This window comes from Chryseobacterium sp. 'Rf worker isolate 10' (assembly GCF_050753305.1).
In the GTDB taxonomy this organism is placed as follows: domain Bacteria; phylum Bacteroidota; class Bacteroidia; order Flavobacteriales; family Weeksellaceae; genus Chryseobacterium.
The window spans coordinates 1-57,671 of record NZ_JBOZOF010000005.1; the positions used below are offsets into that span (position 1 = coordinate 1).

At 35.1% G+C, this 57,671-nt stretch carries 49 protein-coding genes (1 of these 49 running past the window's edge); 23 read left to right on the plus strand and 26 right to left on the minus strand.

Annotated features, from left to right (window positions below; genetic code table 11):
• Positions 1–172: 172 nt before the first annotated feature.
• The 14 genes from LKL37_RS19770 to LKL37_RS19835 all read right to left on the minus strand — a co-directional run bounded on the left by LKL37_RS19770 (position 173) and on the right by LKL37_RS19835 (position 15,346).
• Positions 173–853 (minus strand): hypothetical protein, encoded by a 681-nt coding sequence (locus tag LKL37_RS19770; RefSeq protein WP_431612158.1) that lies wholly within the window; start codon positions 851–853, stop codon positions 173–175.
• Between the two features lie 7 nt (positions 854–860).
• The gene (rfbD, locus tag LKL37_RS19775; protein ID WP_431612159.1) at positions 861–1,724 is read right to left on the minus strand and encodes a dTDP-4-dehydrorhamnose reductase; all 864 of its coding nucleotides are present in this window, start codon (positions 1,722–1,724) and stop codon (positions 861–863) included.
• 46 nt (positions 1,725–1,770) lie between these two features.
• Positions 1,771–2,256 carry an acyl-CoA thioesterase gene (locus tag LKL37_RS19780; protein WP_431612160.1) on the minus strand — a complete coding sequence of 162 codons (486 nt, stop codon included), beginning with the start codon at positions 2,254–2,256 and terminating at the stop codon, positions 1,771–1,773.
• 70 nt (positions 2,257–2,326) lie between these two features.
• Positions 2,327–2,830 (minus strand): OmpH family outer membrane protein, encoded by a 504-nt coding sequence (locus LKL37_RS19785; RefSeq protein ID WP_047377419.1) that lies wholly within the window; start codon positions 2,828–2,830, stop codon positions 2,327–2,329.
• 66 nt (positions 2,831–2,896) lie between these two features.
• Positions 2,897–3,451 (minus strand): OmpH family outer membrane protein, encoded by a 555-nt coding sequence (locus LKL37_RS19790; protein ID WP_431612161.1) that lies wholly within the window; start codon positions 3,449–3,451, stop codon positions 2,897–2,899.
• Positions 3,452–3,459: 8 nt separating this feature from the next.
• Entirely contained in the window at positions 3,460–5,994 is a 2,535-nt protein-coding gene (bamA, locus tag LKL37_RS19795) for an outer membrane protein assembly factor BamA (RefSeq protein WP_431612162.1), read from the minus strand.
• Between the two features lie 28 nt (positions 5,995–6,022).
• On the minus strand, positions 6,023–6,772 hold the full coding sequence (locus LKL37_RS19800) for an isoprenyl transferase (RefSeq protein ID WP_431612163.1): 750 nt from the start codon (positions 6,770–6,772) through the stop codon (positions 6,023–6,025).
• Between the two features lies 1 nt (position 6,773).
• Positions 6,774–7,664, minus strand: a complete 891-nt coding sequence (locus tag LKL37_RS19805) for a DUF6089 family protein (RefSeq protein WP_431612164.1) — start codon at positions 7,662–7,664, stop codon at positions 6,774–6,776.
• Positions 7,665–7,877: 213 nt separating this feature from the next.
• On the minus strand, positions 7,878–10,376 hold the full coding sequence (locus tag LKL37_RS19810) for a polysaccharide biosynthesis tyrosine autokinase (RefSeq protein WP_431612165.1): 2,499 nt from the start codon (positions 10,374–10,376) through the stop codon (positions 7,878–7,880).
• Between the two features lie 2 nt (positions 10,377–10,378).
• Positions 10,379–11,239 carry a polysaccharide biosynthesis/export family protein gene (locus LKL37_RS19815; protein ID WP_431612166.1) on the minus strand — a complete coding sequence of 287 codons (861 nt, stop codon included), beginning with the start codon at positions 11,237–11,239 and terminating at the stop codon, positions 10,379–10,381.
• A gap of 27 nt (positions 11,240–11,266) precedes the next feature.
• The gene (locus LKL37_RS19820) at positions 11,267–12,391 is read right to left on the minus strand and encodes a glycosyltransferase family 4 protein (protein WP_431612167.1); all 1,125 of its coding nucleotides are present in this window, start codon (positions 12,389–12,391) and stop codon (positions 11,267–11,269) included.
• A gap of 113 nt (positions 12,392–12,504) precedes the next feature.
• Positions 12,505–13,491, minus strand: a complete 987-nt coding sequence (locus tag LKL37_RS19825) for a glycosyltransferase family 2 protein (RefSeq protein ID WP_431612168.1) — start codon at positions 13,489–13,491, stop codon at positions 12,505–12,507.
• A complete protein-coding gene (locus LKL37_RS19830; protein WP_431612169.1) occupies positions 13,488–14,264 on the minus strand; it encodes an SGNH/GDSL hydrolase family protein in 777 nt (258 codons plus the stop codon). Before LKL37_RS19830 ends, LKL37_RS19825 begins: the two co-directional genes overlap by 4 nt.
• Before the next feature lie 14 nt (positions 14,265–14,278).
• Positions 14,279–15,346 (minus strand): formimidoylglutamase, encoded by a 1,068-nt coding sequence (locus tag LKL37_RS19835; RefSeq protein ID WP_431612170.1) that lies wholly within the window; start codon positions 15,344–15,346, stop codon positions 14,279–14,281.
• A 440-nt stretch (positions 15,347–15,786) separates the two neighbouring features.
• Here LKL37_RS19835 and LKL37_RS19840 point away from each other — a divergent pair, with 440 nt between their 5' ends.
• Positions 15,787–16,275 carry a hypothetical protein gene (locus tag LKL37_RS19840; RefSeq protein WP_431612171.1) on the plus strand — a complete coding sequence of 163 codons (489 nt, stop codon included), beginning with the start codon at positions 15,787–15,789 and terminating at the stop codon, positions 16,273–16,275.
• A 67-nt stretch (positions 16,276–16,342) separates the two neighbouring features.
• Complete coding sequence (locus tag LKL37_RS19845) at positions 16,343–16,876, plus strand: hypothetical protein (RefSeq protein WP_431612172.1); 534 nt, start codon at positions 16,343–16,345, stop codon at positions 16,874–16,876.
• A 149-nt stretch (positions 16,877–17,025) separates the two neighbouring features.
• On the opposite strand, the gene LKL37_RS19850 is transcribed toward LKL37_RS19845, so the two are convergent.
• The 7 genes from LKL37_RS19850 to LKL37_RS19880 all read right to left on the minus strand — a co-directional run bounded on the left by LKL37_RS19850 (position 17,026) and on the right by LKL37_RS19880 (position 28,616).
• Positions 17,026–17,400, minus strand: coding sequence for a hypothetical protein (locus LKL37_RS19850; RefSeq protein WP_149835532.1), 375 nt, complete (start codon positions 17,398–17,400; stop codon positions 17,026–17,028).
• Positions 17,401–17,754: 354 nt separating this feature from the next.
• Positions 17,755–20,316 carry a type I DNA topoisomerase gene (topA, locus tag LKL37_RS19855; protein ID WP_431612173.1) on the minus strand — a complete coding sequence of 854 codons (2,562 nt, stop codon included), beginning with the start codon at positions 20,314–20,316 and terminating at the stop codon, positions 17,755–17,757.
• 55 nt (positions 20,317–20,371) lie between these two features.
• Positions 20,372–21,514: a hypothetical protein gene (locus tag LKL37_RS19860; protein WP_431612174.1), complete on the minus strand. Its 1,143-nt coding sequence runs from the start codon at positions 21,512–21,514 to the stop codon at positions 20,372–20,374.
• Between the two features lie 167 nt (positions 21,515–21,681).
• Positions 21,682–25,152 (minus strand): T9SS type A sorting domain-containing protein, encoded by a 3,471-nt coding sequence (locus LKL37_RS19865; RefSeq protein WP_431612175.1) that lies wholly within the window; start codon positions 25,150–25,152, stop codon positions 21,682–21,684.
• A gap of 236 nt (positions 25,153–25,388) precedes the next feature.
• Positions 25,389–26,435 (minus strand): acyltransferase family protein, encoded by a 1,047-nt coding sequence (locus LKL37_RS19870; RefSeq protein ID WP_431612176.1) that lies wholly within the window; start codon positions 26,433–26,435, stop codon positions 25,389–25,391.
• Positions 26,436–26,469: 34 nt separating this feature from the next.
• Positions 26,470–27,609 (minus strand): EpsG family protein, encoded by a 1,140-nt coding sequence (locus LKL37_RS19875; protein WP_431612177.1) that lies wholly within the window; start codon positions 27,607–27,609, stop codon positions 26,470–26,472.
• Positions 27,609–28,616 (minus strand): hypothetical protein, encoded by a 1,008-nt coding sequence (locus LKL37_RS19880; protein WP_431612178.1) that lies wholly within the window; start codon positions 28,614–28,616, stop codon positions 27,609–27,611. The genes LKL37_RS19875 and LKL37_RS19880 overlap by 1 nt, the downstream gene beginning before the upstream one ends.
• A gap of 192 nt (positions 28,617–28,808) precedes the next feature.
• Between LKL37_RS19880 and LKL37_RS19885 the strand changes: the two genes are divergently transcribed.
• The 5 genes from LKL37_RS19885 to LKL37_RS19905 are packed head-to-tail and all read left to right on the plus strand — an operon-like array spanning position 28,809 to position 35,442.
• The gene (locus tag LKL37_RS19885) at positions 28,809–32,462 is read left to right on the plus strand and encodes an MMPL family transporter (RefSeq protein ID WP_431612179.1); all 3,654 of its coding nucleotides are present in this window, start codon (positions 28,809–28,811) and stop codon (positions 32,460–32,462) included.
• A 42-nt stretch (positions 32,463–32,504) separates the two neighbouring features.
• Positions 32,505–33,419 carry a dialkylrecorsinol condensing enzyme DarA gene (locus LKL37_RS19890; RefSeq protein WP_431612180.1) on the plus strand — a complete coding sequence of 305 codons (915 nt, stop codon included), beginning with the start codon at positions 32,505–32,507 and terminating at the stop codon, positions 33,417–33,419.
• A 1-nt stretch (position 33,420) separates the two neighbouring features.
• Positions 33,421–34,560, plus strand: a complete 1,140-nt coding sequence (locus LKL37_RS19895; RefSeq protein ID WP_414847382.1) for a beta-ketoacyl-ACP synthase III — start codon at positions 33,421–33,423, stop codon at positions 34,558–34,560.
• Entirely contained in the window at positions 34,560–34,991 is a 432-nt protein-coding gene (locus LKL37_RS19900; protein ID WP_431612181.1) for a hypothetical protein, read from the plus strand. Before LKL37_RS19895 ends, LKL37_RS19900 begins: the two co-directional genes overlap by 1 nt.
• Before the next feature lie 7 nt (positions 34,992–34,998).
• Positions 34,999–35,442: an ABC transporter permease gene (locus LKL37_RS19905; protein ID WP_105702404.1), complete on the plus strand. Its 444-nt coding sequence runs from the start codon at positions 34,999–35,001 to the stop codon at positions 35,440–35,442.
• A 435-nt stretch (positions 35,443–35,877) separates the two neighbouring features.
• On the opposite strand, the gene LKL37_RS19910 is transcribed toward LKL37_RS19905, so the two are convergent.
• Positions 35,878–38,790, minus strand: coding sequence for a M16 family metallopeptidase (locus LKL37_RS19910; RefSeq protein WP_431612182.1), 2,913 nt, complete (start codon positions 38,788–38,790; stop codon positions 35,878–35,880).
• A 358-nt stretch (positions 38,791–39,148) separates the two neighbouring features.
• Between LKL37_RS19910 and LKL37_RS19915 the strand changes: the two genes are divergently transcribed.
• The 16 genes from LKL37_RS19915 (at position 39,149) to LKL37_RS19990 (ending at position 51,624) form a co-directional block, all read left to right on the plus strand.
• Positions 39,149–39,553 (plus strand): hypothetical protein, encoded by a 405-nt coding sequence (locus LKL37_RS19915; protein WP_431612183.1) that lies wholly within the window; start codon positions 39,149–39,151, stop codon positions 39,551–39,553.
• A 59-nt stretch (positions 39,554–39,612) separates the two neighbouring features.
• A complete protein-coding gene (locus LKL37_RS19920; RefSeq protein ID WP_431612184.1) occupies positions 39,613–40,608 on the plus strand; it encodes a BtrH N-terminal domain-containing protein in 996 nt (331 codons plus the stop codon).
• Between the two features lies 1 nt (position 40,609).
• A complete protein-coding gene (locus LKL37_RS19925) occupies positions 40,610–41,368 on the plus strand; it encodes an ABC transporter ATP-binding protein (protein WP_431612185.1) in 759 nt (252 codons plus the stop codon).
• Entirely contained in the window at positions 41,355–42,623 is a 1,269-nt protein-coding gene (locus tag LKL37_RS19930) for an ABC transporter permease (protein WP_209786784.1), read from the plus strand. The genes LKL37_RS19925 and LKL37_RS19930 overlap by 14 nt, the downstream gene beginning before the upstream one ends.
• Positions 42,613–43,041: an acyl-CoA thioesterase gene (locus tag LKL37_RS19935; protein ID WP_431612186.1), complete on the plus strand. Its 429-nt coding sequence runs from the start codon at positions 42,613–42,615 to the stop codon at positions 43,039–43,041. The genes LKL37_RS19930 and LKL37_RS19935 overlap by 11 nt, the downstream gene beginning before the upstream one ends.
• Positions 43,038–44,177 carry a beta-ketoacyl synthase N-terminal-like domain-containing protein gene (locus LKL37_RS19940; protein ID WP_431612187.1) on the plus strand — a complete coding sequence of 380 codons (1,140 nt, stop codon included), beginning with the start codon at positions 43,038–43,040 and terminating at the stop codon, positions 44,175–44,177. Before LKL37_RS19935 ends, LKL37_RS19940 begins: the two co-directional genes overlap by 4 nt.
• Before the next feature lie 10 nt (positions 44,178–44,187).
• Positions 44,188–44,727, plus strand: a complete 540-nt coding sequence (locus tag LKL37_RS19945) for a 3-oxoacyl-ACP synthase (RefSeq protein WP_431612188.1) — start codon at positions 44,188–44,190, stop codon at positions 44,725–44,727.
• A 74-nt stretch (positions 44,728–44,801) separates the two neighbouring features.
• The gene (locus tag LKL37_RS19950) at positions 44,802–45,059 is read left to right on the plus strand and encodes a phosphopantetheine-binding protein (protein ID WP_034692439.1); all 258 of its coding nucleotides are present in this window, start codon (positions 44,802–44,804) and stop codon (positions 45,057–45,059) included.
• Between the two features lie 78 nt (positions 45,060–45,137).
• Positions 45,138–46,337 carry a beta-ketoacyl-[acyl-carrier-protein] synthase family protein gene (locus tag LKL37_RS19955; protein ID WP_431612189.1) on the plus strand — a complete coding sequence of 400 codons (1,200 nt, stop codon included), beginning with the start codon at positions 45,138–45,140 and terminating at the stop codon, positions 46,335–46,337.
• On the plus strand, positions 46,334–47,395 hold the full coding sequence (locus LKL37_RS19960) for a beta-ketoacyl synthase N-terminal-like domain-containing protein (protein ID WP_431612190.1): 1,062 nt from the start codon (positions 46,334–46,336) through the stop codon (positions 47,393–47,395). The genes LKL37_RS19955 and LKL37_RS19960 overlap by 4 nt, the downstream gene beginning before the upstream one ends.
• Positions 47,396–47,546: 151 nt before the next feature.
• Positions 47,547–48,302 carry a polysaccharide deacetylase family protein gene (locus LKL37_RS19965; RefSeq protein WP_431612191.1) on the plus strand — a complete coding sequence of 252 codons (756 nt, stop codon included), beginning with the start codon at positions 47,547–47,549 and terminating at the stop codon, positions 48,300–48,302.
• A complete protein-coding gene (locus tag LKL37_RS19970; RefSeq protein ID WP_034692447.1) occupies positions 48,295–48,921 on the plus strand; it encodes a LolA family protein in 627 nt (208 codons plus the stop codon). The genes LKL37_RS19965 and LKL37_RS19970 overlap by 8 nt, the downstream gene beginning before the upstream one ends.
• Entirely contained in the window at positions 48,887–49,522 is a 636-nt protein-coding gene (locus LKL37_RS19975; RefSeq protein WP_431612192.1) for a hypothetical protein, read from the plus strand. Before LKL37_RS19970 ends, LKL37_RS19975 begins: the two co-directional genes overlap by 35 nt.
• Before the next feature lie 71 nt (positions 49,523–49,593).
• On the plus strand, positions 49,594–49,974 hold the full coding sequence (locus LKL37_RS19980; protein ID WP_431612193.1) for a 3-hydroxyacyl-ACP dehydratase: 381 nt from the start codon (positions 49,594–49,596) through the stop codon (positions 49,972–49,974).
• Positions 49,971–50,447: a hypothetical protein gene (locus LKL37_RS19985; RefSeq protein ID WP_431612194.1), complete on the plus strand. Its 477-nt coding sequence runs from the start codon at positions 49,971–49,973 to the stop codon at positions 50,445–50,447. Before LKL37_RS19980 ends, LKL37_RS19985 begins: the two co-directional genes overlap by 4 nt.
• Positions 50,448–50,451: 4 nt before the next feature.
• Positions 50,452–51,624, plus strand: a complete 1,173-nt coding sequence (locus LKL37_RS19990) for a DUF2062 domain-containing protein (RefSeq protein WP_431612195.1) — start codon at positions 50,452–50,454, stop codon at positions 51,622–51,624.
• Positions 51,625–51,675: 51 nt separating this feature from the next.
• On the opposite strand, the gene LKL37_RS19995 is transcribed toward LKL37_RS19990, so the two are convergent.
• From LKL37_RS19995 to LKL37_RS20010, 4 genes are all read right to left on the minus strand, one after another.
• On the minus strand, positions 51,676–54,312 hold the full coding sequence (locus LKL37_RS19995) for a T9SS-dependent M36 family metallopeptidase (RefSeq protein ID WP_431612196.1): 2,637 nt from the start codon (positions 54,310–54,312) through the stop codon (positions 51,676–51,678).
• 158 nt (positions 54,313–54,470) lie between these two features.
• The gene (locus tag LKL37_RS20000) at positions 54,471–55,724 is read right to left on the minus strand and encodes a DUF3887 domain-containing protein (protein WP_431612197.1); all 1,254 of its coding nucleotides are present in this window, start codon (positions 55,722–55,724) and stop codon (positions 54,471–54,473) included.
• A gap of 8 nt (positions 55,725–55,732) precedes the next feature.
• Positions 55,733–56,098, minus strand: a complete 366-nt coding sequence (locus LKL37_RS20005; RefSeq protein ID WP_431612198.1) for a hypothetical protein — start codon at positions 56,096–56,098, stop codon at positions 55,733–55,735.
• A protein-coding gene (locus tag LKL37_RS20010) for a C45 family autoproteolytic acyltransferase/hydolase (protein WP_431612199.1) crosses the window boundary here: on the minus strand, positions 56,095–57,671 show its 3' portion. 112 nt of this gene lie beyond the right edge of the window; only the last 1,577 of its 1,689 coding nucleotides appear in the window; its start codon lies off the right edge, out of view; it ends in the stop codon at positions 56,095–56,097. Before LKL37_RS20010 ends, LKL37_RS20005 begins: the two co-directional genes overlap by 4 nt.

The window sequence follows — 57,671 nt, forward strand, 5'->3', positions numbered from 1 at the left end:
GCAAAGATAGAAACTTAACACACACTACGCAACTTTATTTAACATAAATGTTACATTTTATTCATATTTATCCCTAAGACCCTGGAACGCAGGAAGAAAAATTTTAAACAAAAAGCTCTCAATTTAAATTTATATAATCTAAAACCAGCAATATGCTTATCAAGAGCCGATTTTAAGGTTTGCTTTCTTTGTAGATAACACTTAAAAATTCGGCATATGACTTTTCAAGACCTATAATATCTCCTGATTTAAGGTTTAGCCCTCCTACTCCTGAGTTATCCGGCTTCACTTTTAATGATGAAATCTGAAAGTAGACATTCTCATCATTAGCTTTCGGTTGAATTTTTATGGTAGAGCCTAAAAGTTTCTTAGTTGAAATAGTATAGATTTCTCCCGGAACAAGATTTAATTTTAAAAATGATCTTGGAGAGATCATATAGTCTTTGCGATTGATGTTTATTTTCTGATCTTTTTCAGAAGAGGCAAATATATACATGTCCCCATGCTTAGCTGCCAACTTCTCTTTCGGTGTATAGTATAAAGCAATCTTATAATTGGCAGGATTGAATGATTGGGGAGTTCCATCTACATTTTCAAAAGGTTTTACCTGAAATGTATTGGCACCAATCTCTTTTGCTTTTTTATATACTAAGGAAAAGGTAAGTGCATCATCTTTTGAAAATCCCTGAACTTCTACTTCTCCTAAATAAATAGCTTCTGCAATGGCTTCTTCTTTTTTATAAAAGAATTTATCTGTGTTATCACTTGTTTTCTCAACTTTTGTCAGATACACATTCTGTGCATTCCACAGCTGGATACACAATACGGAAAAGATGATTGCAATATTCTTCATATATATATTATTGTTGTGAAAGTGTATCAACACATTCTTCCAGGCTATTTTCCCAATGCTTGGGCTCTATTTTGTAGGCTTCTTCAATTTTATCCAAAGACATCGTACTTCTTACGGGTCTTTTGGCTGGAGTTGGATACTGTTCGGTTGTTAATGGATTAAGTTTCACCGGTGATTTTGAAAATTCGGCAATTTTTTTTGCGAATTCGAACCAGGTTGTTTCCGGATAGTTTGAGAAATGGAAAATACCGTAAGTTTTCTTTGGAGCTTCAATAATATCAATGATTGCTTCTGCCAAATCATTTGCATTAGTTGGCTGTCCAAATTGGTCTGCAACAATTCCCAGTTCTTTTTTCTGCGAGAACAGGTTTAGCATTGTTTTCACGAAGTTTTTATTAAACTCAGAGTACAGCCATGAGGTTCTCAGAATAATTGTTTTAGGATTAATCTCCAAAGCAAGCTCTTCTCCTTTTCTTTTTGATTCTCCATACACTCCTATCGGATTGGTAAAATCATCTTCAGAATAGGGAAGATTGGTTGTTCCGTCAAAAACATAGTCAGTTGAAACATGAATCAGAGTTGATTTGTAATCTGCGCATGCCTGAGCGAGGTGAGCTACACCGTCTGCATTAACTGCAAAAGCTTTTTCTTTTTCAGTTTCCGCCAGATCTACTGCTGTATACGCTGAAGCGTTGATGCAGTAATCAGGTTTGTTATCATAAAAGAAATCATTCACCTGATCTTCGTTGGTAACATCTAAAGTAGACGAGTCTGTAAATAAGAACTCATATTGATGTTCAAAGTCCGGTGCTATTTTTTTAATGCAGTTTCCCAATTGTCCGTTGCTTCCTATTACTGCTATTTTTTTCATTTATATTATTATTTTTTTAAACGTTGATTGTTATAAAGATTGTTGTCTAAGAATTTTTGGCATTCTGACTTCTTAAAAACTTCACTCGGGACTGGAAATCCTTCTGGATCAAATCTACATAAAACTTATCGAAAATTTCTTTGACATCTTCAGGATGAACTTCGGATTTTCTTGTTTTCACATTGAAATAAATAACAGTCACCCAAAGTACAGCATGAATTGTCTTTTCATCTAAGCTTTTCATGAGGATTTCAACTTTTGCTGTTCTATCCTGCACATCGATAGTCTTGCTGCTGATGACTACCTGAGTATTGTATCTTACTTCCTTTATGTAGGCTATTTCGTTTTGAATGGCAATCCAGGTACAGCCGGTTTTCTTGGTATATTCTTCATAGGTAAATCCATAGAATGTCTCTACATGATCTTCTCTGGCGTTGAACATATAGTCAAGATATTTTACATTATTCAAATGTCCGATCGGATCGCAGTCACTAAACCTAACTTTTACTGTAGTTGATACTTCTTTTTCCATTCCGCAAAAATAAAAAAACCACCTCTAATAGAGGTGGTTAGTTTTATAAATCTTTGTTAATTTGCTGAAATTATTGAACTCCTAGTTCTTTTTTCACAGCTGGAGTAGCATCTGGTCCTGCTTTATAAAGGAATGCAGTTGAGTTAGCATCCATAATATAATCGTATCCATTAGCTTTAGCTACTTTTTCTACTGCATCATTTAACTTTTTCTCAACTGGTCCGAAAGCCAGGTCTTGCTTAGCTTGTAGATCTTTTTGAGCTTTGTCTTGCATTTGCTGGATTTCTTCAGCTAATTTCTTCATTTCAGCTTCTCTTGCTGCATTTTCGTCAGCTGTTTTTTTAGGAGCTTCTGTTTGATATTGCTGATATTTAGTTTGAGCTGCGTCTGCTTTTTTCTTAATCTCAGCTTGTTTAGTATCTAAGAATGTTTTAAGATCAGCATCTGCTTTCTTTTTCTCCGGCATAGCGTTAAGAACTCCCATTACATCTAAAGTAGCAATTTTTTGAGCTTTTGCCATACCTACAGATACAACCATCATTACTGCTGCAAATAATACACTTAATTTTTTCATAACTGGTAAATAAATAATTTAATTTGTTTTTAGATTTTAAAATATAGCAAAAGTTAATTTTATAATTTATTTTTTGCCTTTGCTAGTTGTTTTTTCTTTCTTGTCAGTTCCTTTTAATAGGATAGACAAAACTTTTTCGGTGTAATCATATTTTGATTGAAGGAAAATAACACTAATGTTATTGCTTTTATCAAGAACTATGCCCAATCCATTTTTTTCGGACATTGTTTTGATGGCTCCCCAGATCTGATCCTGAAAAGGTAAAACAAGATTTGTTCTTAGTTTTGTAATTTCACCATTAGCTCCAAAACGTAAGCTTGTAGTGGTTTTAATATTTTTATCAAGGTCTACAACTTCTTTTTCTCTAAGTTTAAGCTGATCTCCTATCAATAATACTTTTTCACTTTCGAAAGCAGCCTTTTTTCTTTCATATTCAGATTGAAGGTTTTGAAGTTCTGACTCCCAGGTATCGATCTGAGAATTCAGTCTTGCTTCAGCTTCTTTGTACTGAGGTAATTTATTTAAAATTTCATTAGTATCCACAACTCCTATTTTTTGGGCATTGCTGAATCCAAAAAGCAAAAGTAATACGAACGTGAAAGTTATTTTAAAGTGCTTCATATTTGTAATTATAATGTTTGGTTCATCAAGAAGTGGTTTCTCCATCCTGACTTATCACCTGAAATTGTTTTATCAAGACCTAGTGCGAAGTCAAATCCGATCAATCCAAATGCTCCCATATATACTCTTACTCCAATTCCGACTGATCTTTTCAATTGGAACGGGCTGTAAGAACTCCATGAATTCCATACGTTACCTCCTTCAGCAAATGTCAGTGCATAGATTTTTGCAGTCTGGCTCATTGAAATTGGGTATCTTAATTCTAAAGTAAATCTGTTATAGATTGTACCCCCTCCTGTCTGAGTAATATCTTCTGCCTGTCCTCCTTCTGTAGTGGCATTTTCATAACCTCTTAAAGGAATCAATTCTCTACCATCATATCTTCCTCCGAAAAGACCTGTACCTCCCATATAGAATCTTTCAAATGGCGGAGCTCCCAATTTGCTGTTGTATCCGTCCATGAATCCCATTTCAGCAGAAGATCTTAGAACAAGCTTTCCAATGATTTCGTTGTAAACATCTGCTTTAAACTTAATCTTATAGAATTCCATCCACTTATACTTGTCAATAGCTGACATTGTAGAGTAATCTTTCTTTTTAAACAATGAGTACGGAGGAGTCAGTTTTGCTGAAAGCTCAATATTGGATCCCATTGTTGGGAATATTGGATCGATACCTGCCGAGTTTCTGCTCAACCCTAAGTTGACACTGAAGTTATTGGCTGTACCATTGGTTTCTGTAGTATTTCCAAACTGGAACGGATAGTTATTGAAGTCATACTTCTGGAACTGCAATCCTGTGTAAAGCGAGAAGTAATCATCCGGCCAGTTTAATAGTCTGTTCAATCCTGCTGAAGCTGAGAAAATATTCAATTTCTGAGCTGCTCCGTATTGATCTGTATATCTTACTCTGGAGTTATTCAAACTTACAGAAAGAGCTGTTGCTCTTGTACCGAATAACCAAGGCTCTGTAAATGATACACCATAGTTTTGGAAATACTGTCCTGCCTGTACCTGAATAGAGAAGGTCTGCCCGTCTCCCTGAGGCACCGGTTTAAAGTCTTTAAACTTAAGGAAATTCTTTAACGAGAAGTTGTTGAACGTTAATCCTAAAGTACCGATGAAGCTGTTACCTCCGTAACCTGCCTGCAGCTGTACCTGAGAAGATCCTTTTTCTACAAGCTTCCAGTTAATATCAACGGTATTGTCTACCTGATTTGGCTGGATATCCTGTCCGATCTGCTGAGGGTCAAAGAATGACATCCCTGCTAAATCGAAATAGGTTCTTTTAATTTCAGTTTTCTTGAATAGCTCTCCCGGTTTTGTTCTTAGTGCTCTAAGAATTACGTGGTCATGGGTTGTAGTGTTCCCCTGCCATGTTACTTTATTCCATGTAGCCTGTTCTCCTTCATTAATTCTAACTTCAAGGTTTACGTTATCTCCTGATACTGATTTTTCAACAGGGGTTACGTTTGAGAAAAGATAACCATTATTCATGTAAACAGACTTGATATCTGAATCATCTTCTTTACCACCGTCTTCTCCAACTTTTTTGTTGAATCCTACAGCATCGTAAATATCTCCTTTCTTATATCCTAATAATCTCTGTAAATATTCTGTAGAGTATACTGTATTCCCCGTGAACGTTACATCCCCGATATAATATTTTTTACCCTCGTTAAGTTTTACATTGATTTCGTAGTTATTTCTTTTGTTTCTCCACACAGAGTCTGAAACGATTTTTGCGTCTCTATATCCCAGGGAGTTATAATAACTGATAAGACTTTGCTTATCTTCCTGATATTTATCTTCAATGAATTTTGAAGATTTCAAAATACCACCGATACCGAAACGTTTTTGTTTCGTTTCTTTGAAAGCTTTGTTTCTAAGCTTTCTGTCGGTTACATTTTGGTTTCCTTCAAACTCAATATGATCGATTTTAATTCTTTTCCCTTTATCTACATTGATAGTCCAGTCTACTAACGCAGGATCTCCTGCATTTACTTTATCCTGAATAGTGATTTTGGCATCTGCAAAACCTTTCTTAATATAGTCTTTAGGAACGTTGGTTTTAAGGCTTGAAACTAAGTTTTGGGTAATCTTAGTTCCCGGTTTAAGGTTATTATCCTTTGCCAGTTTTTCACTTTTAGATTTACCGATACCTTTTCCTGCGAATTTTACTTCCCCAAGTTCTTTCAGGTCCTGCAGGTAAAACTTCAGAACAATTGTCTGTCCTTCTATGCTTTGAACATAAACTTCTACTTCAGAAAAAGATTGGGTATCCCAAAGTTTTTTTACAGCATTGCTGATTTTCTGTCCTGGAATGTCCACACTTTCACCTTTTGTAAGACCTGTAAATCTTAAGATTTGAGCTGGTGTATATTTTTTTACCCCATCTACAACGATGTCTTTAAGTGTATAAGTTCCTGCCTCATTTTCTGCATGGACAGCATTATTTACTTTTGTGCTGTCTTGTGGAGTTACTTGTCCATAAAAATGTGCAGAAGCAGCAAACATAATGATGGGTAATAGTCTAAACTTCATTTTATCGAGTCTTTCTTTTCTTAAAATTTTATTGGCCTTTTACTTGCTCACCGGTTAAACCGTATCTTCTTTCCTTATTTTGATAATCAACAATACATTGGAAGAAAATATCTTTGGTAAAATCCGGCCATAGAACATTTAAAAACTGTAATTCTGCATAAGCGATCTGCCAAAGCAGGAAGTTGCTTATCCTTATTTCACCGCTGGTTCTGATCAGTAAATCTACAGGAGGAAAATCTTTTGTATAAAGATAGTTTTCAAATAAACTTTCGTTAATATTCTCAATTTCTACTTTTCCTTCTTTTACATCAGAACTTATATTTTTGACGGCTTCCAGTATTTCATTTTGTGAGCCATAGCTTATCGCCAATACAAGGTTTCCTTTTGTGTTTTCTTTTGTAAGTTCTACCACACGTTCCAACTGTTCTTTTACTAAAGAAGGCAGTTTTTCCAGATTCCCTATAACATGCATTCTTAATCCCTTGCTGAAGATCTCTTCTGCCTCAAGCAGTAAGGTTTCTACTAACAGATTCATAAGCGTATTCACTTCTTCGCTTGGACGGCTCCAATTTTCTGAAGAGAATGTATACAGTGTTAAGTAAGGGATGTTAATCTCATTACATGCATTAATAGCATTTCTTACTGCATTAATGGCATTTTTGTGACCGAAAGTTCTTTCTTCGCCACGAGATTTTGCCCATCTTCCATTACCATCCATAATGATGGCTACGTGTTTCGGTAAATTCTCAGAATTTATTTTATCTTTAATCAACGACATATTATTCACAATAACACGGAGGTCTTCCGAACGAATATGTAAGTCCTAAACTGAATGTATTCATCCAGTCATTAGATCTTCCATCTCCAATATTTCTCTTTTTAATAAACTCTGCTTCTCTTTCTTTAGAAACCGCATAATAATTTCCTGTCTGTAATAATGAACCTCCTGTAGCAGGGTTCAAAATATCAGCATTAAAAGAAGTTTTTACATCTTTGGGAAGGATCTTACTGTGATCCAACTGATCCGTCAATGTATATCTGAATGTAGCTTCTGCAAATATTGCCCATGAGTGGTTGAATTTATATTTCAAACCAACACCAAATGGAATATGCATTGTTACTTTTTTCCCTAATGAATAGTTTGTTGTAGTGGTAAAATCCAATTCATTGATTGGAGCCTGTGCTACACCATCAGCATCTCTTCTGAAATCATTCATAAGGGTTGCTTTAGGAGCATCAAACATCAAAGCACCAACACCTCCGAAGATATAAGGGCTCAGCATGCTGATCTGCTCATTATTTACTGGGAAAAAGTTATATTCAAACATTAAACTCGCTTCATATACGTTATTTTTTCCGTATGAATTTCTATTTCTTCTATAATCTTCTTTCGCCGCTTTATCACTAAATTGAATCTGGTTGTATCCTAAATCCAATCTGACAGTCTGATGCGGGTTAAAATTAAATCTGTATAATATACCACCATAAAATGGGATGCCCAAATCTGACACTCTGCTTAAATCCAACGGCTTCTGTAAAATATAATTTGTCCTTCCTACATCTCCCACTAGGTTACTCATACCTAGACGAACTCCCAATTCGTTTCTTTGTGCTTTAACACCTACCACTCCAAGGAAGGCAAGGAAGCTAAACAATAATTTTTTATTCATAAAAGAATATGGATTTATGGTTATTTTAAAATTTAATTTTTGCAAATATAAAACATTTTTATATTAATGATAATCTTAATGTTTAGTTAAAAATAAACAAAAAAACATAATTTGTTATAAAGTAAACGGCAAAGTGGCAAAAATATTCTTTTTTTCATAGAATGAAAATACTCTAAATATGAAAAAACCCCCATTAAATGGAGGTTTAATGCTTTATTTTTTATTAAATAATACCTGTACTCTATTTCTGATCCTGATTAATAAAGGCTCTTTATAATTTTTATCTTCATCAAAATATCCATAGCCATAACCATAGCCGTAGCCATAACCATAGCCGTAACCATAACCTTGTTTCGTATTATAGTCATTATAAACAAGTCCTAAATTATCAATTTCGTCATTATGATACTTTTCCGTAATCATTTTCAGCATGTACTTTTCTGTATATTCGTGACGTACGACATAAATATTAGCATCAGAATGTTTCATCAATTCATATGAATCGGCCACTAATCCTACAGGCGGCGAATCTATAATAATGAAATCATATTTTTCTTTCAGTTCTTCTATAAATTTGATATTTCTCTGGCTCATCAAAAGTTCAGAAGGGTTTGGAGGGATAGGTCCTGAAGTAGCAACATCAAGATTCGGGATCTTTGTTTTGTTGATAATCTGATCGATACCTACTTCTCCCGTCAGATAATTTGAAATACCATATTTATTATCAATCTTAAAATCTCCAAAGATTTTTGGTTTTCTAAGGTCCATTCCTAATAAGATTGTTTTTTTATCACTTAATCCTATTACAGATGCCAAATTAATAGAAACATATGTCTTACCTTCACCTCCGATGGATGATGTAATTAAAATCACTTTACCTTTTTCACCGTCATTATCCATCAAAAATCTCATATTCGCTCTTACACCTCTGAAGGCTTCTGATACGGATGATTTTGGCTGCTCTAAAACGGTAAGCATATTTTCATTGTTATTATTTCCGATAACTCCAAGGAGTGGAATTTTCGTAGCACCTAAAAGTTCTTTGATATTTCTTACTTTACTGTCGAGTACCTCTCCAATCAGGATGAATAATAATGGCAGCAGCAGCAAACCAGAAATAATAAGGATCTTAGTCAGTTTCACATTAGGTCCAATAGGTCCTTGTCCTAAATTCTTTGCGGGATCAATAACTGTAATATCAGACTTATTGGTAGCCACTTTCATTTGCGTTTCATTTTGCCTTGACAATAAGCTATTGTATGTAGCCTCAATCATATTATACCCTCTTTCCGCATCCAGATATTTTCTCTCTTTTTCAGGAAAGCTGGCTAAATCCGAATCTGCATGGGCTATTTCATTATCAATTTTATTAATCTCCTCATAGTATTTGGTATAATAATTTTTTAAGCTGTTAGTAGAACCCAATTTTGCTTCACTAATAAGCCTGTTGATTTCTTTCATTGGTTCAGAATTAGGCTTATAGATTGAAGCCATCTCTTGCCTTTTAGCATATAAAGCCTTAAGCTCACTCACTGAAGCAGTAAAGAAACCATCTTCAAAACCGGCAGCATTTGTCGCAATCATTTTGTCAAAATTCTGCGATTGAAGGGTATTTCTGATATTATTCAGTGAACTTAGTTTACTTATAACATCCGCTTTTTTACTCTCAAGATCTTTTATTCTGTTTAAAGATCTTTCGTCACTATCCTTAATATTATAAAGTTTTTCAGATGTTTTTAAATAATTCAAAACAGCTGCACTAGAATCAAGCTTCTTACGAATATTATCCAGATTATCCTGTAGATAAGTCTCTGTATTTTTATTTACAATATTTTTATCTTCAAGTCTTTTTTTCTGTAATTCATTTACTGACTTGTTTAGGAAGTTTACCGTACCGTTAAGATTATAGCCATTTTTGCTAATGATCATAATGGTACCAATCTCTTTATCAAACGCCACACTTATGCTAGAAACAATATCATCAACAGTCTGATTAACAGAATTTAAATTAACAATAATATTATCCAGTGATATTTTAGTGGCATTAGGATTCTGCACCAGTTTAAATCTTAAATTAGGAGATGTATACCATTCGTTAACCTTAATAATTTTATTAGCTGGTCTTGTATAATTATTAATATTTTGAAAACCTTCCATTTCATAACTATACAGATTGGTGGACTGCCCTTCTTCAGGCAATACTACTTCATAAGCTCCGTTACCTTTTGGCAATAAAGTGATTGGGTAACCAATTTGTTGAAGATGTTTTTTATCAATCTCCAGAAAAACAGGAGAATCATCTTTGTCCAGATAGGTAGATTTAATTAAACCTTTTGTAGAGTAATTGACAAAAAGATTGAGTTCTTTAACCAAAAACTCATTATGCGACCTTGAAAGAAGCATTTTTTTAAGATAAATTCCATCCTGATTTCCATTTTGCCCCCAAATAAAGTTAATAGACTGATTGGGTGTAAAATAGCTTGATGTATTATCTGATATGCTTAAGGATAAGTTTGAAGAATATATGTTCTGTGCATAATATTTATTGTACACCCAAGAAATAGCGTATCCAATAAATAACATCAGAACAAACCAATACCAGTTTTTAAGGACTCTTCTTAAAAAATGTTCTATATCAAATAATGCAAACGAACCATACTTTTCCTTCTGGGGCTCATTTTTTACTGCTTGCGTATCTTTTACGGGAATCATGATTAAAGATTTTTTAGAAGTAAATAAATAGACAATGCAGTAGTAATTACCGAAACTCCTGTCGTTAAAGTCTGGATAGGATCTTTTCCGAATCCATTTAAGCTTTTTGCTCTTGTGTTCAGATAAATTTCATCACCATTCTGTACATAATAGAAAGGAGAATTCATAAGGTCTTCGCGGGTAAGATCTATTTTTGCAATTTTAACTCCTTCAGGAAGTTTTCTGTGAATAACAATTTCTTTTTTGTCAATTGTTCTGTTCAGACCACCATTAATAGCCAATGCTTCAGTAATAGTAAGTGTATTTTTATGAGCTACTTTTTCGCCTGAAAGTCCCGTAGTTTCTACATCCCCAAGAATATAGTACGTAATACCGTCTGTATTGAGTCGTACTTCAGATTTACCTTCCTGAAAATTTTCATTTACTTTTTCCTGTATTTCTTTTGTAATATCATCAATTGTTCTTCCTTCGGCTTTTATATATCCAATCCCAAAAACATTGATATCTCCATTGGAATCAACTCTCAGCCCGTTAAAATAAAAATTAACATTTCCGCCTCGCATTCCTCCGGTACTACTGGTGCCTCCTGTTGCTGCACTACTCGTTGCCCCTCCGCCGGTTCCACCAGAGGTATTATAAGAGGAATAAAATTGTGCTGCATCTCCTTTAGGAGTTGTTACAATATTAAGATTAAGGATATCATTTTTAGTAATCCTATACACAGGAATATTGTAAGGGACAAGACCTTCTTCGTTGATTACAAGGCTCTCACTTGGCTGCAAGTACCTCACATCTTTTGTTGTGATACATGAGGTAATTAAAAGAGGGAATATTAAAAATAAATATTTAAAGTTCTTCATCATATATAATATTGTTTACAAAAGTAATATTTAATTGTTAATCTTTTTATTTTTTAATCGATATAGTAAATCCGGCAGATATGCACCTAAAAAACCTAGAGCAATAATGATCACCAGTAGTAAATTTACATCAATATGTCTCAAATAATAGGCTACTCCTACAATCATCAGATAGTAAAGGATAATATAAAAAGTAGATCTTCTATGAGTAAGATTTAGTCTCAATAATTTATGGTGAATATGGTTTTTGTCTGCATCAAATGGTGATTTTTTGTTATACAGTCTAATAAAAATCACATTTAATGTATCCACAATCGGTAAGATAAGGATGGCAACGGCTACCACAGGTGCAGACTGAAGATGATATCTAGGTACGTCTGCCAATTTTCTATCAATGAAAATATCTATAAAGCAAATGGAGGTAAAGGCCAATAAAAAGCCAAGCAGCATAGATCCGGTATCACCCATAAAGATTTTAAGGGTACGATAATTAGAAAGATTATAATATAAAAATGCCAATACAGTTCCGATAATAATTACAGACAGTACTACCAATGGATAATTATATTCCCCCAACCGGTAATAACTTATTCCAAATAAAGCGCTGCAGATTACAGAATAACCACCTGCCAATCCGTCTATTCCATCAATCAGATTGAAGGCATTAATCAGAATAATAAAAGTAACAATACTGAACAGAACACTTACAATATATTCAAGCTCATATATTCCCAGTATTCCAAATAAGCTTCGAATTCTGATATCTGAGCCAATAACAATAAGTGCAGACACAACAATTTGGGCAACCAATTTCTTGTAAGCCCTCATAACAACAATATCATCCATTACTCCTACATAAAGCAGAATAATCAGTGATGCAAATAAAAATTTGTAGAGATCAAACAGCTCATAAGCAAATATAGAGGCACAGATTCCTATTGAATAAAAGATAGCAATTCCACCAAGATTGGGAATTTCTCTAAGATGTGAACTTCTTATTCCCGGCTCATCCATCAGATTCTTTCTTCTTGAAATCTTGACAATAGTAGGAATAGAAAAAAAAGTAATTAAAAAAGAGACCACAAGGCCTAGTCCTATTTTTATATAGAAAATAGGTATTCCCGATCCGCTTAAGAACAATTCAAAATTTTTCATTCTTTTTCTTATTCAGCACTTGTTTCTCCTAATAAAAAACATGATGCATAGCCTAAAAGAAGCCCATCATCATTTTCTATTGACCGAAACAATAGTACTTACATTTGTGTTTACTAAATTAACTTTCTTATCAATTTTTTCTGGCCTGCAAAAAATAACAGATAAAAAATTTTTTTTTTCAACGGCAAAGATAAAAGATAATTCTTACCAAAACGACTATATAGTAATATATCTTGAATTTTTATTTGTCTTTGCTTCATAAAAAGAGTCAACTGATCAGACATATTATAAAACTTTTTTTCATCTTTCACAAAGGCCAGATAAGCCAAAAACGAATAAACTCCTTCAAAAATTTGAAAATTTTTCAGCTCTTTTTTTTTCTTAGAATATTGTGATCCGCTGAATACGTTTTCTACATCAGCCACCGCCTTAAGCATATCAAGCCCCTTCTCTGTATGGGTTTTTGTAATAGAATCAGAACGTTCAAGATACTGATAATGGAAATTTTGAGTCTGAGCTATCGTATCACATTCCAGCAAAAGTTGTGGAATAAGCTGAATATCTTCAAAATGAACTCCTTTCTTGAATCTTCTCTGATGAAAAAGCTCTTTTTTAAACAATTTATTACATGCAAAATAGCTGATATCTGAAAAAATAGAAAAATTTCTATCAAGCTGTATTTTCTCATCCATATTCGGAATCTGCGTCAATTTTTGAACAATCCGCCCTTTCTCATCCACTTTCTGAATATTACAGATAACCATTTTTGCCTGATGTTTTTCTGCCAAAAGCAACATTTCCTCGAACATGGTTTCGGTAACATAATCATCGCTGTCTACAAAACCAATATAATCACCAGTGGATTTATCAATTCCAAAGTTACGGGCATCACTCAGACCACCATTTTCTTTGGTAAAAGCTTTTATTTTCTCCGGATATTTTTGTGCATATTCTTCAATTACTTTTTCAGAATTATCTTTGCTTCCATCGTTCACGACAAGAATCTCAACATCCTGAAAAGTTTGATTTACCAGAGAATCAAGGCATTTTGCCAAATAATTCTCAACATTATATACTGGAACTATAATTGAAACTTTCATTGTGCACTTGTCAGTTTAACGATACCATTTGCTAAGAATTCACTGAACTTCTGATATCCTTGTTTATTGAGATGCAATGGATCTGCAAATAAGTTTCTGTCTTTATTAAAATCTGTGGTTACTTCATCAAAATTTAAGATTGTTACTTTTTTGTCTAATCCACTGCTTTTCAACTCTTCAAGAAGAGCATTTCGGTAATCCTGTATTTTAAATGGAGTTCCTCCGTTTAATATTAGCTCTCCACCTCTGTTGCTGATTTCACTTACGACATTTTTATTTTGGAAATCTTCTTCTATTCCAAATTCCGGAAGGGAAATCACAACCGGTTTTATATTATAATGAAGAAGTGTCTTAATGATCATCATCATATGATGTGCATAAAAACTGGACCCTACATGGGTTGCCGCATCGTTAACACCTGCAATTACGATACAGTAATCAGGTTTTTTTTCAATAATTTTTTTTGAAGAAAATTCTTCTCCTTCCTCTTTGAAAAGGTTTTCAAAAATCCTTTTGGTCTTTGCTCCCGGATTTCCGGATGAATAAATTTCAGCCTGAATTCCACGATCTGACAGTTTCTTAGTGACGAGGGAATCTAAGTTTTGCTTCACCAGCCAGCTATCACCAATAATACCAATCTGTAAGCCTTTTTCAGGCTTTGTAGCAGAAAAAAAATAATCTTCTTCATTGGCATAACTGTACTTATTCCAAAAATAAATAAGACAAAATACTCCAGCTAAAAGGACAATACCTATAATAATCTTTTTTTTCATTGTGTGTTGTTTACTTAATATGTTAGTCTGGGATTAAGCCACCCTTTTTTTGCTTCATCAAAGTCTTTTCTTGAACAGGGAATACAGTTTTCTATATTTTCATCATCACCAAAATACCACAAATTACTGAAAGTATCACGCTTGAATGCATATTGTCTGTCATCTATTAAAACATAGAACAGTTCATAATGCCTTTCCTTAGGATGCGAATGCTGAATATTGATGCCTTCAATCAGATACCATAACATTTGGGCTAATAGTTGATGGTTCAATTGATTTTCCGAATAAATATTATAATTAAAAATTCCAACAGACTTCAGATTTTCACTCAATCCGATTTCTTTCATATAGGCACAGATTTCTCTTCTGTTTAATCCATTCACTTGCGGATTCATGGAAAAAGGCTCACTGAAGCTCTCCACAGCATCACAATTTACGGTAACCAGCTCTGCTTTTCTGAAGAAAGGTTCTGTTTTTTCTGTGGAATTCATCATTTCAGCAAGACGAATGATATCAAACTCTACTTCCTTGATTAGTCTTATAGAATCCATTTCATTCAAATGTTTCTGATATCCTAAATGGTGATAATTTTTAATGGAAAAATTCTTAGCTCCAAAAATTTTGCCTAAAAAAGTATGTTCATTGATCACTTCCCCCTGTTGAAGGGAAATAATATTACTGATCTGGGTATAATTGATATTTTTCTGATGAAAATTCAAAGCAGAAAATAAAGAGAAGGCAAAATCATTGGATCCTCCGATAATCACCGGAATAGCTCTCTTATAATGACATGCCGATAGAACTTCCTGCAAAATATAGTGGGTATCCTGAACCGATTTCCCTGATACCAGATCTCCAAGATCCACAATGGGAATTTCAAAGTCCATTTGCGATAGCTTATAAAACTCATTCCTTACTGCTGTAAAATCCTGCACTTCTGCATCTCCGCCCGCACCTCTGTAATCTGATACAAACAAAAGAACAATACTGTCTTCTTTAATATCTTTTGTAATCCGATTTCCTATCTGCCAGCTTTCTGTTTTGAAATTTCTTGGTGAAATGATAAAGTCTTCGAAATCCATATTTTAATTTGAAATGTAATAATTGATTAATTGCTTGATATAACAAACATACAAAAAACATAGGAACTGAGTAGAATGTGGTATATTTTGTTATCTAAATTTAAAACTTTTGTTTTGGATTTTAAAACATTGGTTGTTGTACAAAATCAAAATTCTAAATAATATTGCATCTGTTATCACGCTAATGTGATAAAAAGTTTATATTTAACAACTTAAAAAAACAAACAAATGATGACGAAAAAACTATGAATCAGGCTATGCATATATTCTTGAAAAATATAATAGCGGTATTAGTTTAGCTAAGACTGATGAAAACGGAAACTTAAAAGCAGTTTCGTCCACACCTTTTGAATATATAATTCCCGCATCTGGTGGAAAAAAGATAACAGGCTATAAAGCACAACCGTGTCCATAATATTTAACTATCAAATATTATCATTATGAAAACAAAAAAAATATTTATACTTCTAATTACAATTATTTCTTTTACTTTTTTTAAATCACAAACAAGTCAACCAATTACCATGGTAGATTATCCTAATTTTTATAACCAAACGATAAGTAACTTAAACAATATCATTCCCAATAAAACAAATTATTATAATCAACCTCTTTCAGTTTTTTTACAAAACTTATCTCAAAATAACCTGTCGATACAGTCTTATTATCCTGATAGTGGATATCTAAGATTAATGTTTGTTGGTGATGCAGAAACAAGGTCTGAAATTCGTAAAAAAGATTACGCTAACCCCTACATTGATATTTATTTCACTCAAACATTTGACTTCCAACAAGCAACAGCAATTATTAATCAATATCATTGGTTTTGGAATACAACTGCTGAAAATTTTTACAAAAGTTTAATTATAAAAAGTATAACATTTTGGGATACAAATGGTTTAACAAATAAAAATGGAGGACCTCAATAATTGAATGCTGCCAAAACAATAAAATAAAACCTCCAAATTTGGAGGTTTTATTTTCTAAGCACAGACTATGAAAAATATATACCTGCTAATATCTGCTCTTTTCCTTGTAAGTTGTATTTCAAACAATCATTCAATTACTTATTTTCTTTCACCAGGAATAGAAAACATAAAAGTATTTCCAGCAAATAAAAAAGATTCAGCAAAAATTCGGGAAATAGATTCATCTATTGAGAAAAGTTTAGAAAAATGTAAACAAGAAAAAAATAAGGAATGTATAGATGACAGGGATGTAATGACAATATATGCAAAATTCCCAAAAGGAATTTCTAATTTCAGAGTGGTTTTGTTTAATAATTTAAAACTCCCAAAGAATGCTACAACTGGTGAAAACCGTATTCTCATCACCATCGGTACAGAAAATAAATTAGAAAATATAGAAATTCTTAAATATACCGATCAGGAAACTAGAAAATCTATTGAAACAGCGTTCAAATTAAAAGAATTAAATACATGGGAATCTGCAAGCATTTATGGAATTCCTGTGAAAGAAAAATTTGAAATAAGTATTTTCATAGAAAACAAAAAGATTACCCATTATTAAGCTGTCCTTTTATGTTCAAAATCTTTTCAACATGGTATCCTGTGGTTTATCACTAATTTCCATTGAGATCATTCATAGAAGTCTATAAAACAAATCCGTCTCACATGTTATATGAGACGGACTTTTATTGTAATTCGTGAACTAAGTAATTAGCACTTTCCGAATGATTGGCTGATAATTGTTATTCCGCCTATAATAATTGTAACTCTGATTCCCGTTGGAATTCCCCATGTAGTACAAATAGACAAACAAGCCTGACCAGCCGTTCCGTTAGGAATGCTTAACGGTATACTGAAACAATATTTCCCGAAACCTAATGGTAAGTTGATACAAACTTTGTTGTTCTCAACAGTAATTGAAATACACTCTGCTGTTACAAGAAGATAACCTGCGCTGGCATTGGCAAGGCTTAAATCTGAATCTGCTCCTGATGAACGACGACTTGCCTGACTGTCTTCGTGTGATCTTTTTGCTGCTTCTAATGCGTGCGAGATCGCTTCTTCGCTAAATTTAAATTCTGACATGATTTTATAGTTTTGTTTTCTTACTCGTTTGGCTTTTCAGAATCCGCCTCGTTTTTCAAGTGGTTTCTGAGCTCCACCTTTTGTAATATTACGATGTAAAACTACAGAATTAAAACACTGAATATCATAGTCTTAGTACTGAAATTTCCATTTGCGTATTTATACCTAGAGCTACGTAATCATCGCTATCCGCAAGGTTAAATCCCTAAATCGGGAAATTTATTTAACTATTATTAAATGCTTTTAAAATAATATTTAATGAAAAGCACAAGCCATACAACTTATTTACTTGACTTAATAAAAGCAAAAAGCACAGACCAAAATCTGTGCTTTCTTATTGTATTAAAGAACTATTTATTTCTTTTTAGCAGCGGGTTTCTTTGCTGTTGTTGTTTTCTTTGTAGTGGCAGCTTTTTTAGCTGCTGGCTTTTTCTTTTCTGCAAAGGCTTTCGGATCCTGATCTGTAATCCATTTTTTAACCTCATCTAAAGAAAGATCTTTCAGTTCATCAGCCTCATATTTTGTATCGTCAGCTTTCTTTGGAATTTTGAACATGGCTTTTCCAAATTTGATGAAAGGTCCCCATCTTCCATTTTCAATGGAAATTTTTTCTTTTTCCCACTGCTGGATATATCGGTTGGCTTCTTTTTCAAGCTTGGCATCAATCAGTTCATTGATATCGCTTTGAGAAAGATTTTCGAAGTCATATTTCTTAGGAACATTTACAAAAATAGCTTTGTATTTTATAAACGGACCAAATCTTCCTGTTCCTTTTGTTACCGGCTCTCCTTTGTAGGTAGCAATTGGAGCATCAGCAACTTTTTTCTCATTGATAATTTCCTCAGCACGTTTCTGATCTACAGAAAGTGGATCTTCACCTTTTGGAATACTGATGTATGTTTCTCCCCACTTTACATAAGGACCAAATCTACCAACCCCAACCGAAACCGGCTGACCGTCAACTTCACTTAAATCGAAAGGCAGCTTGAACAATTCTAATGCTTCTTCAAAAGTAATGGTTGCAATATTCTGACCCGTCATTAACGAAGCAAAGACTGGTTTTTCTTCATCATCCGTTTCTCCAATCTGGATCATTGCTCCGAATCTTCCGATTCTTGCATGAACATTTTTACCTGTCTTTGGATCTACACCTAATAGTCTGTCTCCTGTTGCACGGTCTGCATTTTCTTCTACATCTTCAATCCTTGGGTGAAATTTTGAATAGAAACCTGTCATCATTTCTTTCCACTTCTGATCACCGCTTGCAATTTCGTCAAAGCTTTCTTCTACTCTTGCTGTAAAACCATAGTCAAGAATTTCTCTGAAGTTATCTGTTAAGAAATCGTTTACTACTTCACCAATATCTGTAGGAATGAATTTATTTTTATCACCTCCGAATTTCTCTTCAAGAACTACTTTTTTGATCTTATCTTTTGCTAAAGACATTTTGATCACTTCACGCGTATGTGGTTCGATTTCTCTTTTATCTACATACTCTCTGTTCTGAATGGTCTGAATTGTAGGAGCATAAGTAGATGGTCTACCAATTCCTAATTCTTCCAGTTTTCTTACCAATCCGGCTTCAGTATATCTTGCACTTGGTCTTGTAAATTTTTCGGTAGCAGTAATGGTTTTGTAATTCAAAACCTCTCCTAGACTTACTTTCGGTAATAACTTATCATTGTTTTCTTCATCTTCGTCTTCTGTTTTCACAATTCCGTAAGCTTTCAGGAAACCGTCAAATATAATGACTTCTCCCTGTGCTTCAAAGTGATGAGGCAATGATGCATTTCCAATTTCGATCACTGTCTTTTCAATTTTGGCATTGGCCATCTGAGAAGCCAGTGTTCTTCTGTATATTAATTGATATAATCTGTTTAATTGTACGTCAGCCACACTTTTCATTCCAAAATCTGTAGGACGGATTGCTTCGTGGGCTTCCTGTGCTGAAGCAGATTTTGTAGTATAATTTCTTGGAGAAGAATATTCTGACCCGTATTCTGATATAATTTGTTTTTTTGCTCCTTCAATTGCTTCCTGAGAAAGGTTTACCGAGTCTGTTCTCATATAAGTAATATACCCTTCTTCATATAGTCTTTGTGCCAGACGCATGGTATTGGTCACATTATACCCAAGTCTTGAGGAAGCCTCCTGCTGTAATGTAGAGGTAGTAAATGGAGCTGATGCGGAACGTGTACCTGGTTTGGTTTCAACATTCAGAACTTTAAATTCTGTAGTTTTGGCCTGCTCAAGGAATTTTTCTGCTTCTTCTTCTTTTTCGAAGTCTTTTTTCAGTTTAGCAGCAATTTCCTGCTCTGTTTTATTTAAAAAGATCCCGTCAAGCTTAAAACTTGCTTTGGGCTTAAACTCCCTGATCTCTTTTTCTCTTTCAACGATTAATCTTACTGCTACAGACTGTACTCTTCCTGCAGAAAGTCCCGGTTTTACTTTTTTCCATAAAACGGGGGACATTTCAAAACCTACAATTCTGTCCAGCACTCTTCGTGCCTGCTGTGCATTTACCAGATTCTGATCAATATCTCTTGGATTGTCGATAGCTTTTAGAATGGCGTTTTTGGTAATCTCATGGAAAACAATTCTTTTTCTGTTTTCAGGCTTTAATTTTAATTCATCCGCAAGGTGCCATGCAATAGCCTCTCCTTCGCGGTCCTCATCGGAAGCAAGCCATACCATCTCGGCTTTCTTTACTGCAGCCTTTAATTCGGATACCAATTTCTTTTTGTCTGCTGAAACTTCGTAATCAGGACTGAATGTAGAAAGGTCTATCCCCATTCCTTTCTTAGGAAGATCCCGGATATGTCCGAAACTGGATTTCACTTCAAAATCCTTTCCTAGGTATTTTTGAATAGTTTTTGCTTTTGCCGGGGACTCTACGATTACTAAATTTTTCGACATTCTAACTAAAAATTTTTGCAAAAGTAAACCTTTTTTATTTATATACTTTTTATAATCAAATTTTATTTAGCAATTCCAGGGGAGCAACAAAGGCTCTGTAAAGTATTCCTTCTAATGTAAAACCCCACCCAGACATTTCAACCCTGTAGAGTAATGAAAGGATAATAATCCCTAGTGTTATATAAAATTTCCTGTTTATAATAATCGGTTCATATACGTATATTGACCCACCTTTCGTGAGTGCCAGCGTAAAAAGTATAATCATAAGCATCATATGTATATACATCCATCTTCCCCAGTCTATTGCGAGATAGAAAAGTGGCAATGAAAACAAAAATGCTCCTATTAACAATATAGATAAAAACTTTCGTCCGATTAGATATTTTAAATAATAGCCTATATGAAAAACACTGATCGCCAAACTGATAAAATAAAGACTGTATTCAGTGATATGTTCTTTTATGTATTGCCTTTCGTTAATATTCCAATAAAAAATCCCATAGATAGGGTGAACTCCTCTTTTACTTAAGATTTCAAGGGACATTCCTTCATTTACATTTTTCCCGAAGAGCATGATCAGTAAAGTTGGTACTCCAACAGCGATAAAGTATTTCAGGTATTTTGTATACTCCAGCTTTCCTCTTTTCACATAGAGTGCAATTGCAAAATAGGGAACATAAAATAATGTCACTTCATGTAATAATGTACTAATACAAAGCAGTATACAAAAAACATATTCTTTGATACGGGAAAGCTTATCGTTGTCTAACAGGTAAACAAAATAGGCAAACAAGAGAAATACAATAAATTCCTTCTTTCCTACATAGGTTACTGTATTCAGCAGTCCCACAAAACCAACGGCAGAAAGCAGCAACGATAAGTAAAGGAAATCTGTTAATTTATACCTTATTAGCTTGGTATATATCCAAAAAAATCCGCCGATAATTAAAAATTGAAAAAAATAAACGATATAATTAAGTCTTATTCCTGTAAGATCCTGTAAAATAAAGAAAAAGCTTCCAGATAAACCTCTTCTTTTAAAACCTCCATCCTGATAATTGATAAGCCAGTCTGCAAGTATATATCCATCATCTTTGAGATTGAATACCCATGTAAATGCAAGGGTATAAATGGCTGTTATTATTATCAGGAAATAGATAAAAATCTTGATATTAAAGTATTGGACAATTTTGTTCATCCTCATAATGTGTTTCTAAATTTTTTCATTAAAAAGGAAAGAAAACAAGAATTTTGCTTTCTTTCCTTTTTAGATATCATCGTTAATGCGTCTTCAAAATTATGAATTTTCAAATACTTATGTACAATTTTATTTTCCTTTCTATAAATCTTCTATGAATAATGAACTTATCTTTTTATGATTTTAATAATCGCTTCCGAATTATTAATTACCACCAAATATTCTCCTGAAATCAGATCAGAAACATCAATTTTTCCATTTTCAAATTTACCCGTCTGTATCCGCTGTCCGGAAATGGAATAGATCTGATAATTGTATATTTTATTTTCTACTGCTTTTATATACAGGATATGTTCCACAGGGTTTGGTGATAAAGAAATTTTATTTTCTTTATTCTTTGTTTCTGCCACCTTTTTCCCACTTGCAATATAGGGATCAATCGATCTTGATAATGAAGTAATTGGATATTTAGGAATTGGTCCTAATTCTTCTCCATTGGCATCAAAATTCATTTTTACACATCTGCAATTCATTCCGAAATAGGGATCATTATTATCATGGAAAGCAATTATACGATTAGATGTAGAAGCAGCATCAAATAGAATATTTATCGGTCTTCCTATATAATTTGACAGTAAAGCTCCTGTCCAGATTCCATAATATAGAAAATTGATTGAGTTATAAGTTCCGGATGCCGTTTGATTAGATATTACACTACGGAATCCTCTTGACCCTGAATTAGGATAATTCCCAACCGGATAAGTAGAATTATTGAACATATATCCAATTGTAGAATTGGTAGAGGTTTTCACTCTTGTTCCTAAATAATCTGTAGCAATACTATATGAGGTTGCAACATTTTTATCTTTTTTATACCATGGTGTGATTCCAAAATCCCGATATGAAATAATAGAAACGCCGGTAAGATCCGGAATTCTCCAACCTTCAGGACATGGATCAAATGGTGATTTTTTAGTAGCCCTACCCCATCTGTCTGCAGCCAGGTTGGGTTCATTTGCAAGCCAATCTGTACCATTAGTATACAAAGGAGCAGAACTGTTATATGGAGCAAGAGCAGTGGGTACCATATAAACTAGCGGATTCCTTACAGAATAGGTTAGTATTTTTGATATTTTATCAGCTATTTTATCGGATGCCAAAACATTTGCATTCGCAGCGTTGGCATAAGTATTAAAAGGCACAATATAGCTTCCCTGCAGGTTATTATATACTGCAGGCGTCAGTATTGTATAGCTTACTGAACCATCAGCAGCTGTATTTCCTAAAAAAATATTATAAGCTGTGCCATCTGCGTACTGAAAAGACGGGATCGGATCTTTTCGCCCCCATTGATAATGAAGACCTGTAGCATTTCTAATTTTTGATAATTCAGCAGTAGTGGGAGTAAGAGGGTCAACTATTAAAGGGAATGCTTCTGTTCCTCCTAGATTTCTATCCATAAACTCTGTTTTCAGAGGAGTTGCTCCCTTCTCAACATAATTAACATAATTGGTTACACTTGCATTCGGGATTTCTGTAGTATAGGGAACAGATACAATGGGAGTGTCTGTAACCCATATATGCCAGCTCCAATATACGGGATCTGTAATATTTCCATTATGTAGGGTAATTACTGCATTTCCACTTTGGTTGGGGTTAATAACAACAGATATTTTAGCAGCAGACAAGCCGGATAACGAACTTGGAGACCCTCCGGGAATTGTCACTTTATTTATCAAACCTGGATTGGTAGTCCAAAGAACATTTGCTTTTAAATTATTAAAATTTGCAGGATTCAGAATATCCTTATTATTCAAAATTTGGCTTTGAACAGAAAATGCTTTGTTTACAGGAATATCAAGAGTAGTTACGCTTTCACTTTTAACGATTTGATAGGTGTTTGAATTATCCATACCCTCTCTGAATTCTGTAACAGGCTCTAAATATTCTGTAGGAAAATCATAATTATCTATTATATACAAAGGATCTTTTATGCATCTGCACCCATTAGCTCCAGAGGTTTCTCCTCCTGCCAAAGGCATATACCAGTATCTTCCTTTCACAGAAGGGAAAGAGGAATCAGGAATATCCGATTGATCTTTATCCGGAACCATAAACAGAGCTCTTGCCCCAGTAACCGGAGAATTATCAAAGTGTTTCATCATTGTGGCCGTCCACAATCCGGTATGATGCTGATCTGTATACTGTCCCAAATGAACTGTTAATCCCAACTGTCCTGTTCCGGGGAAAATTCCCATATTGAAACCATTTACATTGGATAAATCAAATCCCGTATTGGCATATAATTTAAAGCCTTTCATATAGCTCGGGGTATTTGTATCCGTTGGTTTTATGATATGATATTTATTACTTTCAAAAGTACTTTTACCTATATTGGTTCTTACTCCATAGGGTGAAAAATCTATTCTTATATCGTCTATATATGCCTGAGAAGCCAGATTTGCCACCAACATGGAAGGAATTCTCCACCCATTAGGACAGGGGTCATAAGAAGACTTGTCTCTATAAGGCCTTGCGCTGTTATCAGCATTGTAATTAATTCCTATTTTCCCCTGGGAATTATCAGACCATAAATTGAGTTCTGAAAGCTTTGAATCAGGAAGTGAAGTTGATTTCCCAAACCAGTTTACCATCAAAGCAGCGTTGTTATTATAGTATGCAGGACCTGAATTATCATTTTTATATACATAAATAAGACTCAGCGGGTTTTTTATTGAAAGTTTAATATTACTGTTTACCTCAGCATTAGAAAGCAGTACAAATTTTCTAAGATCATCAATCTTCACTGCACCTATTAAATTTTTAGCTTCTCTATGTCTTACTCTTCCTATAGAACCTGAAACTTCATAAAGATCATTTCCTTTTAAAGCCAACGGAGGGATAGGGTCTTTTCTTCCCCACTGGTAAAGCAGTCCTCCATTTTTATTCCATTCTGTACCTGTAATAGAGTTTCCGACAGCCCCCAGGTTTCTATCCATCCACTTCCATTCAGAATCAGGAATCTGTTCAATAGTTCCATCATTTCTTTGTCTGGAGACTCCTGGAAAACTTTTATAACTAGAACCGTTTTCAGGGGTATCAGTGACCCAAATATGCCATGACCAGAAAATTTCACCATTTATTTTTAAGGCTACAACAGCATTTCCTTCTTTAGATTTATTGATGGGAACTTTTATTCTGGCATTTTCCCCAGTACCTGTCATCTCCAAAAGATACCCTTCTCCTGATTTTATCAAACCAGGATTATCTTCCCAAAGAACATCCGCTGTAACTGTTCCTGCCGGAATCCCCAAGCCGCCAAGAAACTGATCATATTTCCACATTATATAGGCCTTTCTCACAGGAACATACAAGCCTTCACTACTCTGGCTCGGATCAAAAAGATATGTATTTGGAGCTTTCGCCCAGTCTTTTCCATCAAAATAGACCTTTTGAGTACTTGTTTTTGCATCAATATTTCTGTCTGAATTTTGTGGAACTATAGTATCCTGATAAATTATTCTTTTTTTCTCTATCAGATTTTCCTGATTTTTAAACTCCACAGCATTCGTAGAGCAAACACATACCAACACTAAGCAAATAATTGCCGCTATTTTTTTTAATACTGGTTTTTTCATGCGACTGAATTTTAGGTAAAGGCAAGTGCAATTATTACGCCTTTCGCATAAAATAACAATAAATCAAAAACAAATATCTTACATAAATAAATTATGTAAAAAATTAATTACAAAAACACCTTAATCAGTAAAAATAAAACAACACGAAAAAACCATTGGCTAGAGGTTCTTTATGGAAGGCACTCAAAAGCCAATGCACATTAAATACAAAGTTTTGATTTGATAGTAAGCGATAATTATTTAAGAATAGCTTTCAGTTTTTTCTGAATAGGCGGTTCGATGTATTCAGCAACCAAATAAGCGATAGGAAGCACAAGTGAGAAAGAAACAATCGGCAAAATCCAATAAGGAATTTGAATATGGTTATTGATTTTCACCATCAGGGATACCATCATATTTTCGTGTAGCAAGTACACAGGATAACTTATAAAACCAATAAATGTAAAAAGTCTCATAGAGAAAAACTTTTCCATGGGCTTCCAAAACAATGCCCCGACAAAAATCAGGATCAAAATAACCAGATAAACATTGCGTACAGAATCCTGGAGTCTGTACATATAAAACATAGCACATACTGTAGCAACAATAAACGCGTACAAATATCTTTTATCACGATCTTTATAATAAATGTAAATCAGCGCGCCCGAAACAAACCATCCGAAGTACACAAAATTTCCAATATATGCTTTAAATTGAAGTAATCCGGAAGGCAATAAGTGATGGAACTCCAAAATCTGATAAGATACTGCAACCAAATAAATAATAAAAATCCCCAACAATGCCAGATTCCTATTAAGCATATAATACAACACCCCGAAAATGGCATAAAATTTCACTTCAATATACAAGGACCAGAATGAAGATTCCAAAACTGGAAAATCTGTTTTAAAAATACGTTCAAGCAACCCCTCATCAACGAATAAAATTCCAGGCAGCAAAGATTTCCAACCCGGGATACCTAAAGGCCTTTCATAGAAAAAACGTGCTGTAGTAAAGATGATAACAGAACAAATCAGCATACTCGGAAAAAGTCTTATCCACCGGTTTTTAATAAATTTTATAAAATTGGGAGTCTTTTCCATAGACATCAGAATCACAAATCCCGATATCAAAAAAAATAATTGAACGCCAAGATCTCCGTATTTCACAAGTATATTATCTTTATACAAATCTCCAAAAGGATAGTTTTCAACGCCAATATAATATCCATGAAAAAGGAAAACCAACAAAATAGCAAGTCCTCTTAAACCATCTAAAACTAAAATCCTATTATTTTTTTGCATATATACTGGATGTCAGAATTCAATAATTACGCCCCTATGGAAGCACAACGTTTTTATATAAATCTATTGAAAAACGGCCTTTTGTAATATTTCCGAAACTGGAGAATACAATAATATTAAAAACTACCAAAGCCATTATAAAGAGGTGTATAAGCTTTCTCGTTCCACTGGAAACCACATACATGGCATTTGGTATCAAAAGATAGGTAAATGCCATAAAAACCCCTGTTAACCTGGACGAAAAAATAGGGTTATTTCTAAAAATAAAATAAAAGCATATTGCTATAACTGCGTAATTACGATGATACTCATAATAAGGATATTTCTTTTTCATTAGAGTATCAAAGGAAAATAAAAATACAGTAGTAATTAACAGCATTCCTTCCGGTATCCCGAATCCTCCACGCAGTCTTTCTACACTTTCATCCATATATCCGTTAAACCCTATCGCAATATTACTTCCGCCTGCAATTTTTTCAAGGAAACTACCAAAAATACGATACACCTCAAATGGAGATAAGAATATGGATGTCAAAATGAAAACAAGCATCCAAAATTTATTAAGAGGAATTCTCGCCACCCAATACATTGGAATCATAATATAACAAACATTATGGATACCTGCTGCCAGATACACCCATAAAAGATACATCCAAAGCTTTCTTTCTTTTATATACCGCAATGCAAAATACACCATAAAACATCCCAGGTTTTGTCTAATCTGTCCACTTTCACCAAAAAAGAAACCAGGAACAAATATGAACAGCAATAACGTAAAGGGATAATGAGTATTTTCTTCAACAAATTTAGTTTTAAAGAATGTTACAAGAGCAGCTATGACAAAGGTTAATATATAAAAAGGAGCATTAAAAATATTGAGCAATACCTTATTAATGAGAACATACAGCCATTCTATTTCCACGATCTGGGGCCCTTGCATCGAAAGCGCAGTAAGAAAGATACTTAAGTAGTCTTTAGTATCACTATATACATAGATCCCTTTGTAACTTCCGTAGTCAGGACCTACATCGAGTCGTAAACCTGCAATAATAACAAGGTATACAGCCAGAATATACAATGCTTTTTTATTAACTTTCCCAGAATATACTTCCTGAAAACTAAAAATCATCATAAAGATGATGGCTATGAAAAAATAAGGATGCAATAAAACCATTATTCAATATTAATGTTTTTAAACTTTTGGGAAATAATCACAATTCCTGAAATAATCAGGGGTAAAAAAAGTCTTGTTTCCCAAAAAAGCCCAACCAAAGTAATCATAAACAGATAAGGTAATGAGAAAAACAGATATTTCTTAAGAACAAGTTGAGAATTTTTTTCGGAAGACAACTGATAAGTAAAATAAATCCCGATTAAACCAAAAATCAATCCAGCCAAATTGTAAGGACTTGTAAAGTTTTTTAGAATATAAATTCCTTCCATAAAAGAAGCCTTCTGATGGACAACCAGCCTTAGTCCTATATAAGCAAGACAAAAGGAAACAATTATCCAGACAATATCTTTAATAACAATATAATTTTTATTTTTAACCTCGTTCCAATCAAAAAAAACGGCTGCGAAAAAAGCAATGTTAAGGCATGCTGTTTCTCTTACAAAGGTTGAGATAAAAATAATGATACACAATCCTACAAAACTTATTACTTTTCTTTCGTGAAAATATTTAAGTGTCAGAAAAATACCCCATAAATAAAAAAATACCGCAATAGAATCACAATTTGTCGGAACATACTGCACAATTACCATAAAGAAAATTGCAATAAGATGCACTAATCTCCTTACCTGAGTATTTACGACAAGCTCAATAGGTCTGAGTTTCAAAATTCTATCCAGGATGATCGAAGAAAGAATAAAAAAGAAAACATTGATAATAAAAGTACTGTGATAAAAATAAGATCCGCTTTTTGAAAGAAAAGTTTTGAGAAAAGAAAAATGATTTTCGATGATAGAGGTAAATATTTCAGTAACATGCACACTTAGAAAATTAGGAATAACCCTATATGCATACACTGATTCAAATAAAAAATCAGGAGCTTTTTCTGTTGATTTGATCCATAATACATATGAGGATTCGAATCCATAATAAGCCATCGCAAACAACAGAAGCGGAAGTACTATTATAAATAGAAATCCGTTAATTTTTTCATCATTTTTTTTCAACATATCTAAAACAGATTCTTATTTTTTAATAATAATTGTGGTTTAAAATACATTTTTTCAATAGGGAACTTTTGCAAAAGTAGTTTTTTTTTTCATTCCAGCTAGAATATTTTATTGATTTTCAGCTAAAACTTACCTCGAACTATTTTGATCTAATGCTTAAAAAATTAAATTTGCAGACTTGATCTAAATGCAATGCATCGTTTTTTTATATTTTTATATTACCTGATTTCCAAAAACAAAATCCTATCTGTACTTACAGCTTTAGGAATTGCCATTTTATGCTTATTTTTTGCATCTAAGATCAATTTCGAGGAAGACATCAATCAGATTATTCCTAAAAATGAAAAATCTGATCTTACAGCAAAGGTTCTTAAGCAGCTTAATTTTTCGGACAAGATCATTGTTATTATAGAGAACAAATCTAATGAAGACAGTTTTCAGCTTTCGGAAACGGCAGACACCTTTTTAAAAAAGATTGAGCCTTTACAAAAGTATATCGGTTCTGTACAGGGCAAAGTGAATGATAATGAAATTTCGGAAACATTTGATTTCGTCAGTCAAAACTTGCCTTTATTCCTTAATGAAAATGATTACAGGGAAATAAACCGCAAACTTCAGAAAGACAGCATTGCCAAACAGGTAGAGAACAATTATATCTCATTGGCTTCTCCCACAAGTCTTGTTACAAAAGAATTTATTAAAAAAGATCCTCTGGGACTTACTTTTTTAGGAATAAAAAAACTGAATGCCCTAAACATCAGTAAAGATTTTAAACTTGAAGACAGTTACATTGTAACCAAAGACGGTAAAAACCTATTACTTTTCATTGATCCTAAAAATAAGAGTAATGACACGAAGGCTAATGAAGCTTTTGTAGATCAGCTCAACTTAATAAAAGACGGAATTAATAAAGCATTCAAAGGGAAAACAGAAATCAGCTATTTTGGCTCTCCGGTGATTGCCGTTGCCAATGCAAAGCAAATCAAAAAAGATATTCAGAATACCGTAGTGATTTCTATGACGGTTCTTCTGATTCTTCTGATTTATTATTTCAGGAATATCTTTACCCCAATTATTGTTTTTCTGCCAACAGTATTTTCCGTGCTGCTCGCCTTACTGGTTTTATATTTTATTAAAGATAAAATTTCAGCCATTTCATTAAGTGTAGGTGCTATCCTGATAGGGATTACGATAGATTATGCCTTGCACATTCTTACTCATTATAAGCATAACAATAATATTGAAGAGCTTTACAAAGAGATTACCCAGCCAATTATATTAAGTAGTGCAACGACAGCCGTTTCATTTTTATGTCTGGTTTTCGTACGTTCTGAAGCATTGAAAGATCTGGGGCTTTTTGCAGCGATCACCGTCATTCTTTCTTCAGTTTCAGCATTAATTATCGTTCCTCAGCTCTATAAACCCAAAGAAAAAGGAGAACATCTTAACACCAATTTCATCGACAAAATCGGGTCCTATCCTTATGAGAAGAATAAACCTTTAATCATAGGATGCTCTGTTATCATTCTTGCCTGTCTTTTCGGATTCAGACATGTAGGCTTCAATGAAGACATTGGGGATCTGAATTATATACCAAAGGAATTAAAAATAAGTGAAGCAAAATTGCAGAAGCTTTCTGACATTACTTCAAAATCTATTTACACGATCTCTTATGGTAATTCTGAAGAGGAAGCTTTAACCAGAAATTCTGAATTGAGCAGCTTCCTTGAAAAAGAAAAAAAAGAAGGGAAAATATTAAGCTACAATTCTATCGGAAGCATTGTTCTTTCAGAAAAAGACCAGCAAAAAAAGATTGAGAAATGGAACAGCTTCTGGAATGACACTAAGAAAAACCAAACCATTTCTGAACTGATCAGCAACGGAAACAAATTCGGGTTCAACAGCTCTGCTTTTGACAACTTCAATGAAGCCCTGCATAAAAATTATTCTTCATTAACGCTTAAAGATTATGAAAAAGTAAAGGCTCTTCAGATTTCAGAATTCATGAATAATGAAAATGGCTTTTACACCGTTTCGAATGTTGTAAAAGTAGACGAAAAGAAAAGAGACTCCTTCATTAAGGATATTGAAAAGAAACATGACGCTATTGCGATTGACCGCCAGCAGATGAATGAAAACTTCCTGGGATTGCTGAAGAGAGACTTTAATACATTAATCAATTACTCTCTTTTAGCGATTGTTCTGACGATTATTGTGTTCTTCAGAAATTTTGAATTAACCATTCTTACCATGTTCCCGATTGTTCTAACGGGTGTTGTAACGGCTGGAATTCTTTATTTCTTAGGACTGGAATTAAATATTTTCAGTACCGTTGTCTGCACCCTGGTATTTGGAGTGGGAGATGATTTCAGTATCTTCCTGACACAGGCTATGCAAAAAGAGCATACAACGGGTAAAAATGAACTGCCTACCTATAGAACATCTATTATTCTTGCAGTTTTCACTACTATACTTTCAATCGGATCTCTGATCTTTGCCAAGCATCCCGCACTTCATTCTTTAGCATTAGTTGCCCTGATAGGAATGTTCTCTGTGATTATCATTACCTCTACTTTATATCCATTTTGGTTCAGGTTATTCATTACCAATCGTGCAAAGAAAGGTCTTTCCCCGATTACGTTCAGGCTATTTTTACGCGCAGTATTCTCGTTTTTATATTACGGATTAGGTGGATTAGTCTTCTCCGCTATCGGAAGTTTATTTATTAAAAATGCCAAGGGAAGAACATTAGATGTTATCAAATTAATTCTCGCTAAGTTTTTAACATCCGTGCTTTATTTAACCCCTTTTGTAAAGAAAAGAGTGATTAAAAATCCGGCCGAAGATTTTAGCAAACCTGCTGTTATTATCGCTAACCACACGTCTTTTCTGGATACACTGGCTATTGCAATGGCCACTCACAAGATCATTTATCTGGTGAATGACTGGGTATATGATTCTCCAGTTTTTGGAAAACTTGTAAAGGCACTTGGCTTCTATCCGGTTTCACAAGGAATTGAAAATGGAATGGAGAAACTGAAAGAAAAAATTGCACAGGGATACTCTCTTGTCGTTTTTCCTGAAGCAGAACGTTCATATACCAATGATGTAAAAAGATTCCATAAAGGTGCTTTTTATCTTGCAGAGCAGTTCGGGCTAGACATTCTTCCACTGTACATCCACGGAAACTCAGAAGTATTGCCGAAAGGAGATTTCATTATTTACAACGGAAGTATTACCGTAAAAGTAGGGAACAGAATCAACAAAGACGACATGAGTTTCGGCAGAAACTATTCTGAAAGAACGAAGAAGATCAATGCTTATTTCAGAGAAGAGTTTGCAAAATTGAGAGAAGAGATTGAGGATGAGAATTATTTCAAAAATAAACTATTCCTGAGTTATCTGTATAAAGACAGCGATGTGGTAAAAGAAGTAAAAGAAGACTTTAATACCAACAAATCCGTATATTTCGAGCTGGACAAACATATTTCCAATGAAGCCAATATCCTTCATATGGCTGATGATTTTGGACAAAAAGATACTTTATTAACCTTATATCAGGCCAGCCGAAGAGTTTTTTCTCTGATAAAAAATGATGACAAAAGAGCAACCGCGGCTCATAGTTATCTGGTAAAAAGAAGAAAGATCCATTATATAAAAGCCCTTTCGGAAGTGAATAAAAAGATTGATGTGCTTCTGATATCACATGATCATTTTACTATGAATGACATTCCGGTTCTCCCTGAAACGGTCATTTTTGTAAATACAAAAAACACTTCGTTTGAAAGTGATAATTATGCACTGGAATTTAGTTCTGAATCATTAAAAGTATTTAAAACTAAATAATAAATATGAAAAACATATTTTTGTAAACGCTAAAGAAAACTAATGAAGAAAAATATACTTGTCATATATTATTCACAAACCGGACAACTCGAAGATATTGTGAGAAACATAGCCAAGCCTTTTGAAGCCCAAAAGGAAGCTTATGATATTACGTATTACAACATTCAGCTAAAGGAAGATTTCCCTTTTCCATGGCCAGGTGAGGTTTTTTTCAACACTTTTCCTGAATCTTACTTACAGATCCCGAAAGAAATTCTGCCTCCATCCGAAGAAATTCTGAACAAAAAGTATGACCTTATCCTTTTTGGATATCAGGTATGGTATCTCACACCATCCATTCCTATTATTTCATTCTTAAAGAGTGAATATGCAGAGCGTATTCTTAAAGATACTCCTGTAGTCACCATTTCCGGAACCAGAAATATGTGGATGCTTTCCCAGGAGAAATTAAAAGTATACTTGAGAGATTTACAAGCGAAACTTGTAGGGAATATTGCATTGGTAGACAGGCATGACAATTATACCAGCGTATTGACTATTCTTCGATGGCTTACCACAGGCCAGAAAGAAAAATCAGGGATGCTTCCCGCTGCAGGGGTTTCCGACGAAGAAATTACAGGATCGGTAAAGTATGGCGAGATTATTGAAAGACATTTCAAGAATAACAACCTTAATAATTTACAGCCGGAACTTGTGAAAAACGGAGCCATTGAAATCCGCGCGTTTTTAGTACGGGTAGAGAAGGTGGGAAACAAAATTTTCACGGTATGGTCTAACCTGATTATCAAGAAAAAAGAGAAACGCCCATTGCTGATAAAATTCTTTAAGGTATATTTGATGGCAGCGATATGGATTATCTCACCTGTCGTTTTGGTTTTACACCTGCTTACAACCCCTATATTTTGGTTTAAAAGACAAAAACAAAAAAGATATTTACAAGGAATTAATTTAAAATAGAATGTACGACGTATTTATAACAAAAGCATCAAAATACTTACCCAATGAGCCGGTAGCGAATGATGAAATGGAGACTTATCTTGGGCTTATCAATGATGCGCCATCTAAAGCAAAATCACTTATCCTAAGAAATAATAAAATCACAACAAGATACTACGCTTTAGACAAAGAAGGAAACCCTACACACTCTAATGCGCAGCTTACTGCAAAAGCAATCGAAGGACTTTTTGATGAAAATTTCAAAAAGGAAGATATGAAATTATTATCTGTAGGAACTACTTCACCAGACCAGATTCAGCCGTCTCACGCTTCTATGGTACATGGTGAACTGAACATCGGAAAATCTATTGAGATTAATACCTCAACCGGTCTTTGCAACTCTGGAATGAATGCTTTGAATTATGGATTTCTTTCTGTAAAAGCCGGTGTACAGGAAAGTGCAGTATGTGCTGGTTCCGAAAGAATGTCTGCATGGATGACTGCTGATAAATTCAACCATGAGGCTGAAAATTTAAAATTACTGGAAGAAAGACCTATCATTGCTTTCAAAAGAGAATTCCTGAGATGGATGCTTTCTGACGGAGCGGGTGCTTTCCTTCTACAAAATAAACCAAGAGAAACAGGTATTTCGTTAAAGGTAGAATTCATTGATTTCTATTCTTATGCTCACGAAATTGAAGCATGTATGTATGCAGGATGTGACAAGCTGGAAGACGGAAGCCTGAAATCATGGGCAGACTACCCTTCTGATGAATGGCTGAAGCAATCTATTTTTGCTATCAAACAGGATACTAAAATCCTTGATAAATATATCCTTGTAAAAGGAGCAGAAAGCTTAAGATCTTCTTTCGACAAACATAATTTAGATCCGGAAAAAATTGATCACGTATTGGCTCATATTTCTTCAGGCTACTTTAAAGACGGACTGAAGGAAGAGTTTGCTAAAAAAGGAATGGATTTCCCTGCAGAAAAATGGTTCTATAACTTGTCTGACATCGGAAATATCGGAGCAGGATCTATATTTGTAGCGCTTGAAGAACTGATGAATTCCGGAACTCTGAAAAAAGGAGAAAAAGTACTTCTTTGCGTTCCTGAAAGTGGAAGATTCGCTTATTCTTGTGCTTTATTAACCGTTTGCTAATGGAAAACAGACTACCAACATCCGATAAAGATTTTGTAGAAAGTCTTATTCCGCAACGGTTTCCTTTTGTGATGGTACATGAGTTGTCAGAGTATTCTGAAAACCACCTTTTGTCAGGTTTTGAGATTAAAGAAGATAATCTTTTCATCCAGGACGGATTTTTTCAGGCTTCAGGACTGATTGAGCACCAGGCACAGAGTGTTGCCCTGCACACTGGATATAAATATTATCTTCTGGGTAAAGATGCACCTACAGGATATATCGGAGCCATTAAATCTTTTGAGGCTGTCATATTGCCTAAAACAGGAGATCATTTGAAATCTGAGGTAACGATCCTTAATGAAGTAATGGGCGTTACGCTGGTAGATATTGTTACGAAACTGAACGGTGAAGTGATTGCAAAATCTCAAATGAAAACCGCTGTAAAATAAACTGGAAATGGAAATAAAGGAAGAAAATATTATCAATATACACAACTTTTTACCGCATCGTGAACCGATGCTTATGGCAGACTATATCCTGGAACTGACCAAAGAAAAAGTAGTGACTTCCTTTGAAATAAAAGAAGATAATGTATTTGTTCACAACAATGAGTTCGTGGAAGCGGGATTGATTGAAAATCTGGCACAAACCTGCTCATCTATTCTTGGACAAAGCTTCTTTGAAAATCCTGAAGCAGATACAAAAGTAATCGGGTTCATTACCAATATCAAGAAGATTGAGATTTTTGCTCTTCCAAAAGTAAATGACAAAATCATTTCCAAAGCATCTCTTATTTCACAGTTTGAAAACATCTGCCATATTTTCTGTGAAACTTTTAATAATGATGAATTATTGATCAGAGCTGAAATCAACCTGTTTATTCAGGAAGTAAAGTCCTAAAGATCAATTCAACATAGAATAGAGAAAGCTGTACAAAACGTACAGCTTTTTTTATTCTAAACCTTAATCTTAAATGGATTTGTGAATATTTGTGCAGCCCATTTGTTCTATTTGTGTTTAAAATATAGGTTTGGCTAAAGCCAGTTGATTTTTTATTTTTTTTGCAAGCGGGCTAAAGCCCACTCCTATTGAATTGATTACAAAAACATTACAATAGAAATATTCATTTTCTGTTTATTTTCACATTCATTACATTTTAGCAAAACAACTGATAACCAACTCACTACAAACACAAAAACCTCATCACAAGAGGATTTATTTCACGTGAAACATTGGAGAAATCCGTGAAACCCTGATCATCAGGGAGAAACGGTTTTAAACAACAAAAAGCGGAACATTGCTGTCCCGCTCTTATCATTATTTTTAACAAAAGAATTAATATCCAAAGATCTCTTCAAGAGATACTTCCTGGAATTCACCCATTTTGTTGATCGATTCCATATTCAGGTTTTCTTTCTTACCGATGATAGCTGTATTGTATTGTACAGGTTTTACTTCAGTGTTGTAGAATCCCGTAAGCTGTGGCAATGTCAGCCCCTGGATTTCAGCGTAAATATCTTTTCTGATATCATAATCAACACCCAGTTTTTTCAATGCTAACTGATTGAAGAAAATATTCGTTCGGTTGATTCTGTTGGAAGCAATCTGTTTTAACGCAGAACCTTTTGCATTTTCAAACTGTGCTGGAATCTGTGGTAAAGACACCATCAGTTCGTTCATTGCATTTACAGCTAAAGGAAGCTTGTTTGACTGTGTTCCGATATAATTTGTAACATAGTTTGCTTTCCCTTTTTCCGTAGCATTTGCGTAAGAAACATAAGCGGTATAAGCTAATGACTTACTCTCTCTGATTTCCTGGAAAACGATAGAAGACAAACCTCTTCCGAAATATTCATTGAAAACATTTGCTTTCCCAAAATTACTAAGGTTTACTGTACTGGCTTTTGCTACTTTAGACATTTCCATCTGTACCATGTCATAATTCGTGAAGTATACTTTTCCTTCAGCCGCCGGTTCAGCATATTCTTTTGCCTGTGCAGGCTGAAGGCTTGTATTGATGATAAAAGGCTTCACGGCTTTTTCCAAACCTGCCTGATCCTGTCCGTAAAGAAGCACCTGATAAGGATATTGATTTAGTGTTTTCACTTTCTTCATCAATTCTACAGCGTCAATACTCTCAAGACGTTCTTTGGAAACAATGTCTGTCATTCTTGAGTTTTTACCATATTTAGCATAGTTTGAAAGGGCTGCCATGATTCTTACTTTATCTTTCTTAGCAGCAGCTCTTGATTCCAGGATTGTTTTTACGGTCTGAGCATAAATCGCTTTATCAGCTTTTACATTGGTCATCCAGTGGTTCATCAGTTCCGCACCTTTCTTCATATTACTTTCAAGACCACTCAGTGTAATAATCATCTGGTCATTGGAAGTTCTCAGGCTATAGCTGATTCCAAGCTTAAAGAATTCTTCTTTCAGCTGTTCCGGAGTATATTTATCTGTTCCAAGATATTCAAAAAGAGTTCCTGCAATAGAAAGTTCCTTATCATTATCTGTTCCGAAAGGGAAAACATAACTGATCTGGGCAACTTCATTATACTTGTTCTTTACAAAGCTTACCGTCTTATCTTTGATCTTTGAAGTCTGAATAGCTGTTTTAAAATCAACAAATTCAGGCTTGATTTCCGCTGCTTTTGTATTCAGAATATCTTTAAGGAAAGGAGACTGAGCTTCTCTGTTCAGTTTAATTGGGGTGATTCCCGGGTTCTGTACACGCACAAGCTTGTCATTCACTCCTTTTTCCTTATAAATAACAACATAATTGTCTTTATAGAAATCATTGGCAAACTTCACTATATCGGCTTTCGTGATCTTGTCATACTGATTGATCTCATCCAGCTCCTGTTCCCATGTTCTTACATTGATATAAGAATCATACAACTCAGTAGCCAATCCGTCAGCAGTTTCCCAACTCTTCATACGCTGAACTTTTTTATCATTCACAATAGCTTTCAGCATCCAATCCGGAAACTGTCCTTTCTTCACAAGATCCAGCTGATCCATCAGAAGTTTTTTAGCCTCATCAAAGCTTTGTCCTTCTTTAGGAGTTACTACCAGTCCAAATGTACCATACATTTTGTAAGGAGACTCATACGCTCCAGCTCCAAGTGTTTTTTGCTTTTGGTTGATATTAAGGTCAATTAATCCGGCATCTCCTCTGTTGCTTAAGATTTCAGATACGATGTCTGCAAGTCTTGCTTCCTGAGTTCCATAAGAATCCGTTCTCCATGCAATCGTCATTCTTGGCGTAGTCGGGCTTTTTACAGTTCTTGTAACAATGCTGGTCATTGGTGCTTCCGTAACCATCTTTTTCATTGGAAGTTCTTTGTATTTGAACGCTCCGAAATACTGATCAACTAATTTTATAGTTTTGTCATAATCCAAATCTCCAACCAATACTACAGCCATGTTATTAGGCACATAATAGGTATCAAAATACTTGTGGATCGCTTCCATAGAAGGGCTCTTCAAGTGTTCCGAAGTACCTATTGTTGTCTGCTGCCCGTTCGGGTGTTTTGGGAAAAGAGCATGCATCAATGAATAGAATACAAGACGGCTGTCATTATCCTGAGCTCTGTTGTATTCCTCATATACCGCTTCAAGCTCTGTATGGAAAAGACGTAATACCAGTTCTGAAAAACGCTCCTTTTCTACCTTTAGCCATTTCTCTAATTCGTTGGAAGGGATATTATTTTTATAAACCGTTTCATCCAGAGATGTATGGGCATTTGTTCCTGTAGCTCCTAATGAAGAAATAGCTTTATCATATTCATTAGCGATGGCATATTTAGAGGCTTCCTGGGAAACTTCGTCGATCTTTTTATAAAGTTCTTTCTTTTTTTCGGGATCTTTTTCTGCTTTATGCTGCTCATAAAGATCAGAGATCTGCTTTAGTAAAACTTTTTCTTTTTCCCAATCCTGAGTTCCCAGATGTGAAGTTCCTTTGAAAACCATGTGCTCAAGGTAATGAGCTAATCCGGTGTTATCGCTTGGGTCGTTATTAGATCCTGTTCTTACCGGAATATAGGTCTGGATCCTTGGAGCATCTTCATTTTTTGCCAGATACACCTTCAATCCGTTTTTCAGTGTATACACACGTACTCCGGTCTGGTCGTTCTTTACAGTTTCATAAGTGTACCCTTGAGCATCTGTCAGCTTTTGGGTCTCAAATTTCTGCGCCATTGCGCTTATCATGCAGAAAAGCGAAACAGAAATAAAAAACTTTTTCATAGTCGTTATTTAATAATTATTTTTCTATCCAAATTTCCAGATATTAGTCTTATTTATACAGACACTTGTTACAAAAGAATCGTTACACTTATAAATAACAAACCTTAAGATATCCTTTTAAGATAATCTTACATTTAATTAGCTACAGGCTTCTTTCCAAATGGAAATAATAAAAATCCGGTATATTACGATTCCGGAGATTTATTGATGATATTGCCTCTATTTCACTGCAATAACTCGCTCAGATTTAATATGATTTACATATAATGTATTTTCACTATTTTAGCCACCTGATTAAAAGAATCAAAAACAGGTGAACCTTATTTCATCTGGAATCTAAAAAATCAACATTATTTAGATGAAAAAACAAGACTTACCTCAAGACGAAAGTAACCTGAAATCCGCCAACATGACAGAAGTTCTGTATGTGACGGATGAGAACGACAACTACACGACAGCAAACAGTACGGGCTGGGATGCCAAGAAAGCTGCGTTGGATGAATCTATGGAACTCATTCATGAGAGAATTGAGGAAGCAAAACAAAATGTTGCCAATAATACAGTAAGCCCTATTGTTTATTTTATGGAACTGAATAAAATGGATCTGGGTGTACTTGCTTCTTATGTAGGCATGTGGCAATGGAGGGTAAAAAGGCATTTTAAGCCCGGAATATTCAAAACACTAAGCGAAAATGCACTGAAAAAATATGCCGATGCATTCGGAATTTCAGTGGATGAATTAAAAAACTTCAACGGAAAATAAATGAAATGAGGCGATATTAAGCCCATTCCATTTGACCAATGAAAAGATACAATCAGCAAATGAAATTAAACTTTGAACACCATCAGACTGCGCATTGCGAAAACGGTGTTGCTTCTAATCTACTGCTTAATAAAGGCCTGAAACTAAGCGAGCCTATGATCTTCGGGATCGGTTCCGGACTGTTTTTTGTCTATCTTCCTTTTTTAAAGGTAAATTTTGCTCCGGGCTTCAGCTATCGTCCGATGCCAGGTGCCATTTTCAGTAAAGCAGCCAAAAGATTAGGAATTAAAATTAAAAGAGAAAAATTCTCAAATCCTAAAGATGCCCAAAAAGCTCTTGAAAGAAATCTGGAACAAAATATTCCGACCGGACTTCAGGTGGGCGTTTTCAACCTTACTTATTTCCCGGAAGAATACAAATTCCACTTCAATGCCCACAACCTGGTGGTATACGGAAAAGAAGACGGAAAATTCCTGATCAGTGATCCGGTAATGGATTATACCACCTCCCTTTCCGAAGCAGAACTGGAAAAAGTAAGATACGCCAAAGGTGCACTGCCTCCAAAAGGACATATGTACTACCCTATTTATGTTCCTGAAAATGTGGATCTTGAAGAAGCCATCAAAAAAGGAATCAAAGATACCTGCAAAAACATGCTGGCACCCGTACCTCTTATTGGAGTAAAAGCCATGAGATGGGTAGCCAAAAGCATCCCGAAATGGGCAGAAAAGAAAGGTACAAAAGTAACCAATCATTATTTAGGACAGTTGATCAGAATGCAGGAAGAGATTGGAACCGGAGGCGGAGGATTCAGATTTATTTACGGAGCATTTCTTCAGGAAGCGGCTGTTATTCTTAAAAATGATGAATTGAAGGAATTATCAAAAGAAATTACTTCTATTGGTGATCTTTGGAGAGACTTTGCCGTAGATATTGCCCGTGTTTACAAAAACAGAAACTCAAAAAGCAATATCTATAACGAACTTTCAAAAACGATGCTTCACATTGCAGATTTAGAAGAAGCTTTCTATAAAAAACTGAGAAAAGCAATCTGATATGGCAGAAAATATGATTGAGATCAAAAACTTATACAAGAAATACAAAAATTCTGATGAGTTTTCTGTAAATGATATTTCTTTGAGCATCAGCAAAAATGAAATCTATGGAATTCTCGGGCCTAACGGAGCCGGGAAAACAACTTTGATTTCTATGCTATCAGGACTCATAAAACCTACGTCAGGACAATTTACCATCAATGGTTTGTCTCCGCAGAAAGATGGTTTTAAAATCAGACAGATTATCGGAATTGTTCCTCAGGAATATGCATTATATCCTACACTTACGGCCAAAGAAAATCTGATGTTTTTCGGGAGCCTGTATGGTTTGAAACATAACCAGCTTAAAAAAGCAATTGATGAATCTCTTGAAATTATGGGACTTTCAAAATTTGCCAATAAGCAGGTAGGACAGTTTTCTGGAGGAATGAAGCGCAGATGCAACCTCATCGCCGGAACCCTTCACAATCCTAAAGTTTTATTCCTTGACGAACCAACAGTGGGGGTTGATGTTCAGTCTAAAAAAGCAATTATTGACTATCTTTTAGATTTAAATAAACAGGGAACCTGTATTATTTATACTTCCCATCACCTTTCTGAGGCGGAAGAGTTCTGTACAAAAATTGCCATCATCGATCATGGAAAAATTCATGCTGTAGGAACGCCTGAAGAACTTGTTTCACAGATTGCGAATGCCGAAAACCTTGAAGATGTTTTCATTTCATTAACCGGAAAAGAATTAAGAGATGTTGTTGTATAAACTGTGGAGAAGCTTTATTAAGGAAATCCTTCTGCTGAAAAGAGATATCGGAGGAATCGTCATCATCTTTGTGATGCCGCTGCTTTTGATTGTAACCATTACCCTTATTCAGGATTCTACCTTTAAAAACCTTGAAGGATCAAAGATTCCGATTATTTTTATTGATCAGGATAAATCTGAAGTTTCTAAGAATATAAAAGCGGAACTGGAAAACAGCAAAACATTCCAGCTTCTGACTAATTTCAATGAAAAATCTGCTCAGGATGCTGTTTTTTCAGGAGATTATCAAATGGCGATTGTCATCCCCGAAAACTTAACGAAAGATTTAAATTCCAATATTGATTCTAAAGTTCAGACCATAGTAAGTTCATTCGGATTGGAAGGAGATTCTGCAAAAGTAAAAACAGCTGCTCCTAAAGCGAAAGAAATTCATTTGTATTTTGACCCTGCTACCAATGCCGGATTCAAGAACTCTGTGATGAATTCTGTGAACAAGATGGTTTTTGAGATTGAAAATAAAAAGATCTACAAAGCATTCCAGGATCAGCTGGGAACGACGGAGAATCTTGACGAAAATAAAAATCTGATCAGCTTTAAAGAGATCACTCCAAAGAAAGGAGAAATGGACGTAATGCCGAATTCCGTTCAGCATAACGTTCCCGCATGGACACTTTTTGCAATCTTCTTTATTGTAGTTCCTTTATCTATCAATCTGGTAAAAGAAAAAAGCCAGGGAACAAGTGTAAGAGCAAGAATAAGCCCTACCCCCTATTTTGTACATATTTTAGGAAAAACATTTACCTATCTGATCATCTGCATCATTCAGTTTTTACTGATGGTTGCCGTAGGAATTTATCTTTTCCCTTATATGGATCTTCCGGCCTTTGATGTGTCCGGAAAAATGTTCCAGCTTGTGATTGTTACTCTTTTTGCAGGACTGGCAGCGATAGGATTCGGAGTTTTATTGGGAACCATTGCTGATACACAGGAACAGTCTGCCCCATTTGGAGCAACGTCTGTAGTTGTACTGGCAGCCATTGGGGGAATCTGGGTTCCTGTATTTTTAATGCCGGAATTCATGCAGACCGTAGCCAAATTTTCTCCTATGAACTGGGGACTGAATGCCTATTACGATATTATTTTAAGAAACAGCGGAATCGGCGGAATTGCCAAAGAATTGGTATTCCTCTTCTTATTCTATATTGCTACCGTAGCTATTTCCATTTTTTACGAAAAAAAACAAAATGCAGTCTAAAGAAAACCTATTAACCTGTACTGAAGAAGTTAGAGTACGATTCAACGAGACAGATCCGCTGGGAATTGTCTGGCATGGGCATTATATCGTATATTTTGAAGACGGAAGAGAAGCTTTCGGACGTCTGCATGGTCTTACTTATCTTGATATTCAGCATGCAGGATTTGTAACGCCTATCGTAAAAAGTACCTGTGAGCATTTTCTTCCTTTAAAATATGGAGAAACATTCAGGATCGTAACCACATTTATCAATTCCGTTTCTGCCAAGCTTATCTACAGATATGAGCTTTTCAATAAGGAAGATCAATTGGTATGCAGCGGGGAAACGATTCAGGTATTTCTTGATAGTAACGGAGGCTTATGTCTGTACAATCCGGAGTTTTTTCAAAACTGGAAAGATAAAATGGGATTATCATGAGCAAGGAAATTTATATCACAGACTACAATTGTGTAACTCCGTTAGGCTTCACTAATGATTCCAATTGGAATGCTCTTTTGGAAGGAAAATCGGGAGTTGCTTTACATAAAATTATAGACAATCAGGATGCTTTTTATGCTTCTATGATTGATTCTGACAAACTGAATGAAGAATTCAACAGAGTCTTCACTCAGAATACAATTAATTTCACAAGACTGGAAAAAATGCTTCTTTTAAGCTTACAGCCACTTGTTGAAAAACATCCCGTTTCGGAAGACACAGCTTTTATCCTTTCCACCACAAAAGGAAATATCAGCCTGTTAAAAAACGAGTCTGAATTACCGGAAGGCGTTTATTTATCAAAATTAGCAGAAAAAATTGCAGATTTTTTTGGATTTAAAACAAAACCCATCATCGTTTCTAACGCCTGTGTTTCAGGAGTAATGGCGATTTCTGTTGCTAAAAATATGATTCAGGCAGGAAAATATAAAGATGCCTTCGTGATTGCAGGTGATGAGCTTTCTGAATTTGTTATTTCAGGATTCAACTCATTTCAGGCTATAGGATCAGGCCCCTGCAAACCTTATGATAAAAACAGAGACGGAATCAATATCGGTGAGGCTGCTGCTGCTGCTTATATCTCTTCAGAACCCTCCGAAAACGAAAAATTCAGATTTAAAGTCCTGGGAGACTCTGCCGTGAATGATGCCAATCACATTTCCGGACCTTCAAGAACTGGTGACGGTTTATATGCAAGTATCAGAAATGCAATGACTGAAGCGAAGGTTTCTTCAGAACAGATCGATTTTATTTCTGCCCATGGAACAGCCACTTTATATAACGATGAAATGGAAGCCATAGCTTTCAACAGAATGGATCTTCAGAATATTCCGCTCAACAGTATGAAAGGATATTATGGGCATTGCCTTGGTGCCTCCGGACTTCTTGAAAGTATTATTTCTATGGAAAGTGCTCTTCACGGCACTCTGCTTCCTTCAAAGAATTTTGAAGAAATGGGAGTTACCCAGCCTCTGAATATCATCAGAGAAACCCAAACTTCGGAAATAAAATACATTCTAAAGACCGCTTCTGGTTTTGGAGGATGTAATGCAGCTGTCGTGCTGGAAAAATGTTAAACTGAAAGTGATGAAGAAAACGAACATCTGTACCATAGAACATTCAAAAATAAGCGTTGATGGAAATCTTATTTTTGAAAGCCAAAGCGAAACCTTTCAGGAATTTGCCAAAGAAGCTTATAAAAGTTTAGACCTCAGCTATCCTAAATTTCATAAAATGGATAACCTGAGCAAACTGGCTTTTCTTTCCGCCGAAACCATTTTGAAAGACGAAGATCACAGCAGAACCGCTATTGTTTTTGCCAACAGATCATCCAGTCTGGATACGGATTTCAAATATCAGGAAAGTATCAATGATCAGGATAACTTCTATCCGAGTCCTGCCGTTTTTGTCTATACTTTACCCAATATCTGTGTGGGAGAAATCAGCATTAAACACAAAATGCAGACAGAAAATGCTTTTTTTGTGCTGGATGATTTTGATGAGAAATTTTTAAATGATTATTCTGAACAAATCCTGCAGTCCGGAAAAGCCGACAAAGTACTATGTGGATGGGTAGAATTGTATCAGGAAAATTATAAAGCTTTTGTATATTTGCTAACCTTATAAAAATGTAACAATATAACAGTGTAATGATGTAATGATCTTCATGATATACTGAAGCACTGATAAACAACTTAATTATGGAAAACTTAAAAACAGAATTGAAGCACAAAATTATTGAAGTTCTTAACCTTGAAGATGTATCTGTAGAAGAAATCAAAGATACGGATCCGTTATTCGGAGGAGGATTAGGACTGGATTCTATCGACGCTTTGGAATTGATTGTTCTTCTTGATAAAGACTACGGAATAAAATTAGCCGATCCTAAAAAAGGAAAAGAGATTTTCCAATCTATCGATACGATGGCTAAATTCATCGAGGACAACAGAACAAAATAATTATTATTTAAAAGCATGTTCCCACAGGAAAAAAAACCACTGTGCCATCGCGTTAAATAATTCAAGAAAAACTAATTAATGAGTCAAAAAATTGCCATAACAGGAATGGGCATCATTTCCTCCATCGGAAACAATGTGGAGGAAAATTTTATTTCGTTGCAATCCGGAAAACATGGAATTTCAGATATTGAAATGTTTGAAACCCGCCATGCCGGAATCATTAAAACAGGTGAAATAAAGCTATCCAATGAAGCACTTGTAAAGAAACTTCAGCTTGATGAAGACAATAATGTAACAAGAACGTCTTTATTGGGAATGATTGCTGCCAAAGAAGCTGTAGAAAGTGCCGGAATTTCAGATATCAACAGCTGCAGAACCGGGCTTATCTCTTCTACCAGTGTAGGAGGAATGGATATTACAGAAAAATATTTCTACTCTTATGAAGACTTTCCTGAAAAGCAAAAATATATTGACGCTCACGATGCCGGAAACTCCTCATTGGCTATTGCCGATTATCTGGGATTAAAAGGGATGGTTTCGACCATCAGTACAGCCTGTTCATCAGCAGCTAATGCGATTATGATGGGTGCTAAACTGATTAAAAACGGAGTTTTGGACCGTGTGATTGTCGGGGGAACAGATTCTCTTTCAAAATTCACTTTGAATGGCTTCAATACCCTGATGATTCTTACGGATTCTTACAACACTCCTTTTGACAACAACAGAAAAGGACTGAATCTTGGGGAAGCCGCAGCTTTCTTAGTCCTTGAATCTGAAGAAATGGTCAAAAAAGAAAATAAAAAAGTTCTCGCTTATCTTTCCGGATATGGAAATGCCAATGATGCACACCATCAGACCGCCTCTTCAGAAAACGGACAAGGTGCATTTTTAGCGATGCAGCAGGCTCTGAAAATCTCCGGATTGGAAAAGGAAAATATAGATTATATCAACGTTCACGGAACCGCTACTCCCAATAATGATTTATCTGAGGGAATTGCTATGATAAGAATATTCGGAGAAAACCAGGTTCCTGAATTCAGCTCTACAAAAGCTTTTACAGGGCACACTTTGGCCGCTGCGGCAGGAATTGAGGCTGTATTTTCAATTTTAGCCATGCAAAACAGCATGATCTTCCCGAACCTGAATTTCAAAACAAAAATGGAAGAGTTCGACCTTACGCCTGTGACCGAACTGAAAGAGAAAAGCATCAATCACGTGCTTTCCAACTCATTTGGGTTTGGAGGAAACTGTTCCACTTTAATTTTCTCAAAATCATGAGTGCAGTATACATCAACAGTGCATCCTGTATCTCAGTTCAGGACACTTTAAACGAAAATATTCTTCAGAACCTTGCTCCTAAGAATTCTTCAAACATCATTAAGGCCATAGAACCCAATTACAAAGAGTTTATTCCGCCTGCAATGATCAGAAGAATGTCTAAAACAGTAAAAATGAGTTCCGTAGCATCACATTATGCATTGAAGGAAGCTGGTATTGAAAAACCGGACGCCATCATTGTAGGAACCGGAATGGGATGCTCACAGGATTCTGAAAAGTTCCTGAAAAACGTGATTGATAATCAGGAAGAATTCCTTACGCCGACCTTTTTCATCCAGTCTACCCATAACACGGTAGCCGGACAAATTGCTCTGGGATTACAGTGCCATGCGTATAACTTCACCTATGTAAACACTTCTTCTTCCCTGGAGTTTTCATTACTGGATGCTCAGCTTCAGATCAATGACGGAGAAGCAGAAAATGTTCTTGTGGGTTCTACAGATGAACAGACAGACAGAACCATGGAGCTTTACTGCCTAAACAATACCATCAAAAAAGAAACAGATCTTCCTGCCAATTATTTGAATTCTAATACCAATGGAGTGATCTGGGGAGAAGGTGCCAGTTTTTTTGTGGTAGGAAAAGACAAGACCGAAAGCTCGTACGCCAAGCTTAAGAATATTCAGATCAGCAATACAATTGAATTGAATGAAGTGCAGGATTTTATCCAGAATTTCTTAACTCAGAATAACCTTTCCAATCATGATATTGATGCTGTTATTTTAGGATTCAGCGGCGATGCAGACTCCGATATGTATTATACAAAAGCAATGGATCTGTTTCCGGATTCATCACAACTGTATTATAAACATTTGAGTGGAGAATTTAATACGGCAAGTGGTTTTTCAACCTTTATAGCCTGTCATATTTTGAAGGAACAGCAAATCCCGGAAATTATGATGATCAATGAAGAGAAAAAAGGAAATGTGAAGAATGTACTTCTTTACAATCATCTGGCGGGTAATGATCACAGCCTGGTATTATTGGAAAAAGCTTAATTGTCAAGAGGTAATAATAGCAGTGCTATTGTCATTCTGACGAAGGAAGAATCTCGGCTTTGTATTATAGATTCTTCATTTCGCTCCGCTACATTCAGAATGACAAATGGGTATAAATCCAGAAAATTTAACCATAAAAAAGTAATTGGCAATGAAACACTATCCCTTCATCCTGTTCTACCTTTTCTGTAACGTTTTTATTTATGCGTTTCACGGAGGTTTTGGGGTATATCTGTTTTGTTTTTTTGCTTTTTCTGCGGTGGTAGTTTGGGGTTCATTTGATATTGAACTGGGATATTTTGTCAATAGTATTACTCATAAACGCACCAGACTCAAAGAAGTGGCTCTTACGTTTGATGACGGCCCTACTGAATTTACGCCAAAGTTTTTAGACCTGCTTAAAGAACATGAGGTAAAAGCAACCTTTTTCTGTATCGGGAAACAGATTGAAAAATATCCTGAAACGTTTCAGAGAATCATTGCAGAAGGTCATACCATAGGAAATCATACGTTATCACATTCCAATTCCACAGGGTTTTTATCGACTTCAAAAATGATTGAGGAAATTGAAAGATGTGATGAAATCATGAAAAATGCAGGAAATATCAAGACCAATCTCTACAGACCGCCTTTTGGAGTAACCAATCCCAACATTGCAAAAGCAATCAAAAGAACTCATAAAATAAGCATCGGATGGAACGTAAGGTCTTTAGACACCATCATTGATGATGAAAAGAAAATCTACAACAGAGTTACTAAAGGCTTGAAAAAAGGAAGTATTATTCTCCTTCACGACACTTCGGAAAAGACCTGTCGTGTGCTGGCCAATTTATTAGTATTTTTGAAGGACAAAAAATATTCAACCTTTACTGTTGATACAGTGATAAATTCAAATAGAAATGATTAAAAATATTGCTTTCGGAGCATTCTTACTGGTTTCCGGTTTCTTTTTTGCACAAAACACTGCAATGTCAGGAGCTGAAGCTAAAGCATTTGTATCGAAGGTTTCTTCAGATACAAAAGAGATTAAAACCTTGCAGAGTGATTTTACCCAGACCAAAAAAATGGATTTCCTGGATAAAAGCATTGTTACCTATGGAAAAATGTCTTTACAGACTCCCAATATGCTGAGCTGGAAATATACCAAACCTTATCAGTACAGTATTGTTTTTAAAAGCAATAAAATCTTCATCAATGATCAGGGGAAAAAATCTTCTGTAGATGCCAAAAGCAAAACTTTTGAAAAAATTAACAAACTGATTGTAGGAAGCTCAAACGGAACGATGTTCAATGATCCTGAGTTTACCGTAACGTATTTTAAGAACGGAAATTACAATGTGGCAAAGTTTATTCCCAAAACATCACAGCTGCTGAAATACATCAAACAGATTGAGCTGTATTTCCCTAAGAACCAATCAACGGTTTCCCAGGTGAATATGACTGAGGCTTCCGGAGATACTACCAATATTGTTTTCAAAAATACCAAGATCAATGCTTCGATTCCTGCGTCAGAGTTTTCTTTATAGCCTGATTCTGATACTGGCTGTTTCCTGTAAAACGTATAAGTTAACAGATGTAAAACCTGTCTCCTCTTCTGAAAAGATGGTGGAAAATTTATACTTTTCTTCCGGTGAAGATTATGTCTACAAATGCCAGATGGATATTTATAAAAACCATGTAAGCGGAATTCTGATCATCAAAAAATTGAATGAAACAACACACCGTGTCGCTTTAACCTCGGATTTCGGAAACAAACTGATTGATTTTGAGGTTTCTGAGAATGATTTTAAACTGAATTATGTACTTCCTGATCTGGATAAAAAAATAGTCATCAATTTCCTGAAAAACGACTTTCAGCAGCTTCTGAAAAGAAAATATCCGGTAAGTGAAAGTTTTGAGAATGAAAATGCTAAAATTTACCTTTCAAAAATGGAGAATAAGAGCTATTATTTATTCTTCAACAAAGAAAATAATTTGCTGAAACAGATCATTTATACGAAAAATAACAAGGAGAAAATCGATTTTACTTTTGATGCAAAAAAGCATATCTTCGCGGATAGCTTAAATCTACAGCACAAAGACTTTAAGATCAATATAAAACTATTTCAAATAACCGAAACAGAATAATAACTGTACAGCCTACCAATATCGTTTTCAAACCGAAGTGTATTGTACATTTAATCTTAAAAAATAAGATCATGCAAACCATTCTTACAGACTTTTATACTCTAACATCATACAATAAGACAGAAGACGGAAAGTTTACTGCCCACATCCATCTGAATAAGGATCACGATATTTTCAAAGGACATTTCCCTGGAAACCCGGTGACTCCCGGTGTTTGTATGATGCAGATTATTAAGGAACTGACTGAGGAATTTACAACTTCGAAATTATTTCTGAAAACAGCTTCGAATGTAAAATTCATGGCCATTATCAATCCTTTTGAGACTCCTGATTTGCAGCTTCAGCTGGATATTGACGAAAATGGAGAGGATGTTAAAGTAAAAAATATAACTTCTTTTGGCGAGACTATTGCATTGAAATTGTCTGTAAGCTATAAAAAATTATCATCATGAAACTTATCTTATCATTCATAGCAGCATTTGTTTTTTTCTTCCAGTCTGATCTTGAAACCCTGAGAAACAGCTATGCTAAAGCCAATGAATCCAACAGCAATACGCAAAATTTCATTGAAACTGCGGAAAAAGAATCCGGTTCTGATGCTGTAACTGTAGGATACAAAGCTGCAGCGAAGATCATGGAGGCTAAAATTGCCAAAAGCAACAGGAAATCACTGGTGAAAACAGGAGCTACAAGCCTTGAAGCTGTTATCAAAAGTAATCCAAACAATGCAGAGCTTCGTCTGATCAGACTAAGCGTACAGGAAAATATTCCGAAAATTGTGGGATACCGTGGTAGCCTGAAGGATGATAAAGCTTTCCTGTTGAATAATTACAGCAAACAGAATACAGCATTGAAAGGCTATATCAAAAGGTTTGCTATGCAGTCTAAAACCATTACAGAGACGGAAAGAGCCACTTTAAAATAAAAAAATGTCCCTTGCTGAAGTACAAGACGCTATTTCTGAAAAGAAAATATGCGTTTTAATACCTACCTACAACAATGAGAAAACCCTGAAGAGGGTGATTGACGGTGTTCTCAACTACACCGAAAGTATTATTGTGATCAATGATGGCTCTACAGATTCTACACCACAGATTCTGGCTCAATACCCTCAGATTACTGTCATTTCCTTACCAGAGAACAAAGGGAAAGGAAACGGGCTTAAAACAGGTTTTAGAAAGGCCAAAAAGTCCGGGTATGATTATGCCATTACCATTGATTCGGACGGACAGCATTATCCTGATGATATTCCGGTATTTGTAGAAGCTCTTCTTCAGGAAAAAGAGGAAGTTCTTCTGATCGGAAACAGAAATATGTCTCAGGATGGTATTCCTAAGAAAAGCAGTTTCGGAAATCGTTTTTCCAATTTCTGGTTCTGGTTTGAAACCGGAATTAAGCTGGAAGATACGCAGTCCGGCTACAGGCTTTATCCTCTACATAAAATTCCAAAGAAATATTTTACCCCTAAATTTGAATTTGAAATCGAGATCATTGTAAGAACTGCATGGAGGCATGTTCCCGTAAAAAATGTTCCGATCAAGGTTTTGTATGATCCGGCAGAACGGGTTTCCCATTTCAGACCTTTCAAGGATTTTACGAGAATCAGTATCCTGAATACGGTTCTGGTAACGATTACTTTGTTTTATATTATTCCGAGAAATTTTCTGAATAATTTCAAAAAAAAAAGTTTTAAAAAATTCATCAAAGAAGATGTCTTAGAAAGTGACGGGAGCAACCGTACAAAGGCATTTTCCATAGCACTGGGTGTTTTTATTGGGCTTTCTCCTTTCTGGGGATTTCAAACACTTCTGGTGATCAGTTTATCTGTACTTTTTAAGCTCAATAAAGTCCTTGCATTTGTAGCCTCCAATGTGAGTCTTCCTCCTTTTATTCCTTTTATTATTGCAGCTTCTCTATTTCTGGGAGCACCATTTGTAAGTGGCAACAGCGATATTCTAAGCCAGGATTTAAATTTCGAATTGATTAAAAACAATCTTCTGCAATACATTATCGGCAGTTTTATCTTAAGCACTACCCTTTCTGCTCTTTCAGGAATGGCTGCGTTTTTATTTTTGAATAAAGTAAGCCCGGACAACTATTAAAAAAGCCCGGAACAAAGTTCCAGGCTCATCATAATTAGTTATTATAAATCTCTATTTAGAAACAATAATTTTTTGAGAATAGTCAATTGAATCGTTATTGACTTTTACAATATAAGCTCCATTGATCAGTTTTTCAGCGCTGATGGTATTTTGCTTATTAAGGTTAACGCTTTCCTGTGAAATCAGTTTTCCTGTGAAATCATAGATAGAAACTGTTGTAATTCCTGATAATTTCATATCGGATGGAGTTTTTATCGTGAATTCATTTCTTACAGGATTTGGATAGATGGATATTCCTTTAGAATTGTTGATTTCTTTTACGGCTAATAAACATTCTGCAGGAACTGAAAAGTCTTCTACCTGGTCACTCATTTCTGGTAAAGGCTGGTTGGCTCCCATTGCTAATCCGTTGAGAGCTCCTGCAGATGCATTAACCCCTAAACCTCTTTTAGCAAATGTATTCCAGATCATACATTTATTTTGTCCTCCTGTAGAAGCCTGATCAGCAGCAAGAATGGCATCTCTACCCTGTACAAAAGTAGGATTACACGGCTGTAATTTAAGAGCGTCCATTACTAGTTGTAATACTTTTGCGCTTCCACTGTTCGGATCTGCAAGAACGTTACTATTGTATCCATATTTTTCTACATATTTCCAGTTAAGATCCCAAAGCATTGAAGCCCAGATAAATCCAATACTGTGAACATCCGGTACTGTAACAGCAATTCCTGAAATACTTGTACTTATTTTCATTCCGTTTGTACGTCCATAAGTATAATCATTGATGGCAAAATCAGGTGAGTATTTTGCCGGTCTAATTCCTCCGCCAGTCGTAGTCTGTCCTGAAACAAAAGTTCCTACTCCTCTTGCTATAGCAGAAGTGTCTCCCGGTCTGGTTGTCATCATCAAAGCGAAGAAATCAGACCATCCTTCCCCCATCTGTTCATTAGAGGTAAAATAAGATAAACATGAACTTCCTGTTCCGGTAAGACGGTTAGAAATACCATGACCATATTCGTGGCTGATTACTCCATTATCCAAACTTGCATCCTTATAAACAGCAGTTGTTTTTATTGTTGCATTTCCTACAATACCGTTGGTTAGATCATTCACTAAAAACTGACCTTCAGTCATACCTACCATAATTGTAGGAATAGTGATGGTAGCATCTGTTCCTCCCATCCCTACAGGTGTATTACTTGACGGGTGGTATTGTATAACCCCTACTGCTCCTGCAGTCTGTAAGTTCTTTGTTTTTACAGCAAAACCACATCCTGCAGCATTGACTACTGCAATTTTTCCGATAAGACTTCCGGCTGTAACTGCAGTACACGCATCAGCTGGAGTAGAAAGAGCAAGGTCTCCTGTCACAGGTGGATTCCCCATAATCTGAGGCCCAAAATTCGCAGTAGTAGCTATTGGAGCTCTGGCAGTATAAGTAGATGGTGAATTATAATAAAGATATCTTACATTTCCACTTGGTGAAAAAAGGAACATCTGCATTCTTCCGCTTGTTCCATCTACACCTGGATTAAAGTTGGCGTTATTAAGACCGCTGCCATCTCTTGATTCCGATAGAACAGGGTCGTTACCAGCTCCTCCATTTCCAAAATTGTTTACCTGATAGTTTCTTGCAGATTCTGTAAATCCAAACTTATAAAATACATCGTGCATTTTATTGGAGTTGTAGAATAAATTGGTTACTGCTGCTGAAGTATAGGTAGTGTGGGCAGCCGTTACATCTAAAGGAAAATCAAATGCTCTGCTGGCTCCTCCATCAGGAGAAAACTGTGGCGTATTAGTAGCATTCTCGTCGGTATATGCAAAGGTATTATTACCTCTTGTTATTGTATAATGATTCGTACCATCAGAATGCCATCCTTCCGGTGAAGCGGTAAGATCCCATGGGTTTGTAAGCAATGTTCTTGCACCAAACGTAGGGGCTTCTGTAGGAAATGCGAAAACGTTATAAGTAGCATTATCAGGAGCTAATACAAAATTTGTAGAATTCTTCAGGTTTGCAGCAGCTATATTTTCAGGTAAAAAGGCAGAAAAATTCTGCTCGGATGAGCCAGAGTGATGATCATAGGCTTCATCATGGAAGCTACAAGATAAAGTTGTATTTTCCTGGTATAAAATAGTACCATCATCTGTACTTACGATCGTGTTCCATACATTACCCGTTCCTTTTTCTTCAACATAGAACTGATAACCCAATGTCAATTCTCCTCCTTTTGCAAAATAGACAGCATTAGCCACAATTGGTGCTTCTTTTCCGTCGATATTCTTTACAGAAGATAATCCGTTCAGTTTTTGAATTGTACTTGCCACTAAGGCATCTTTTCTACTGCTTTCCTTTCCTTTAATAGCAGAAGGATAGTTTTTAATAAAGGTATCTGCAAAATTTAAAACTTTGCCATCTCTGATTAAAACGTTGGCAGAACTTCCAAAAACCGGAATACCATTAATTGTTTGCTGTATCCCTACAACATCTCCATTTAAGCTCTTCGAAGGATCTACGTTAATGATTTTAAACACTTTAAGTTCAGGATTCACTCTTTGAAACGATGCCTGAGCGGAATTAACGTAGTCCTTAATTGTCTGTTCATATTTTTGTGCGGATAATGCACTCACACTGAAAATAGAACAAAACAACAACAGCTTAACACTTAGTCGAATTTTTTTCATTTAGATTACTTTTAACAAATATTAATAGATTAGATTCAATAGTTAGTAGGAAAGTAATCTGAAATGTTACACATTTATGAAATATTTATTTAAAAATATCAATCCCGTCAAAGTAATCTATTTATTTCATGATTAATTTATCAAAAGAAACTTAAAAATTATTGCAAAATAAACTGAGTAAGATCTTTTAAAAACTGTTCATCCACCTTTCCTTTTGTTTCGTAATCTTTTGGAGAAGGTTTTCCGGAACCTGCAATGAATAAATGACTTAAGACAGGATAAAATTTAAATACAGCTGTTTTATCATTTTTCAGTTCGTTCTTCCAAAGGTTCAAATCTTTCTCAGTTACCTGATAATCTCTTCCCCCTTGTGCAAAAAACATCGGAGCTTTAATTTTCTTCACTTCATTAAGCTGGTTGTAATTTTTTAAATATTGCCAGTATGCCGCCGACTGTCCTAAAGGAAGTTCTTTTGCAGGTGAGTTCAAATTAAAATTGGATGAATTTAAATAGGCAACCTGATTTTTCACTTCCTGAACGGCTTCTGCAGGAACTTTAGCAGAATCCAAAGTGTGAAGATATTCATACTGCTCTACGATCAGATTTTGCAGTGGCCTTGCATTCCCAGCCATAAAAACATACTTAGAAACCTGTGCTTTTTTTGCAATTTCAGGCATCATATAAGCTCCCTGGCTGTGTCCAAGAATGATAATCTGATATCCTTTATAATCAGCATTATTTTTAAAATAAAGAGCGGCATTTACAGCATCATTGATGGTTTCTTCTTCTACAGTAGACTTTTCATTGAATGTCTCAGGGTAAGAATAGGTTCTTTTATCATATCGATAGGAAGCAATTCCGTTGTTGAGAAGATACTCTGCAATATCTTTAAACGGTTTGTTTTCTCCAATAGTTTCGTCTCTGTCATGCGCTCCTGAACCATGAACGAAAATGACAAGTTTCTTTTTATCATTAGAAGGAGGTACCAATAATGTTCCGTTCAGTTCTATAGCATCACTTTTTATTTTCAGTGTAGTTTTCTCATCGGGCTTTTCAAATGTTTTATGAGGAACTAAAAAGAAACCAAGCATTTTATTGTTCTCACCAAAGGTAAGCTGAACATCCAGTTTTGTTTTTTCAAATTCTGTATAGTAATAGTAGATACTGCCTTCATTGTTTACTTCAAGGATATTTTTTAATCCTCCAAGCTGTCCCTGAAGCTGTTCTGTAATGGCTTTGAGCTGTTCCACAGGAATCTGCCCTGCTATGGAAGGATCAAAATAAGAATGTGCTTTTTCTATATTTTTATCTACCAATAAAGCTTTGATGAGAGAATTTCCGATCTCTTTTCTGTCCTGAGAAAATAATAACAGAGAGTATACGGCAAGAAATAGGGTTAAAAGTTTTTTCATATAATCAATTATTTATAAACCACATCATAAAATGATAACGGAGTCATCATTATGGTTGCAAATATCGCAATAATTACCAAAGCCAGCTGTGTGATATGATAGGTTTTTTCTCTTTCGTCCTCGTTGATTTCAAAAGTGAATTTTATTTTGTCCGGTCTTCTGATAATTAACCAGATAAAAAGCAGAATAACCAAATTCATGATTATGGGCATTAGCAGAAATATTTTGCTTCCATCATTGTCTTTCATATTTCCATAACCATGAATAGGGATAATGTCTGGTATTGAACTGTAAACCGTACACAAGTATACTGAATGACAGATGATAATGACAAATGGAATGCAGAACAGCAGTTTTATATATTTGGGGATCATTTCAGTTTCTTTAAAGTTTTCTTCAGGTATTTTTCTACATTTTTTCTGTCCGGAATAGTTGTAATTTCTTTCGTTAAAGCTTTTTCAAACGCAACTTTTGCCTTTGAATATTCTTTTTTGTTAAAATAATATTTTCCTGACTGATAATAGACCAGCCAAAAATCAGGGTTCATAGCCTGATAGGAAGGTATAACATCATCCGTCAACAGTGTATTTTTATCGTTAGCAGCCTCATTGATTTCTTTACCATACATTTTGGACAGTTCATAGTTTTGGAATTCTTCAGAATCTGCGAAGGGATCGCGTGGGATATTAAGGCTTGATTTTGAAAAATCATCAGGCTGCAATCCTTTGTCTGAAAAAATTTCATTCAAATCATAACATACAAATTCTCCCAGCTGATAAGGATTCGAAGAAACCCAAACCAGTCTTTTCTGAGGCGAAAATATAATGGCATGGTGAGCCAAAAGCTGATTGAGTGCTTTTTCATTACCATAACCTATCTGTTTATCTTTCAATCCTGATCTGTTTCTTAAAATGGAGGCCATCTTTTCGGGAGTGATCTTTTTTTCTTCCTGCAAAAGCTCCTGAAGTTTTTCATACCGGTATTCCGAATGGCTTTCTTCAATCTGTTTCTGATTTCTTTTGTCATCTTTATAGGCTTCGGACTGGAAATGATTGGTGCAAAGAACTTTGCTGGTATTCTGTACTCTGTACACTCCGAAGTTTTTAGGTGAAACTTCGATGATTACTGCATTTTTATCTGCTGCACTTCCCACAAGGATGGACTCTGAAACGAAAACTTTTCTTTTTTTAGCAATAGCAATCGCTTCCTCAATATTTTTAGCATACTGCAAAATCTCTCTTGTAACAAGGGAGATAGGGGTTTTTGCCGTCAAAGGAATTTTTGATTTTCCGGCGTTAATTGTTACCGTAATTCCTTCTTTATTCATTCCGGAAACCACACCAATCATTCCCGGCCAGCTTACAGACATGTAAGGTATTCCTTCCTCCGGCTGAACAAATTCTACCAGTTTATTTTTAGCAAAATCATCTCCTACATAAAAGTCGAAATTTCTTCCGATCAATAGCTCTCCGTCTTCAGTATTTTCGTTCCAAACAGCAAGAGATGTGCAGCCCACCATGGCAAGATCCTGCATAGCATGTCCTATATCGTGAGCTCCGTGCAGGTAAAGATTTCTTAAATATTTAGGAGCAATAAAATCATACTGATCGGATGAATATTGTGACAAGCCATACAATTCTGCCTGATAATCTTCTCTTACGTTGAGGTACATTTTTCTGTTGTACCATTTTAAAAAGCCTCTTAAAAGCCTTTGTCTGAATTTTGAAGGCACAAAACCCTCCACTTTTGAAAAGAAAATACCTTCCTGTTTCTGCATTAAGCTTTGTGTTAATGCTCCATTATTATATCCCAGCTGTAAAGGATTTCCTTTGATATAGAGCTCCCAGAGCTGCTGCTTATTTTTGGTAAGATAATTTTGATTGTAACTGAATGTGCTGTCGTTAATCCTTTTTATTTTCGGAACCTCCAGTGAATATTGTTGTACAT

Coding starts and splice junctions, on each gene's coding strand:
- LKL37_RS19870 (WP_431612176.1), bottom strand. CDS start 26,435: ATGCAAAAAAATAATAGGATTTTAGTTTTAGATGGTTTAAGAGGACTT.
- LKL37_RS19890 (WP_431612180.1), top strand. CDS start 32,505: ATGAAGAAAAATATACTTGTCATATATTATTCACAAACCGGACAACTC.
- LKL37_RS19825 (WP_431612168.1), bottom strand. CDS start 13,491: ATGAAAGTTTCAATTATAGTTCCAGTATATAATGTTGAGAATTATTTG.
- topA (WP_431612173.1), bottom strand. CDS start 20,316: ATGTCGAAAAATTTAGTAATCGTAGAGTCCCCGGCAAAAGCAAAAACT.
- LKL37_RS19820 (WP_431612167.1), bottom strand. CDS start 12,391: ATGAAAAATTTTGAATTGTTCTTAAGCGGATCGGGAATACCTATTTTC.
- LKL37_RS19970 (WP_034692447.1), top strand. CDS start 48,295: ATGATTAAAAATATTGCTTTCGGAGCATTCTTACTGGTTTCCGGTTTC.
- LKL37_RS19835 (WP_431612170.1), bottom strand. CDS start 15,346: ATGGATTTCGAAGACTTTATCATTTCACCAAGAAATTTCAAAACAGAA.
- LKL37_RS19930 (WP_209786784.1), top strand. CDS start 41,355: ATGTTGTTGTATAAACTGTGGAGAAGCTTTATTAAGGAAATCCTTCTG.
- LKL37_RS19990 (WP_431612195.1), top strand. CDS start 50,452: ATGTCCCTTGCTGAAGTACAAGACGCTATTTCTGAAAAGAAAATATGC.
- LKL37_RS19885 (WP_431612179.1), top strand. CDS start 28,809: ATGCATCGTTTTTTTATATTTTTATATTACCTGATTTCCAAAAACAAA.
- LKL37_RS19915 (WP_431612183.1), top strand. CDS start 39,149: ATGAAAAAACAAGACTTACCTCAAGACGAAAGTAACCTGAAATCCGCC.
- LKL37_RS19905 (WP_105702404.1), top strand. CDS start 34,999: ATGGAAATAAAGGAAGAAAATATTATCAATATACACAACTTTTTACCG.
- LKL37_RS19865 (WP_431612175.1), bottom strand. CDS start 25,152: ATGAAAAAACCAGTATTAAAAAAAATAGCGGCAATTATTTGCTTAGTG.
- LKL37_RS19895 (WP_414847382.1), top strand. CDS start 33,421: ATGTACGACGTATTTATAACAAAAGCATCAAAATACTTACCCAATGAG.
- LKL37_RS19845 (WP_431612172.1), top strand. CDS start 16,343: ATGAAAAATATATACCTGCTAATATCTGCTCTTTTCCTTGTAAGTTGT.
- LKL37_RS19995 (WP_431612196.1), bottom strand. CDS start 54,312: ATGAAAAAAATTCGACTAAGTGTTAAGCTGTTGTTGTTTTGTTCTATT.
- LKL37_RS19955 (WP_431612189.1), top strand. CDS start 45,138: ATGAGTCAAAAAATTGCCATAACAGGAATGGGCATCATTTCCTCCATC.
- rfbD (WP_431612159.1), bottom strand. CDS start 1,724: ATGAAAAAAATAGCAGTAATAGGAAGCAACGGACAATTGGGAAACTGC.
- LKL37_RS19790 (WP_431612161.1), bottom strand. CDS start 3,451: ATGAAGCACTTTAAAATAACTTTCACGTTCGTATTACTTTTGCTTTTT.
- LKL37_RS19805 (WP_431612164.1), bottom strand. CDS start 7,664: ATGAATAAAAAATTATTGTTTAGCTTCCTTGCCTTCCTTGGAGTGGTA.
- LKL37_RS19960 (WP_431612190.1), top strand. CDS start 46,334: ATGAGTGCAGTATACATCAACAGTGCATCCTGTATCTCAGTTCAGGAC.
- LKL37_RS19940 (WP_431612187.1), top strand. CDS start 43,038: ATGAGCAAGGAAATTTATATCACAGACTACAATTGTGTAACTCCGTTA.
- LKL37_RS19800 (WP_431612163.1), bottom strand. CDS start 6,772: ATGTCGTTGATTAAAGATAAAATAAATTCTGAGAATTTACCGAAACAC.
- LKL37_RS19830 (WP_431612169.1), bottom strand. CDS start 14,264: ATGAAAAAAAAGATTATTATAGGTATTGTCCTTTTAGCTGGAGTATTT.
- LKL37_RS19985 (WP_431612194.1), top strand. CDS start 49,971: ATGAAACTTATCTTATCATTCATAGCAGCATTTGTTTTTTTCTTCCAG.
- LKL37_RS19920 (WP_431612184.1), top strand. CDS start 39,613: ATGAAATTAAACTTTGAACACCATCAGACTGCGCATTGCGAAAACGGT.
- LKL37_RS19900 (WP_431612181.1), top strand. CDS start 34,560: ATGGAAAACAGACTACCAACATCCGATAAAGATTTTGTAGAAAGTCTT.
- LKL37_RS19780 (WP_431612160.1), bottom strand. CDS start 2,256: ATGGAAAAAGAAGTATCAACTACAGTAAAAGTTAGGTTTAGTGACTGC.
- LKL37_RS19785 (WP_047377419.1), bottom strand. CDS start 2,830: ATGAAAAAATTAAGTGTATTATTTGCAGCAGTAATGATGGTTGTATCT.
- LKL37_RS19935 (WP_431612186.1), top strand. CDS start 42,613: ATGCAGTCTAAAGAAAACCTATTAACCTGTACTGAAGAAGTTAGAGTA.
- LKL37_RS19925 (WP_431612185.1), top strand. CDS start 40,610: ATGGCAGAAAATATGATTGAGATCAAAAACTTATACAAGAAATACAAA.
- LKL37_RS19950 (WP_034692439.1), top strand. CDS start 44,802: ATGGAAAACTTAAAAACAGAATTGAAGCACAAAATTATTGAAGTTCTT.
- LKL37_RS19850 (WP_149835532.1), bottom strand. CDS start 17,400: ATGTCAGAATTTAAATTTAGCGAAGAAGCGATCTCGCACGCATTAGAA.
- LKL37_RS19875 (WP_431612177.1), bottom strand. CDS start 27,609: ATGGTTTTATTGCATCCTTATTTTTTCATAGCCATCATCTTTATGATG.
- bamA (WP_431612162.1), bottom strand. CDS start 5,994: ATGAAGTTTAGACTATTACCCATCATTATGTTTGCTGCTTCTGCACAT.
- LKL37_RS19770 (WP_431612158.1), bottom strand. CDS start 853: ATGAAGAATATTGCAATCATCTTTTCCGTATTGTGTATCCAGCTGTGG.
- LKL37_RS19980 (WP_431612193.1), top strand. CDS start 49,594: ATGCAAACCATTCTTACAGACTTTTATACTCTAACATCATACAATAAG.
- LKL37_RS19810 (WP_431612165.1), bottom strand. CDS start 10,376: ATGATTCCCGTAAAAGATACGCAAGCAGTAAAAAATGAGCCCCAGAAG.
- LKL37_RS19945 (WP_431612188.1), top strand. CDS start 44,188: ATGAAGAAAACGAACATCTGTACCATAGAACATTCAAAAATAAGCGTT.
- LKL37_RS20000 (WP_431612197.1), bottom strand. CDS start 55,724: ATGAAAAAACTTTTAACCCTATTTCTTGCCGTATACTCTCTGTTATTA.
- LKL37_RS19815 (WP_431612166.1), bottom strand. CDS start 11,239: ATGATGAAGAACTTTAAATATTTATTTTTAATATTCCCTCTTTTAATT.
- LKL37_RS19880 (WP_431612178.1), bottom strand. CDS start 28,616: ATGTTGAAAAAAAATGATGAAAAAATTAACGGATTTCTATTTATAATA.
- LKL37_RS19840 (WP_431612171.1), top strand. CDS start 15,787: ATGAAAACAAAAAAAATATTTATACTTCTAATTACAATTATTTCTTTT.
- LKL37_RS19975 (WP_431612192.1), top strand. CDS start 48,887: ATGCTTCGATTCCTGCGTCAGAGTTTTCTTTATAGCCTGATTCTGATA.
- LKL37_RS19860 (WP_431612174.1), bottom strand. CDS start 21,514: ATGAACAAAATTGTCCAATACTTTAATATCAAGATTTTTATCTATTTC.
- LKL37_RS19910 (WP_431612182.1), bottom strand. CDS start 38,790: ATGAAAAAGTTTTTTATTTCTGTTTCGCTTTTCTGCATGATAAGCGCA.
- LKL37_RS19965 (WP_431612191.1), top strand. CDS start 47,547: ATGAAACACTATCCCTTCATCCTGTTCTACCTTTTCTGTAACGTTTTT.
- LKL37_RS20005 (WP_431612198.1), bottom strand. CDS start 56,098: ATGATCCCCAAATATATAAAACTGCTGTTCTGCATTCCATTTGTCATT.